Consider the following 57,671-nt stretch of genomic DNA (forward strand, 5'->3'; position numbering starts at 1 on the left):
GCTAAAAACTGCATTTGCTTAACCTCTGTTACTTCTGGATGAGACTTTAAAAACTGTAGACTCTCCATAGAAATTTGATTGAACACACCTAAGACTAGCTGAACGACATCTTGTTTTTCGATTTGGGTTTTGATTGGTAGTTGTTCAATAATTCCCGTCAAAAGTTGTTGCACGATTGCCATATTTCCATCCATATACTGTGCTAATTTCGCTTGGGTTTCTTTGGGTAAGTTATGTTTTTGTGCATATGCTGTCATCAACAAATGAATTTGATTTGGATATTTTTGCTCTAACTTTATTTTATGTTGAGTTGAGACAACCACAACTTTCACTAAGTCTGTATACTGCTTTTTAAACAGCTTTTTAGATTGTTCATTTAAGAAATTGATTACATTACTGATCGTATGTTCATACAACAGTTGCTTTTTACCAAAATAATGAAAAATCAATCCCTTAGAAACGCCAGCCTCTCTTGCAATTTCATCTGTATTTGCTTTTTGATACCCATATTTCGCAAAATGATTTATTGCTGCTTCTAAAATCCGATCATATTTTTGTTGATCGATCTTGATTTCTTTCACTAGACTTTCAAATCCTTCCGTTGGTAAAGCGTGTATGTGCCGCCTAGGAATAAAACAATCAAAATACTCAATACAATCACATTGCCGCTAGATAACCCCTTATCCAACAAGTTACTTGGGATGCCCATATGTGTGGGTGAAATGTTCTTAGCCCAACTAAATGAATCATTCAAATCAGAAAATACCCCGATCAGATAAAAACCAAAAACGATTCCTAACGAAATACTAGTACTCTGTTTACTTGATTTTAAAAACGTTGAAACAAAAAAGCCTAGCGCTAAGAAAAACAACAAAATCAAACTTTCTTGAGTAAAAATCTTACTGATTTCTTTTGTGATCGTCGCAGCGGAATCCGTTGATTGACGATATATCAATGTTGCCCCTAGAGAAACGCCAAATGAAATTAGCCAAAAAACAACTAAAATAAAGAAATTCGCTACAAATTTACTTGTCACGATCCCAATGCGCGTTACGGGCTGGGCATATAAAAATTCAATGGTCCCATCAGTTTCTTCTTTGATCAACGCTTGACTTCCCAGCATCATAGCATATATAGATGCTGCTAAAAACATATATTGAAAATAATAAGCAAAGAAGCCTGCTGCAACTAAAAAGCTTGATTGTCCATTCACACTGATGTTAAACGTTTTTAATAATGACGGAGACAGCCCAGTTAGTTTAGCATCTAGAAGGTCTTTCATCGCTGAACTATGCATTTGAGGATAGACTGCGCTAAAGCCGAAAATAATCACAGCGAATAAAATAGTCCAAATAATCAATCCTTTGATGAGTCCCTTACTTTCAATCTTAGCTGTAATCATTTGCCATCGCCTCCTTCATACAATGCCATAAACTGATCTTCCAGTTCAGGATTTGTAACCGTAAAATCTTGAATCGAAGGATCACCTAATAACGGCAACACTTCATGTAAATCTCCTTCATACAGTAAACGTGTTTCATTGCCTTGATGTTTTAAGATAGCCGCACCCATTTTTTCAAATAATGATAACGGAATATGATCTCCGGTTAATGTAATGACTTTACCTAAAGATTTTTCTTTAGTGATATCTTGCACTGTAATAATTTTTCCTTGTCGAATAAATGCAGCTCGATGTGCATGTTGTTGAACTTCATTTAAATCATGGCTGGATAAAAAGATGGTCATGCCTTTTTGATTGTATTTTTCCAACTCTTCAAACAAGCGATGTTGCATTAGTGGATCTAAACCATTGGTAGGCTCATCTAAAATCAACAACTCTGGATTAGGTAAAATTCCTGCTACAATGGCGATTTTCTTTTTATTCCCTAACGATAGATCAGCCATTTTTTTGCGAGCATCAATATCAAATAACTCAATAAAATAATCAATTTGCTGCTTACTATTTTTTAGTTGATGAAATTCTGCTACGTATTTAAGCACATCAATCGTGGTCATATTGGGATAAAAACGGACGTCGCTTGATACATAGCCTGTTCTCTTGCGAATTTCTTTAGCCTCTTTAATACTATCTAATCCAAGTAACGTAGCCGTTCCTTGATCAGGATAAATGAAATTTAACATCGCTTTGATCGTTGTTGATTTCCCAGCACCGTTTGGTCCGATAAAACCATAGATCTCACCTTTTTCCACCGATAGATCTACTTGATCAATGGCGGGTTGTTTTTTATATAGTTTAGTTAACCCTTTAAGTTCAATAGCTTTCATTTTATGATTCCTCCTCATTGACTAATTAGTCAATAGCAGTATATACCTGACTTGACTCACTAGTCAAAGAAAAGCACAAGTAGACGTTTTTGCGATGGGAAAAACGTCTACTTGTGCTCTTTATAAATCCATCACTGATTGAAAATCGATTCTACCAGTAAAAATTTTTTATTTATGCATTATTAGTACATCTAGTTCTTCATCAGTTAAAGTACGATATTCACCTAAAGATAACGTTTCGTCCAACCATAAGTTTCCCATCCGCAACCGTTTCAGATAGATTACTTTTTTATCCACGGCTTCAAACATGCGTTTTACTTGATGGAATTTTCCTTCTTGAATGACTAAACGAATTTCTGAAGTTTCAGTTGCTTCATCCACTGACTCAATCACGAGCTTACTTGATTTGACCTGCTCTTTATTTGTTAAAGCAAAACCATCAGCAAAATGAAGAATGTCCGCTTTCGTCACGATGCCTTGAACTATTGCAAAATATTCTTTATCTACATGTTTTTTAGGGGATAATAACTGATGAGCTAGTTGCCCGTCATTCGTTAATAATAGTAACCCTTCCGTGTCCTTATCCAGACGACCGACTGGAAATAAATCTTCACGATAATCTTCGTCCTTCAATAAATCCACTACTGTTTGATCCCACTTATCTTCAGTTGCGGAGATCACTCCCTGTGGTTTATGTAGCATATAATAATAATATTTTTGATATGTTCGTTTTTCTCCAGCAAATTTAATAATATCTTGCGCTTCGTTAATCTGTGTTTTGCCGTCTTTGACTACTTGATCATTTACAGTCACTAAGTTTTTTTTCAATAACTGTTTGACTTCTTTTCTACTGCCAATCCCAGTTTCTGCAAGAAATTTATCTAAACGCATATGATTAATCCTCCTATTCACGTTAAGCCTTGCCAGATAACACCTAAATATGCTTTAACGAAAATAGCGGAACATCTTGTCCCGCTATTGATTTGATTTATTTTATTTTCAACTTGCGACGGATTTTGACCACACTAGCTCCTAATAGCTTATCTGCTAAGCGCAGTTTTAATGTGATATAGCCATACACTGCTCCGCCAAATGCTGCCACGATCATAATGATCATAAACGATTGGAATTTTCGAGTTGGATCTAGGAATAGATATAAGAACTGTCTCATTACTATTGCAGCAACCATCATAACCAATGTAATTAAGAAAATCAGTAATCCACGTCGTAAAGTCAAACCAAAATTAAAGTGACTGACTTTTTTTATTTTTCTCATGATCAATACACACGATAAGGTAAATCCGATCATTGTAGCAATCAATGGACCATATACTTCAAAAAGGCGCACGCTTGGATACTGAACGACTAATTTCAAAGCTAAACCTAAACCAAAGTACTTGATTGCAGCTTTATTTTCATACATCCCCATCAACATTGTCGATGATAGCATATACAAGCCCATAAACAAGCCTGCAAAACACGCTTGAACCAGCACTGATACGCCTAAGGCATCGGGTGCATAAAACATCGTATACAACGGTTTTGCCAAAACAATCATACCGAATGTCGCAGGAAACATCACAAACATAAACAGTTGAAAGTTATTACTGATCAATTTGGATAAATCACGATATTTTTTTAAGGTAATCGCTTCAGTGATCAACGGTAATCCCGTAGCTGAAATAGATGTAGCCAACGCAATCACCACCATTGTCAATTTGTCTGGATTTGCATTAAAAATTGCAAATAGCGTCCTCAATTGACTACCGGAATACGTAGTAAAAGTATTCATAAAATTAGAAAAAGTAAATTGATCGACTAATTTAAATACCGTCACACCTGAACCAACAATAATAAATGGAATGGCTTCTTTTAGCGTCTCTGTCAATAGATCTCTTGTTGAAGCTTCATGCTCATTTGCACTGTGAGCGGCAAGATAATCAAACATTGGTTTTTGTTTACGAATATAGAACAGTAAAACAACTAAGCTAGCTAACATTCCTACAAATGCTGCAAGTGTAGATTGCGTTACTGCATCAACATAATCTCCATCAATCACTTTCATGATGATAAATGCTGTCAGTAACATATAAAAAACACGTGCTACTTGTTCAACTATTTGAGACAAAGCATAGGGCATCATATCTTGGTTTCCTTGGAAATAGCCTCGAACGACACTCATACAAGGAAAAATCAACACAGCTAAACTTAGTGAGCGCATCGTTGGAATCAATTCTTCTCCGCCACCTGACCACTTAGCTAAAAGTGGAGCTGCAAGATACATGATAATTGCAAAAATAGCACCTAAAATAGCCATCAATTGAAGAGCTTTATAAAAGAGTTGTCGGCTTATCTTGTATTCATTCAATGAATTGTAATAAGAGGTCTGCTTCGCAATAGCTGCAGGAAGACCTGCTGTAGATATTAATAAAAAGAGAGCATACACCGTATATCCCATTGAGGATAGACTATTTGCTTCATTGGCGTGCTCTCCCATCCATGCATACCATGGGATAATATAGACCGCACCCAACAAACGAGAAATTATATTACTAGCTGTCATCCAAGCAGATCCTTTAACCATTTTCTCTTGGTTAGTCAAGATCGGTTGATCAGCAGGATTTGGTTGATTTATCATTTAACTCCTCCAACTTTCTTTGAACATGCTTTCTTTATTTTAATTGTTAAATCAAGTATATGCAACGACTTTCTTGAATAAATTAACTTATTTATATTTTCCTCACTGATTTTATAAAAAAACGGTCGTTTTCATTTTTAAAATATCTAAAAACCAAATAAACACTTCGTTTACAACTATTCATTTTTTGTTCATTTACAAAGAAAAAAGTTCTAAACAACCCTTTTATTTTATAATTTTTTTTATATTTCATTAAAATATGATCATTATGTGTTTGTTATTTTAATAACTCTTTGATATTCGAAATCGTTGAATTTATATCCAGAGTTTCTCAATGTTTTTTTCACCTGTCACTAACAAGCTCCTTGAAGTTTTAACATTTAAATTGTATGATGAATTTCTAAAGTTTTCTATCCTAAAAATCTTTACATTCTGATTTTAGATACTGCTTGGAGGCGTAATGATGACTATTTCTTTAGAAACAATCCGAGAATGTTTACTAAAAGAACATCTTTTAAAAGAATTTATTTCAGCTGACGGTTGGTCTTTAACCTTGCCTACTGCGTTGAATGATAAAACATTTGATACTATTTCTTATGATTCCCGTACTGTAAGTGCTGATACACTATTTTTCTGTAAAGGCCTAAATTTCAAATCAGAGTACTTAGACAACGCGGTCCGATCTGGTCTTGATGTTTATGTAGCTGAGCAGCCATATGATGTACCTGCAACGTTAGGGATCATTGTAACTGATATCAAAAAGGCAATGGCTATTCTAAGCATGGCTTTTTATGATTACCCTCAAAAAAAGTTGAAACTAATTGGTTTTACTGGTACAAAAGGGAAAACAACGGCTGCTTACTTTACTAAATTTATTTTAGATCAAGCAACAAATAAAAAAACAGCGATGCTATCTACTATGAACTCTACTTTAGACGGGAAGACTTTTTTCAAATCTCATTTAACCACTCCTGAATCACTTGACCTTTATCAAATGATGGCAGAAGCCGTTAAAAATAAGATGACACACTTTATTATGGAAGTTTCGTCACAAGCTTATAAGACAAATCGTGTATATGGTTTATTTTTTGATGTCGGTATTTTTCTAAATATTACGCCCGATCATATCAGCCCGATTGAACACCCAACATTTGATGATTATTTTTATTGTAAACGTCAACTGATCAAACATTCAAAAACAATGGTCTTCAATCACGAATCAGATTATTTTCAGTTGCTGAAAGAAACAGCAGAACTTCATAAAATTCCCTATATCGTTTATGGAGATCACCCCTCAGAGGATACAGATTACATCTATCAAACAAATCCAGATGATTCTCTTGCTTTTTCTATCCACTCCAAAAATGATACCTTAACCGTTTCGGGGGAGTATCACTTGCGTTTAGGTGGTGACTTCAATAAAGGGAATGCCTTAAGTGCTATTCTTGCCAGTTCCTTAGTTGGCGCTGGACGAAAGGATTGTCAACAAGGAATCAAAGAAACAACTGTTCCTGGTCGAATGGAGCTACTGACAAATAAAAATGGCGCAAAAGTCTATGTAGATTACGCGCACAATTATGATAGTTTAAAGAATCTTTTAACTTTTGTCAAAGAAGAACATCCTAATGGTCGTTTACTTGTCGTCATCGGCAGCACAGGCAACAAAGCGATTTCTAGACGAAAGGATTTTGGTACTGTTCTATCTGAACTGGCTGATGTGGCGATTCTAACTACAGATGATCCAGCAGATGAAAATCCAGTCTCAATCTGCAAAGAAATTCAGTCTTACATCACAACAGATATTCCTGTTGAAATCATTGCTGATCGTAACGAAGCTATTGGAGTTGCATTAGCTATGAGCCAGACAGAAGATGCTGTTGTATTAGCTGGAAAAGGTGCTGACTTGTACCAAAAAATTGGTGGAGAAGATACTCCTTACGAAGGTGATTTTTACATCGCTGAACGTTTAATACATGAATAAAATGGAAGAGTAGGGATTTCACTCCTTACTCTTTTTCTGTTATTAACCCATAAACATCATGATAAGCGTCATCAATACTAAACTGATCAAGATACTAGCAGATGATGTAAATCCAACCGTTTCTTCTGGCATTCCCGCCTTCACACTATTAATTACTGAAAAGGTCGGTATTGGTGCTACACTCAATACAACTAAAACGATTCGCAATAGAGGATCTAGCGGAATGACAAAAGCAAATAACAATGCAAACGCCGCTCCACATAGATAACGCCATGCCAGAACTTCTTTCACTAAACGCAGTGCTTTTTTAGGTAACCTAAGTTCAAAATACAAACCGATCATAAACATCGATAAAAAACCATTTGCCTTAGCAATCATTTCCAGCACGCCCAATACTTCTACAGGTAATCCAATCTGGCCGATCCGCAACAATAGCATAACCATATATGCCGTAAAAGGCGCTGATTTAAACAAAGACAAAACGATTTTTTTCAACGTTGTCTCTTCTTTAGAACCAACCACTTTATCAATCAACAAGGTACTTCCACCTGTCAACATCACACTGTTCCCTATATCAAACATCAAAAGAAAGGGGACAGCCAAAGGATAAAATCCTTGAATAAACGGCAGGCTAAAATTGCCAATATTATATCCTGACATTGAATACATTTGAAATTTCTGTTCCAAAACAGGTCGTTTTTTACTGACTTGACTACCTATCAAAATCATCAAAATATTCAAAATGAGTCCCATTGTCAGCAGGAAAAATAAGGTGCCCGAAACAACGACACTTGCTAAACTAACAATCACCGTTGCCGGTAATGTAATATTTACAATAATAACCGACAACATACCACCATCTGCTTTACTTAGTAAGCCGATTCGCTTCATTAAATAGCCTAAAAATATGACAAAACAAAAACCAATTGCCTGTAATAATATTTCTTTCACCCAACTCGCCCCTCACTTATTATTTCTAACACTAACCTAGATTATAGCAAAGAATACTGCTCCACACGGGTTTCAATAAAAAACACCTACGCTAGCTTCTATTGCGCAGATGTTTTCTATCCTCATCACTTTAAAACAGGTTCTTATTTTTGTTTAACTTTTTCCCATAAAAATTTCCGTGTTAAGAACAACATCAAGCAACCTATAACCAGAAAATATATAGGCATTATCAACAATGATCCATTATGAAGTTTACTCATGCCAAACGTGAACAGACTAACCAACAAATAATAGCCTAAGCTAAAAATTGCGCCTGCCGTTCCAATCACATCTTGAAAATCCGTCAATGCTAAACTAAGACAATTAGGCAATGCTGTCCCTGTCCCTGTCAACAAGATGAAAATCCCCAACAGCATCAACCAAAACTGAAACACTTCAGGCAAAAAAGTTGCTGCACTGGCCAAAAGCAGAAAAAACGCCCCAAATAACATACTTCTGATTCCAATTAAAATGATTTTTTCCGGCTGATAAATCGGTAGTAACCGCTTGGACAATAAAGAACCTAAAATAGAAGCACCAGCTACACCGATCCCTAAAAATCCATACATCGCTGTTGATAGATGAAAGTGCTCAATAAATATAAACGGTGCTTCAGCATAATAACTGAACAACACTCCATTGATCGCTCCTATCAAAAAACCATACGTCAAAACTTTAGGGCTTGTTAGAAGTCGTCTAACGATCGGTATTAATCTTACTGGCACCCTGCTGCCCACTTCAAACGTTTCAGGCAGGCTTACAAAAGCATAACAAAAGATCAAAACACTCATCACTACCAATACAAGAAACACAGCTCTAAAACCCCAATACTGATCAACAATGCCTCCAATCAACGGCCCGACTGCTGGAGTAAATGCAAGAGCCGCAGAAATCTGTGCAAATAAAGCATGGCGCTGATTACCAAAATAACTTTCTCGTAATATTGTCTGAGTCACGACAGAACCCGTACTTGCTCCGAAAGCTTGTACAAATCGAGCAAATAGCAACAACTCAATCGTCGAAGAACGTAAACAAAAGAAACTGCCGATTCCGTAAAATAATAAGCCATATAGCATAGCCTTACGTCGTCCAATAAAATCCGATAACCAGCCCCAAAAAAATACACCTAACGCAAAAGCTAGAAAATAAATACTCAACGTCAGCTGAACTGTCGCCATCGATGCTTGGAAATCACGCGCAATATCTGGTAATGACGGAGTAAAAATCGTTTCACTTATCTGTGGAAACCCTACTAAAACAATCAATAAAACTAAAGATGGTACACGAGTTTTGATGCTTTTCTTCAAAATACTTCCTCCTAAATTAAAAGCGAAGCGGGCTCGTTCAGCTCTGAGTGAAAAATAGGAAAATAAGTTTGTGACGTTCTTTGTCACTGACCGATTTTATCTTTTTTTCTAAAGAGCTAATCCGCTTAGCTTTTCCGTTATATTAAAGAGTTGAAAAAAAACATCTATCTCCGGGAAGCGGCGGGAGCATGATCAATATTAATTTATAGGTATTCATCTGCTAATCACGTCCTTTTTTATTTACTATACGTTTATGTAAATATCTTCTCTATGGTAGCACAGATCTTATTGCGATTTCAATTCCAATAACACTTTAACTGGTATCACTTTTCAGTTTCCTGACGATTCATTCTTTACAACTAGTCTCAGCTCAAAATTTCTTTAGAAAGTAAAAAAATCGAAACATCTATCCATCAATTAATGATAAACTTATTGTAGTATATAAACGGCAGATACATAGTCTAAATAAAGGAGCTTCACTCATGAACTTGAAACAATTTATTCCAACTGACTTCAATGGTTTTGTCAGCGTCACATCTGACGATGAACCTCTATTATTTGAAGCTTTCGGTTATCAGAATCTTCCTAATCAAATAAAAAATAATGTCAATACGATATTCGGTACAGCGTCTGGTAGTAAAACCTTCGTTGCGATCGCCATCATGAAACTAATTGAAGAAAAGAAAATCGGGATCGATCAGCCAATCAACCAAATCCTTTCAAAGAAAATGCCTAATATAGATCCTAATGTCACGGTTCATCAACTACTGAACCATACATCTGGGATCGGGGACTATTATGATGAAGAAGAACTCTCTGACTATGCTGAATTATGGAAAGATTTCCCTAACTATAAAATACGTAAAAATAGTGATCTTCTTCCACTTTTTATTGATAAAAATATGATGGATACTCCAGGAAAAAAATTTCAATATAACAATACAGGATACGTTCTTTTAGCAACAATCATCGAAGAGTTGACACGCCAAGATTTTGACAATTACTTAAAACAAGTGATTTTTGAACCAGCGGGTATGACACATACTGATTATTTTGCGTTGGATCGATTGCCTGCTAATGTTGCAAATGCTTATATCTATGATCAAGAATCAGAAGAGTATTATAGCAATATCTACAGCATCGATGTCAAGGGTACAGGCGCTGGCGGCTGTTTTACGACCTTAAAAGATCTTCAACGCTTCTGGCAAACATTGTTTAGTGGAAAAATCATTTCTAAACAGGCAGTAAATATGATGCAAACCATGCAAGCTTCTGATTACTATGGTTATGGATTTTGGATTGCTCAAAACAACAAGGAACCTTTTCCATACATGCAAGGACAAGACCCTGGTATTTCATTTATTTCTTCTTATGATCGATCATTAAATCAGAATATTACTATCATGAGCAATTTAGGCCAAAATGTATGGGCACTGCATAAAGAACTTTCTGCCTTTTTGCTTAAGCAAAACGAATAGTTAAAGGAGTGAGATGTTCACGATGGATTTTCAAGCAAAATTAAATAACTATGTAAACTCCTATGAACAGCAAGGATACTTACAAGGAAATCTGCTCGTAGCTGATAAAACGGGTATCCTTTTGCAAGAAAGTTTTGGATTAGCTTCGATTGAATTCAACATTGCAAATACCTCTGATACAAAATACCAAATTGGTTCATTGACGAAAGCTTTTACTTCTATGGCTCTATTGATTTTACAGCATCGCGGCGCTTTATCTGTTGATGACCCTATCAATATGTACCTACCTGATTTTCCAAATGGAGATAGAATAACTATTTACCACTGCATGACATGTACTTCTGGAATTCCTGATTTTGCTTCATTTGATCATTTTTGGGAAACAACTATGCGGCTTACCTCAACATTAGACGATATGCTAAATTTATTCAAAAACCTACCTCTAGACTTTGATCCTGGGACACAGTTTTCTTATTCTAACTCTGGCTATTTAGTTTTGACAAAAATCATAGAGGTGATTACTGGACAATCTTATGTTCAATTCTTAGAAGAACAAATTTTTTCCCCACTGAATATGAGCAATACTGGATGCATGAACGAAATAGATATTGTCTTAAACTTAGCCTCAAATTATAGTTATTGGGAAAAGGAAATCAATACCCCTCAAACCAATCGTTCGTTTCCGCTAGGAGCCTACGGACTTTATTCAACTACAGGCGATTTATATCTTTGGGACCAAGCAATTAGAACGCATCAACTAATCCCTGAACACTTAACAAATTTTATGTTCACCATTAATCATGGTAGTTACGCTTGTGGCTGGGATATCACTATGATCGACGGTCATCTATGCCGACAACATTTTGGAGATATCAGTGGATTTGTTAATTCAATCAAACAGTTTGAAACAGATGAGCTGACAATTATTTTTTTAAGTAACCTTGATATCATCCCTGTAAATGTAATCACTAAAGAGATTGCGCACCTAAAATTTGACGATACTTTCAAAATAACACCCTACCCTTTGCAAACAATATCCGTTACTTCGTTTGAACGATTTGTCGGGGTTTATACAACAGAAAATTTTTCATCTTTTGAGATTGTTGCACACGAAGAACTGTTTCTTATTGTGCCTAAACTATACGGGGTTCACTATAAACTCAAACTTACCCCAGTGTACTCTGATCATACTCAATGCGTATTTAAAACAGCCAAACTCAACGAGTCACTTACTTTTGTTTATCAAGGAGAAAATAACTTTCAAAAAATTATTTATACCGATTATCAAGGTATAAATAGCATCGCAAAAAAGAAATAGCCTGTTGAAGGAAATGTGTTTAACTCTTTAACTAGCCTGTTTTTGAAAAAAGACCACTATCTTTCCTTAGCCGGAAAGATAGTGGTCTTTTTATTTATTTTTTCATTTATTCTAACTAGCATACTTACTTTTGTCGTTTGAATCAATTTACTAAAGCTTTATTTCTTCAAAACTGAAGGTTTAAACCCTTTTAATCTCAAAGCATTCAACAACACAGAAACCGAACTAAAACTCATCGCAGCTCCTGCAATCATTGGATTCAATAACGGTCCACCAAATAGATACAAGACACCCATCGCAACTGGTATTCCTAACGTATTATAAGCAAAGGCCCAGAATAAGTTTTCTTTGATATTCTTGATTGTTGCTTTACTCAACTCTACCGCAGTCGGTACGTCCATCAAATCGCTGCGCATCAATACGATATCCGCTGATTCCATCGCGACGTCCGTTCCCGAACCAATAGCGATCCCAATATCTGCTTGCGCTAATGCTGGTGCATCATTGATTCCATCACCAACCATAGCAACTTTCTTACCTTCTTTTTGAAGTTTCATGACTTCGTTGGCTTTATCTTCTGGTAAGACTTCACTTAAGACACGATCGATTCCAACTTGCTTCGCAATTGCTTGAGCTGTTCGTTTGTTATCCCCTGTGATCATCGCCACTTCGATACCCATTTGATGTAGTTTTTTGATTGCTGGTATACTGTTTGGTTTGATTGTATCCGCAACCGCGATAATCCCTGCAATCACACCGTCTTTTGCAATATACATCGGTGTTTTTCCTTGTTCTGCTAATTGATCAGACGTCGCTCCTAAATTACCTAAAGAAATAGTACGGTCATCCATCAATTTTTTGTTTCCTAATAAGAAACGACTCCCTTCGATCGTTACTTCGATTCCATGACCTGGAATTGCTTCAAAAGCCTCTGTTGAAGCAAACATAAGATTTTTTTCTTCTGCCCCATTAACGATTGCTTCACCTAGCGGATGTTCTGAGCCTTTTTCAGCGGAAGCCGCTAAACGTAGTAACTCATCTTGTTCCATACCGTTTGCAGTTACGATATCGGTCACTTTGGGTTTTCCTTCAGTGATGGTTCCTGTTTTATCAAAAACAATTGTTTGGATTTTATGTGTCGTTTCAAGTGCATCACCGCTTTTGATCAGCACGCCATTTTCAGCGCCTTTACCTGTTCCTACCATGATTGCTGTTGGTGTTGCTAGCCCTAACGCACACGGACATGCGATAACCAAGACTGAAATCGTGATTGTTAAAGCGAACACCCAAGATTCTTGTCCTAAGAAATACCACGCTAAACCGGCCAAAACGGATAACACCATAACGATCGGTACAAAAACACCAGAAATTTTATCAGCCATTTTAGCGATCGGTGCTTTTGATCCTTGCGCATCTTCCACTAATTTGATGATTTGAGACAACGCCGTATCTTTACCGACTTTGGTTGCTTTAAAGCGGAAACTACCATTTTTATTAATACTTGCGCCGATAACATTGTCACCAACTTTTTTCTCTACAGGCATACTTTCACCTGTCAACATTGATTCATCGATTGCTGATGAGCCTTCGATCACAACACCATCGACTGGAATTTTTTCTCCTGGACGAACAATGATTGTATCGTCTAATTGAACGCTGTCTACTGGAATTTCCATTTCTTGACCATTACGGAAAACACGGGCATTTTTCGGTGCTAATCCCATTAATTTTTTGATTGCTTCAGAGGTTTTCCCTTTTGAAACAGCTTCAAAATATTTACCCAATGTGATCAACGTTAAAATCACACCCGCAGATTCATAGTACAAAGCCATAGTGAATTGTGGATCTCCAGCAAAAATCATCACTGTTCCGTACAAACTGTAAGCCACAGCAGCACTTGTTCCTAGTGCAACGAGAGAATCCATATTAGGATGTCCTTTGAAAAGTGCCTTAAAACCAACAGTAAAGAAACTTCTACCCAAATACAAAACAGGAATCGTTAAAATCAACTGAACCATTGCAAATGTATCTGGATGCATCATAGGATCTATGAATGCTGGTAAGGGTAAGCCAACCATATGCCCCATAGCGACGTATAATAAAGGAACCGTAAACACAGCAGACATCCAAAAACGTTGCCACATGTCTTTGATATGTTTTTGTTTTTTCTCGCGGTCTTTATCTATCGTATCAGCTGAGTCAATTTGCTCTACTGCACCATACCCAGCATCCGCTACTGCTTTGGTAATATCTGAGACATTTAAAACAGATGGGTCAAAATCGACGACCATTTTTTCTGTTGCTAAATTGACGGATGCTTTTGCGACTCCGTTCAATTTAGCTGTTGTTTTTTCGATCGTTTGCGCACACGAGGCACACGTCATTCCTTCTATATCAAATGTTCGTTGTTGGACATTGCTCAACGCTTCATATCCTGCATCTGCTACAGCCTTTTGAATGTCACTTTCAGAAAGTTTGCTTCCATCATATTCAACATTTAGCTTTTCAGTGGCTAGATTGACTGTCGCTTTCGATACCCCCGTTAGTTTGGCGGTTGCCTTTTCTACTGTTTGCGCACATGAAGCACAGGTCATTCCTTCTATATCAAATGTTTTTGCTTCCAATTTTCTCCATCTCCTTTGTTTACTTACTTCATTTTTTTACAGTTATAACTTTATCGACTATAATTGTAGTCGAATCATTTCTTCTTTATATTAAGTTAGAATATTCTATTTGTCAACCTAAAGATCTGACCTTATTACGAATGGATGCAAAAAAAAGTTTTAGGCATTTCTTTAAGTCGAATGTTCAAAACTATTTCAGAAGTAAGTTCATAAAGATTTTCTCTTCGGATTCCAAACTAACCTCAAATAGAATAAAACCCACTTACTTGTATAACTTGATGCCAGTACTATTTTCTGGATAGTTGCTTAGCCAGATTTCTTTATTTTCATATGTATTTTTGATTATATTCAATAGATTGGTTATCACTTGTTTTTCATAGCCTTTTCCTGAAAGGCCTCACCGATCATGAACTTCGTTTCATTCAAGTCATTATCTGGATCCAGTGCATAAGCAGCAAATCCAATCATTGATTCCTCCTTATATATCCCTACTGTTTTTATGTTCGGGCTATATGCTGCTTCAAGAAGTGAATAAATATTTGAAAACAAGTCTGTTGTTTGTTCCTTTGATAATTTTAAAGAAAAACAATATTCCCAATTTTTTGTGTTTTTTTTGATATTTATACTCATAACTCTCTCTTACTCATCGTTTTCTGTTTATGATATCATAAATATATCGATAATTACTCACTAACCAGTTCATTATATTATCTTTTTGTCATGTAGATTTATCAATAAGATCTGCATAGAGAACTTGTTATCCACGCATTTTTACCCTACTATTTATTTATTTTATATAAAGTATTTATATCGGTAGAACCTTATTTAAATTAGGATTCCCAAATCCACATCTGCGTTATTTTATTTCAAATAATCCCACAAATTAAATAACATACATAATGATTCATAAACCAGCCTAATAGTGTTATTATCATTTTGTAAATAATTATTTAACCAAATTGTAGAGGAGAGAATATTTTGAAAAAGAAATCTTTAACGTTATGTTTATTAGCTTTAGGAATTAGTGGTATAACCCTGTTTAGCGGTAGTAAAGAGGTAGCTGCTCATGGTTACGTAAACCAACCAACAAGTCGAGTGTTTAATGCGAAAGCCAACGGATTTGGTTGGGGACCTGGAGAGATTTCATCACATCCAGAAATCATCTCCACACCACAAGGAGTTGAAGCGCCTACTGCTGATTTAGATTCTGGAAAATTGAATGGTAAATTAGCTTCTGCCGGATTAGACGTTTACTCACCATTAAATGTGCAAACGTCAAGCAGATGGGTGAAAACTGATATCAGCACTGGTGTAAATAATTTCAACTGGCACCATACTGCCGTCCACAAAACGAACCGATACAGATACTACATGACAAAACAAGGGTGGAACCAAAATGAACCGTTGACTTTGAAAAACATGGATCTTATCAAAGTAATTGGTCAGCCAATCGGCGAAGATTTTCCTAAAGGAGAAGGTTTTACACCTGCTACAGATGAATTACAAAAAGTAACTATTCCTTCTGATAGAAGTGGTTATCACGTGGTTTATGCCGTTTGGGATATTAATGATACGATCAACTCATTCTTCCAAGCTATTGATGTAAACGTTAAGTAAACTATTCAACCAACGTCAAAATTTACTATAAACTATTTTTCAAAAATTAAACTTGGGACTCCTCATAATATGGGGTGTGCCAAGTTTTTTATCACAAAAAACAGATATGATTTGAATATTAAAATCAAATCATACCTGTTTTAACGTGATACTCTATGGATTCAAAGAAAGAACCGTCTCTCGTTTAATCAATTTATGCGGAATGACCATCCGAACACCTGTCGCTTCTTTTTCCTGTAACGACTCAATCAATTTTTGCATACCCATTCGCCCAAGTTCTGCAATATCAATATCGATACTGGTCAGATAAGGATGAACAAGCGTTGCATAAATCGAATTATTAAAACTGATCACCGAAAAATCATCTGGCACGCGATAACCATACATTTGCGCTAGTTGAATCATTCGCATCGCGAAGATATCATCGATCACAACAGCTGCTGTTGCTTGTGTGTCTTTTAAAAGCTGTTCGAATGCTACATAATCTTCTGGCTTTTCCATATCTACTGAAGGTAATACCGTTAAATTGGCTAACATCATCGCTTTTTGATAACCAAAATAACGTTCATAATAGACATTTTCATGGGTCGTATTCGTAATAAACAGGATATTTTTATGCCCATTTTCAATGAGGTAATCAGTGGCATGTTTTCCGAGCAATTGATTATCATTATCCACGTAAATGACCTTATCTTCATTTGTATACGGCTGACCGATCAATGAGAAGGGAACTTGATTTTCGAATAAATAATCGATGACTGGATCCTCTTTATCTGAGTAAAGTAAGATGAACCCATCGACTTGCTTTTGACGATGCATCAGTTGAACATTTTCCAATAACGTTTCAAAAGATTGGGCCGTGGCAATCGCCGTCGTCATACTGTGTTTACGCGCTTCATCATTGATCGATTCAATGATTTCTAAGTAAAATGGATTTCCCATCCGCTCACGAGAATCTAAAGGCGGTAAAATTACACCGACTGCTCCTGATGAGCGTTTGCCAAGATTTCTAGCAGCAATGTTGGGCACATACCCCATTTCTTCCATTACTTTATAGACTTTTTTCTTCGTAGCATCTGAAATACTTGAGTGGTCATTGATTACTCTGGAAACAGTGGAAGTAGCTACACCGGCTTTTTTAGCAACGTCTTTAACAGTAACTGTCATCTATTCTCCTCCTTTCATGATTAATCATACAAATTTTAATAAATCATTCTATCGTAGAAAATAATACCATAGATTGACGCTATGTTGCTATCGTCTTTTTCTTTCAGGAATAATCGATAAAACAAACAGTGAAATCAACTGTTCGCTTTTGCTGTTTGCCAGACAGATAGCAAGAAATCAAACGTCAATTCTTTCGTAGAAGAAACAAGCGCGATATCTGTCCCAAGATCTTCTGAGCGCCCTACGCCTACAGGCAAGGCTAAGCTTGCAATAATGGCTTGAATCCCTGCTTTTGCATCTTCGATTCCGACACATTCTGCCGCTGTCAAGCCAACATTTTTGGCTGCTAATTGAAAAATCTCCGGATCAGGTTTTCCTTTTGAAACTGCACTTGGGTCAGCAATGCCGTCAAAATAGGACATCAATGCCATTTTCTCTAGCAGAAAAGGACCATTTTTACTAGCAGAAGCCAAAGAAATTTTGATTCCTTGTTTTTTTAAACTTTTTAACAAATCCAAAATCCCTGGATAAACATCTTTTGGGCTGACTTGTTGGATCATGTCTACGTAATACTCATTTTTCCGCTTGGCTAACTCAGCAAATTGTTCTGAAGTGAAGTCATTTGTTTTTCCGCCATGAGCTAGCAATAACGTTAATGAATCTTCACGGCTAACCCCTTTCAACTCTTCATTAAACGCACGATCGATCGTGATCCCAATTTCTTTACCTAACCGCTGCCAAGCTTGATAGTGGTATTCAGCTGTATCAGTCAAAACACCATCTAGATCAAATAACACACCTTTAAACATGAGCATTCACCTTTTCCATCTTGATCACTAATTCATCCGCTAAAACCAACTTATTCCCATATAAAGTAAGTGGTAACTCAGCTCCTGAAACAAGTTGTAAACGAACATTTTCTTGATCCACCGTAACATAGAGCAAACGATCCCGATAATTCACGTGGAAAGCATAACTTGTCCACGCACTTGGTAAAAATGGTGCAAAACTTAGTTTTTCATCCGCTGTCTTCATTTGCGCAAATCCTTGCACGATTGCAAGCCAACTACCTGTCATTGAGGTGATATGCAAGCCATCTTCAGTATCGTTGTTGTAATTATCTAAATCTAAACGGGCTGTTCGTTGATACATTTCTACCGCTTTTTCTTCCATCCCGAGTTCTGCCGCTAAAACAGCATGAACACTTGGCGATAAAGAAGATTCATGAACGGTCATCGGCTCATAAAATAAGAAATTCCGCTCTTTTTCTGCTCGTGAAAAACGTTCGCCAAAGAAATAAATCCCTTGTAACACATCTGCTTGTTTAATGAAGCAAGAGCGTAAAATACGATCCCAAGACCACTGTTGATTCAACGGTAAGTCTTCTGGTGTCAATGCTGTTCGCGGCATTAAATCTTTGTCTAAGAATGTATCATGTTGAACAAAAACGCCTAACTCTTCATCAAATGGATAGTACATGTTTTCGATGATTTCTTGCCAATGCGCTTGCTCTTCTTTAGAAATTCCAACTAGGGTCTCTGTTTTGTACTTGTCGTAATTCTCTAAAGTATATTGCAATACCCATGTTGCAATCGTATTCGTATACCAATTGTTGTTGATATTATTTTCATATTCATTTGGGCCTGTCACACCATGGATCATGTATTTTCCAGTGCGTTTAGAAAAATGAACGCGGTCTGCCCAAAAACGTGCGATTTCAGTTAGAACTTGCAGTCCTTCATTTTTTAAATAGTCTGCATCTCCAGTATAATTCACATAATTATAAATAGCATACGCAATAGCACCATTTCGGTGGATTTCTTCAAAGGTAATTTCCCATTCATTGTGGCATTCAATCCCTGTGAAGGTCACCATCGGATATAAAGCACCTGCTAAACCTTGTTGACGAGCGTTGTGTTTTGCTTGCTCTAATTGGTTATAGCGGTATTTCAATAGATTTTTTGTTACTTCTGGTTTTGCCAACGCTAAATACAAAGGAACCGCGTAAGCTTCTGTATCCCAATAAGTAGCGCCGCCATATTTTTCACCTGTGAAGCCTTTTGGTCCGATGTTCAAACGATCATCTTCACCATAATAAGTTGTAAACAATTGGAATAAATTAAACCGAATGCCTTGTTGCGCTGCATCGTCTCCTTCAATCACAACATCAGCAAGTTCCCAACGTTTTTTCCATGCATCATTTTGTTCATTCAATAATTCTTCGAAGGTTTTAGTCGTTTGCTTCAATAGTTGGACTGCCTTTTCCTGTTGTTGTGCTTCTGGGATATCACGACTCGTCAAAACGACTACCTGCTTCTCTAACGTTACTGATTCATTTGCTTGTAGATTCGCTTGAAATGATTGTTGCACGGTTAAAGGTTTTGTTTCGGCAGCTTCTACTTTCGCCTCTGTTATATGTTTCATTGCTGCCGTTACACTAAACTGTTCAATACCAAACGGATTTGGGAGTGTTTTAGTTGTTAAAAAGCCGATTGCTTCTTCAAAACCAGATTGCTGCGCTTCCCAAAACATTTCATCATAATTACTATCTTCATTACGCACATCTCCATCGATTTTTGAGATGATTTGAATATCTGCAGTCCCTTCAAGAACTTCTGCCATTACCCGAATCACAGCCAGTTCTTGTTGCACAATACTCAAAAAACGCTCAAATCTGAATTTGACTTTTGTATCTTTATTTTCAAGGATAAACGTACGTGTCAACAGCCCATTATGCATATCTAATTCTAAGTAAAAATCTTTTGGTTCTTGCACGCCTAAGTCTACAGCTTCGCCATTCACAAAAATATCCATCGCGATAAAATTCACTGCATTGATAACTTTCCCAAAGTATTCAGGATACCCATTTTTCCACCAACCAACTCTGGTCTTGTCTGGATACCAAACTCCTGCTAAATAAGTGCCTTGATGGTGATCTCCTGTATAGTGTTCTTCAAAATTCCCTCTCATCCCCATATAACCATTTCCCATTGATGTTAGGGACTCTTGAAGACGGCGTTCATTACGTTCTAATTGATGTGTAGCGATTTTCCATGGGTCTATTTCAAATAAATGCTTCATTTTCTCTCCTCCTGTAAATGGTTTGCTTCTTAACATCATAATAAACGCAACCGATTGCATTGTCAAACATTTATTTCCGTCTCACTGCTTATTAGTTGAATATCCTTTACATATAATGATACTATCGTTTTATCACCAATGAAAAAGATGTGATTTCATTTAAGGGTTTACAAAAATAAAAATCTGCTTTATACTACAATCAACGAAATCGATTGCATAACTATTGCAAAGGAGAGAGAAAAGATGAAAAAGTTACTAAGTTTCGAGTTTTGGCAAAAATTCGGCAAAGCATTGATGGTCGTAATCGCCGTTATGCCAGCCGCAGGATTAATGATCAGCATCGGGAAAACCATCCCTCTAATCAATCCTGATTGGACAGCACTAGCAACAACAGGCGGTGTTATTGAAAATATTGGCTGGGGCGTCATCGGCAACTTGCATATTTTGTTTGCACTTGCCATTGGTGGAAGTTGGGCGAAAGAGCGTGCCGGCGGGGCTTTCGCTGCCGGACTTTCTTTTATTTTAATCAACCGAATCACCGGTTCAATCTTCGGCGTCACTAGTGACATGTTAGCGGATGACAAAGCTTTTACACACACCTTATTTGGTACAAAAATCATGGTTAAAGGTTTCTTCACTAGTGTATTAGAAGCACCTGCATTAAATATGGGGGTTTTTGTTGGAATCATCGCTGGTTTTGTCGGCGCAATGGCTTTTAACAAATACTATAATTACCGTAAATTACCCGATGCTCTTTCGTTTTTTAATGGCAAACGTTTTGTCCCATTCGTTGTGATTCTTTGGTCAACGATCGTCGCAATTCTTTTAGCTATTATTTGGCCTTATATTCAAGCTGGTATCAATAATTTTGGACTTTGGATCGCTCAGTCTCAAGAAACTGCACCCGTTTTAGCCCCATTTTTATACGGAACGTTGGAACGTTTGCTATTGCCATTTGGTTTACATCATATGTTGACGATTCCGATCAACTATACGCAATTAGGCGGAACCTATGAAATCTTATCTGGCGCACAAGCTGGAACGCAAGTATTCGGGCAAGATCCATTATGGTTAGCTTGGGCAACTGATTTAGTCAACCTAAAAGGAGCTGGCGATACCTCTCAATACAATTACGTCTTGGCAAACTGGACTCCTGCTCGTTTCAAAGTGGGACAAATGATCGGTGCTTCCGGCATTTTGATGGGCATGACGCTTGCTATGTATCGTAATGTCGATCCTGATAAACGTTCAAACTATAAATCAATGTACCTTTCAGCTGCTTTAGCTGTATTCCTAACAGGGGTCACAGAGCCTTTAGAATTTATGTTTATGTTTGCAGCTGTGCCATTATATGTTGTTTATGCCATCATCCAAGGTGCGGCATTCGCTATGGCAGACATCGTTGCATTACGCGTTCATTCATTTGGAAATATCGAGCTATTGACCCGAACTCCTTTAGCCATAAAAGCTGGCTTAGGTGGTGATCTGCTGAATTTTGTTCTTTGCACTATCGTATTCGGTGTTTTGACTTATTTCATCGCCAATTTCATGATCAAGAAATTCAACTTTGCTACACCCGGTAGAAATGGCAACTACGATAATAATGACAGTCAAACAGACGCAACAACTAATAGTGCTCAAAACATAGACGGAATCGATTCTCAAATCATTGACATCATTCATCTGCTAGGTGGAAAAGAAAATATTGTAGATGTGGATGCGTGCATGACGCGCTTACGTGTTAGCGTCACCGATAAGAGCAAAGTCGGCACAGAGGATGCTTGGAAAAAAGCTGGCGCTATGGGATTGATTGTTAAAGATAATGGGGTTCAAGCCGTTTACGGACCAAAAGCGGATGTGTTAAAATCAGATATTCAAGATCTACTGGATTCTGGCGCTACCATTCCTACACCTAAACAAACCGAAACGATCGCTCTGACAGCAAGTAACTCAGATTATCTTGGTCTCACAAAAACGATTGTACCTGTTGCCAATGGTGAAGTAATCGCTATCGATCAAGTCAACGATCCTGTTTTTTCACAAAAAATGATGGGTGATGGCTTTGCCGTTAACCCTACAAACGAAACGATTTACGCACCGATCGATGGTGTGATCAGTAGTATTTTCCCATCTAAACATGCATTAGGTATCCAAACAGAAGAAGGTATTGAAGTCCTGGTTCACATGGGATTAGATACAATCGAAATGAAAGAATCAGCCTTTACGATCCTCGTAACAGAAGGACAAAAAGTAACAGCAGGTGAAAAAATCGCCACAGCGGACTTAGAAAAAATTAAAACAGCCGGTAAACAAACAACCATGATTGTCGTCTTTACAAATGGCGAAAAAATCAATACCTTCCATTTAGATAAAGTCGGCAATCAAGATCCTGGAACTGCTATTGGGCGTTTAGACATTTAACACGGAACAAATCCTAAATAGGGGCGGTGTAAAGCTCGCAGAGTTTTATCCCTCCCTTATTTTTTTATCACTGCAGGAGGAATAAATATGAAGGTACTAACATTGAACACCCACAGTTGGTTAGAAAATAAACCCTTAGAAAAATTACAGCAATTAGCGACCCAAATCATCCAAGAAGAGTATGCCTTGATCGCTCTACAAGAAGTTAGCCAACGGATTGACAGCTTACCCGTTGTTTCAACACATAACTTCCACCCAACTGAAAACCAGCAGCCAATTCACGAAGACAATTTTGCACATCTTTTGGTCCAACATTTAAAAGAACAAGGACACGACTATCACTGGAGCTGGACATACAACCATATCGGTTACGACATTTACCACGAAGGAGTTGCTCTTCTTTCTAAACAGCCGATTCAACCAAAATCCGTCGTAGTTTCTGAAGAAAAAAATCCGAATAACTACCGTACTAGAATTTTACTTATCGGCCAAACAGAATTAGCAGGAAACCCAATAACAGCAGCCTGTTGCCATTACTCTTGGTGGCTAGAAACTGGCGGTTTTTCATACGAGTGGAAACAAACGGAGCAAGCGTTACAAAACCAACCTTTACCACTATTGCTCATGGGCGATTTCAATAATCCTGCTTCAGTCGCTAAAACTGGCTACGATCTTGTTCTCGCTAGCTCATTGCAGTTGCAAGATAGCTTTTTAGCAGCAGATCAAAAAACTGGAGAGCACACTGTTGAAAAGGCCATTGACGGCTGGGGAGAAAATCAGGAAAAATTGCGCATTGATTATATATTCGCTTCGAAAGAATTAACGATCTCTAATTATCAAATCGTCTTTGACGGGAAACAGACTCCTGTTATCAGCGATCATTTTGGTGTAGCGGTAACAATCGAATAAAACGAAACAGAACATCAAAGAGCGCAATTGCCTTTAGCGTCCTGTTTCTTTTTCCCTTTTGAAAAATAATGATACACTGTCTATACGACTTAGCGAAAGTAGGAAACTAGATGAATATAACTATATTTGGCGGGAGCGGCTTTATCGGACAAAAACTTACCGAAGCGTTGATTGATCGAGGTCATAACGTAACGAGTGTTTCACGAAAGGGAAAACCCGCAGACCTAACAAGTTCTTGGTCAGAAAAAGTTCGCTGGTTTCATTCTGATATCTTAAACGATACTCATTGGCACAAAGCTGTTGAAGGAGCTGATTGGGTCATTGATGCAATCGGAATTCTTTTTGAACAGCCTAATAAAGGGATCACTTACGAGCGTTTTATTTTAAGCCCTGTTCAATTGATTTTAAATTATCTGAATACACACAATCCATCTGCTCATTTCTTGTTCATATCAGCTAATAGCGCTCCATTTCCTTTAAGAAAATACATGGATGCTAAGCTTCAAGCAGAGCAACTGATCAAAGAAAACCCACAACAACATGTTATTATTTATCCAAGTTTAGTTGTGGACAAAAAGCGCTTTTCATCTGTAATCGGCGCATTTTTCATCAACGTACTTAAAAAAATACCTGGAATCAAGAAACTTACTACAGGATATGATCCTATCTCTAGAGAAAAACTTGCAATAGAAATTTCGGATGTCATCGAAGGGAAAACATCGCTTTACACTCAAAGACAAACATAAAAAAAGCATCTCCGCTAAGGAAATGCTTTTTTCTTTTACCCTTTCACTGAACCACTCGTAATACCTTCTACATAGTACTTTTGCATAAAGATAAACAATAACGTGATCGGCACAGCAATCAGCACACAACCCGCTGTAAATGCCATAAAGTATTGATCGATTTTATCTTTCGTCTGCATTGTAAATAGTCCAATCGCCACCGTATATTTATTGACATTGTCACCTAAAATAATTTTAGCAAAAATGAAATCCATCCACGGTGCCATGAAAGCCATCAACGCTGTATAAACTATGATTGGTTTACTCAACGGTAACGTTATTTTCGTAAAGATCTCAAACTTACTGGCACCATCGATCATCGCAGATTCATCCAGCGCCATCGGGATCGTATCGAAAAAGCCTTTCGCGATATAAAATCCTAGAGCTGCCCCAGATGAATACACTAGAATCAACGCCAACAAACTCCCCGTTAAATTCATCGCCTTCAAAATATAATAAACAGCAATCATACTCATAAAACCAGGAAACATATTTAATACCAATGCTAATTTCAAAAATGGTTTACGCGCTCTAAAACGTAAGCGACTCAAAGAATATGCCATCGCAATTGTGATCAACGTCGATAAAATACAACTACAAACTGCCACAAACAAGGTATTTAGAAACCACTGTACAAACGGATACGTTGAGCTCGTCAACAACATTTTATAGTTTTCAAACGTAAATTGCTTTGGAATAAAGTATGTTACAAACGCCCCGCCCTCACTTCTAAAACTAGTTAAAACAATCCAAACAATCGGGAAAATCCAGACAATCGATAAAATCGTCAGTAGCGTATAATGTAGAACCAGATTTTTTCTTTTTTTCGATTTCATAAGCTTGTTTACGCTCCTTCCGTTTTAAATGAACTGCTTCGTGTATAAGCAAATAGCGAGAAGACCGCCGAAAGAACGAAGATAATGATCCCAATCACAGATGCAAGATTATAATCAGCCGCTGTTACCGTCAATTTATACAACCATGTTACCAATAAGTCTGTCTCACCTGCAGAGTGAAAATTACTATTCGCTGGTTGCCCGCCAGTTAACAAGAAAATCACATTGAAGTTATTGATATTTCCAATAAACTGTTGAATCAAGCTAGGTGCCATCACAAATAAGATCTGCGGGAAAGTAATATTTCTAAAGATTTGAAATTTGTTCGCGCCATCAATTTCAGCTGCTTCGATTTGATCTGTCGGTAAATTCGTAATGATCCCTGTCGCAACTAACATCGTGACTGGAATTCCGACCCACATGTTAACAAAGATAACGGTAACTTTCGCAAGTAGAGCATCTGTTAAAAAGGGAATCGGCTGATCGATCAACCCCCAATTTTGCAATAGAGCATTGACTGGTCCTGAACCATTAAATAAATTTGCCATCAATAACAAACTGACAAATTGCGGAACCGCCATCGTAATCACGAAAATTGTCCGCCAAACTTTTTTTCCTTTCACCCCTTTAGCATTGATCAATAACGCTAACAGAATGCCAAAGAAAAACGTTGTCGCGGTTGCCAAAACTGCCCAAATCAACGTCCACGTCAGCACCGGGAAAAAGGTTCCCGCAATATCACCTGTGATCACATTGCTAAAATTGGCAAAACCAACCCAATGAAATAAATTCTTAGGTGGTAAATGATTGTGATCATAGCTAGTAAACGCAATGGAAATCATATACAGCAAAGGTAAAATCGTAAAGGCTAGTACACCTAACAACGGAATGCTCATCAGCGTGATATAAAATTTTTCATTCAACAAACTATTTAAATCGTCTTTAAGCGTCGGTAAAGACTGGCTTGCTTGTTTTAATGTAAAAATTTTACGTGCACTTCTCAAATTCACGATATACATAAAAATAAAAAGCAAAATAAGAATAATTGCAGCAATCCCAAACAACAACAGCAACATCGAATTGTCACCTGGCTGTTGCACTTCGATTCCTAGCGACTCGTCCATGACCCAACCTTGAGATTTCGTTCCCAATGTTTGCAGCATCGACAATGCATGAAATCCATTAATGACCAGCCACGCCACAAATCCTATCTGCAACGCTAAAAATGCCACCCCTTTGATGATTTGTCCATTTAAGATATTGGCCATTCCCATAAAAATATAAGAAAGCTTAATCGAGGGATCCCCTTTTTTAAACAATTCCCTAAAAGAAATTGGCCCATCGGCTTTTGCTTTTAGTTTCATAGCATTTCACTTCCTGTTCTTCTTTGAAATCAAGAGGCTGAGTCATCAGGCTACGACTCAAAGAGTTTCACCATAATTTCTCAGGCCTCTATTTTTTTGCTACACTTTTTATAGATTATTTATCTGATTTACTAGTATCTTGAACTAATTTATCCAATTTTGGTAAGTATTGATCTTCAGCAATCTTGCCATTATAGGTATCATTGATCACCGCATCAGCTGGTCCCCAGAAAGAAACCATCGCTGGAAGTTTTGGCATTACAACTGAATGATCAGCATCGCTCATCGTCATAACAGCCTCCGCTACTTTATCAGAGGTTACTTTACCATCTACTTGTGCCTCTTTATTCGCCGGTACCGTTCCATTTTTCTCAAAAACAGTTAATTGATTTTCCTTATTTGTTAAGAAATCGGCTAAAGCCATTGCTGCTACAGGACTTTTAGTTGAAGCATTCACTCCGAACAATTTCACACCTAAGAACGCTTTTTGCTGCACTTCACCATTGCCTAAATCAACTGTCGGGTATGGCGCTACTGCAAATTTGTCACCTAAGGCTTTTTCCACATCCAATTTAGACCATGGACCAGATAAGAACGCATCAATCTTACCATTTCCTAGATTAGAAAGTGCATCCGCATTTGATTGAACAACGCCGGAGTTGTCTTTTTGCGCACGAATCCATTTTAAGACTTGCACACCTTTATCATTGTTAAAGTTAGTCCCTTTGATATCTTCGCCATTTTTACCATATAATTCATCACCATTGGACATGAATAGTGGTGTGAAGATATAGTTTGCACCGGCTTCACCAAAGTTTGCACCTAACTTCCCTTTAGCCGTCAATGTTTCCCAACTCTTCACATCGCCTTCGGCTAATTTTTCTTTGTTATAATATAAAATTTGCGATTCAACACCATATGGATAACCATATAATTTACCGTCATAAGTCGCAGCTTCTACAGCACTTTCCGTACTATTTTTTTTAACACTATCTTCATATTTTGTATTAGCATAAATAATTCCAGCATCTACCATTTGACCTAGTTGATCATGAGGCATCATGAAAACATCTGCTGCTGCACTAGGATCTTTTTTTAAATTCTCTTGAGCTGTGGCAGATTCACTTGGCTTGATCGTAACTTTCCAGTCTTTGTGTTCTTTTTCAAATTGTTCAACTAATGGTTTATACGTATCAACAAATGCTACATCCACCCACAACTTTATAGAAGCGTTTTCATTTCCGTCAGTAGCTTTTTTCTCTGATGAACCTCCGCCACAAGCCGCAAGTGCAAACGTCGCTGCTGTGATTGTTACCCCTAATGTCAAAAGCTTTTTCATATTTCTTTTCATCTTTTGTTCCTCCTAGGAATTATTTGCTGTTCTATTCTTCTATATTGTGCAATCGTTTGCGTAAATTGTCAAGAGAAATATAAACGATTTGTAAAAAAAGTTCATTTTACTCATTAAAACAGCAGTGATAAAGTATTCAGACCATATAAACACAACGTTGATTAGACAATGATTATAATTTCAAAAAAACTAGATACAAGCCTTTTATAAGCTTCCCCTTTATTTATCACACAAATAAACACTCCGACAAAACAAAATGCAATCGATTGCGAAAAATAGATTGAAAACGTTTTTCTTATATGGCATAATATGGGTGGTTTTTAGAATTACGTGGCTAAAAAAATACCGAGTCGATCACAGGGGGACAAATTAGATGAATACTGCAGCAATCCACCACCAACCAGAAAGCGAATTTGCTTATTTATACACATCAGAAAAAATGCATATTCGGCTAAGAACAGGTAGAGGAGACATCAAGAGTGTCGAACTTTTGAATGGCGATCCGTACCAACTTGAGTACAGTGAATGGTTCAATGTAACTGTTCCAATGGAAAAATACTTATCTACCACAACACATGACTACTGGATAATCGAAACTTCAGCTCCTTTTAAACGCCTAAGTTACGCTTTTAAAATAGACGGTATGGATGGTACTGTTCTATTTTATGGCGACCACGGATTCTTTCCTTATCAAGAGTCCACCTTAAAAACAGCGGCTAATTATTTTAAACTACCTTATTTCCACGAAGCAGATCGGTTTAAAGCACCTCAATGGGTGAAAGAAACCATTTGGTATCAAATTTTCCCTGAACGCTTTGCTAATGGAGATCCAACAAACGATCCAAAAGGAACTCTGCCTTGGGGCAGCAAAGAGCATCCTGGACGTGATGACTTTTTTGGCGGTGATTTACAAGGTGTCTTAGATCATTTGGATCATTTAGTCGATCTTGGGATCAACGGTATTTACTTCTGTCCGCTATTTCAAGCAGCGAGCAATCATAAATACGATACAATTGATTACTTTGAGATTGATTCGGCCTTTGGAGATAAAGAACTATTTAAACAAGTAGTAGAAGAATGCCATAAACGAGGGATCCGCGTCATGCTAGACGCAGTTTTCAATCATATGGGTGACTTCTCACCTCAATGGCAAGATGTGATCAAAAACGGAGAAAATTCTGATTATGCCAGTTGGTTCCATATTCATAAATTCCCAGTGACTTACACACCAACAGCGAATTTCGAGTTCTCAGAAGATATTACCTACGATACGTTCGCCTTTACACCGCATATGCCGAAATTAAATACAGCAAACAAAGAAGTACAAGACTATTTATTGAAAATTGCTCGTTATTGGATCACTGAATTCGATATCGATGCTTGGCGTTTAGATGTAGCCAACGAAGTAGATCATCGTTTTTGGCGTAAATTCCACGATGTTTGTACAGAAGCCAAACCCGATATTTATATTTTAGGCGAAATTTGGCACTCTTCACAAGCTTGGCTGCAGGGCGATGAGTTTCACAGCGTCATGAATTATGCATTTACTGACGCGATTCTTTCTTACTTTGTCTACCAGACGATTTCGCTAAGCAAATTGGTTTCTGAACTAAATCACCAATTGATGCTCTATCGTGAGCAAACCAACCAAATCATGTTTAATGTATTAGACTCTCACGATACGCCACGCTTGTTAACGATCGCCCAAAATAACAAAGCACTAATGAAACAAGTTCTAGCGTTCACTTACTTACAAAAAGGCGTACCTTGTCTTTACTACGGAGACGAATACGCTATGGACGGGGCCGCTGATCCAGATTGTCGCAAATGCATGATTTGGACAGCCGATAAACAAGACTTAGACATGTACGCATTCGTTAAAGCCTTGATCGCCTTTAGAAAAGAACATCAACCTCTCCTATCAGAAGGAAAACTACGTTGGCAGGAAATCGATGAACAAACAGGAATTCTCGACTTTGCCTACGAACGTGAAGGAAAAATGATCCGCAGTATTTTTAATACCGGGCAAACGCCTATCTACATCGAAAAAGAACAAGTTTTATTTTCCACCCAAATGCAATCACTAGACAAAAATATCATTGAACTTGCACCTTACGGATTTGCCGTATCAGTAGACACAATAGAAAGGATTGAACAGAATGAGTCATCTCAAAACAAACAATCATTGGTGGCAGGAAGCCGTCGTGTATCAAGTTTATCCACGGAGTTTTCAAGATAGCAACGGTGACGGAATCGGTGATCTAACAGGGATCATCCAACGGTTAGATTATTTAAAAAAATTAGGGATCAACGCTATTTGGCTTAGCCCGGTCTATCAGTCCCCAAATGATGATAACGGCTATGACATTAGTGATTACGAGCAAATCATGGCGGAATTTGGAACGATGGCCGACATGGAGCAATTAATTCAAGAAGCTGAAAAAAGAGAAATAAAAATCATTATGGATCTTGTTGTCAATCACACGAGCGATGAACATCCATGGTTTATTGAATCTCGTTCATCGAAAGAAAATCCCTATCGTGACTTTTACGTTTGGCGGGAAGGTATCGACGGTTCAGTACCCAACGAACTAGAATCAACGTTTCTAGGATCAGCTTGGCAACTAGACGAACTGACCGGCGACTACTATCTGCATTTATTTAGTCAAAAACAACCGGATCTAAATTGGGAAAATCCCGCTGTCAGAAATGCTATCTACGATATGATGAACTTCTGGATCAGTAAAGGTATTGGCGGTTTCAGAATGGACGTCATCGATCTCGTCGGTAAAATACCAGATCAGAAAATTACAGGAAACGGACCAAAACTTCACGATTATCTACAAGAAATGAATGCTCAAACATTTGGCGGGAAAGACTTATTGACTGTCGGTGAAACTTGGGGCGCTACGCCTGAAATCGCTAAATTATATTCTGACCCTAAAAGAAATGAACTTTCGATGGTCTTTCAATTCGAACACGTCGGATTAGATGAACAACCAGGAAAAAGCAAGTGGGATCTTCGTCCTTTACAGATAGCAGAATTAAAACAAGTCTTTTCAAAATGGCAAACAGAACTTGGCGATCAAGGTTGGAATTCATTATTTTGGAATAATCACGATTTACCTCGCATCGTATCACGTTGGGGAAATGACACTATTTATCGTGTTCAAAGCGCTAAAATGCTAGCGATTTTACTTCATATGCTAAAAGGAACGCCTTATATTTATCAAGGTGAAGAAATCGGAATGACAAATCGTGTGATTCAGGATATCAAAGAAGTCGAAGATATTGAAAGCAAGAATATGTATGTAGATCGAATCAACAAAGGTTACACTAAAACTGAAATTCTCACTTCTATCAACGCGAAAGGACGTGACAACGCACGTACGCCCATGCAATGGGACAACACTAAAAATGCAGGCTTCACAACAGGTACACCTTGGCTCGCTGTTCAAGATAATTATCATGACATCAATGTTGCCAATGCCCTTGCTGATAAAAATTCAATCTTTTATACGTATCAAAAACTAATCAAGCTGCGTAAAACTTATCCTTTGATTGTCTGGGGCAGTTTTGAATTACTAACAAATACAACAGAAGAAGTATTCGCTTATTACCGTCATTATCAGGGTGAAACGTGGCTGATCGTTTGTAATTTTTCAAACCAAGAACAGGCATTTTCACTGGATAAAGCAACGACTGAAACAATTATCACGAATACGGAGAAAGAGTATAACGATCTTTCTGACAGAATTCTAGAACCTTACGAAGCGTTCGTGGTTTGTCTAGCTAGATAAACCAGAACCTGCTACACTTTAAATCTATCTAGTTTCACAAGCTTGCTACACTTTAAATCTTGGAGGTAATGTACATGTCTGATTTAGCTGTCCAAACAATTCAAAAGCGAAAAACAGAAAAAAACAGTTGGTGGAAAGAGGCTGTGGGGTATCAGATCTATCCTCGCAGTTTTAAAGACAGTAATCATGATGGAATCGGTGATTTGAATGGGATCCGCCAAAAATTACCTTACTTAAAAGAACTGGGCATTGATTTTATTTGGATTAACCCTATTTATGCCTCTCCTAATGCAGATAACGGCTACGATATTTCTGATTATCAAGCTATTCATGAAGATTTCGGTACCATGGGTGATTTTCAAGCTTTACTCAAAGAAGCGCATGAACTAGATCTGAAAATCATCATGGATTTAGTCGTCAATCACACGAGCGATCAACATCCTTGGTTTATCGAATCAAAAAAATCATTAGACAACCCCTATCGCGACTACTACCATTGGGCTGATGCGACAAAAGAAGTACCACCTAACAACTGGCAATCATTTTTTGGCGGTTCTACTTGGACATACGATGAAACAACCGAACAATCATACTTTCACGTCTTCGCTAAGGAACAGCCTGATCTTAACTGGAAAAACAAAAACGTTCGTCATGAAATTTATCAGATGATCCGTTGGTGGCTTGACCTTGGAATCGACGGTTTCCGTATCGACGCAATCAGTCACATTCAAAAAGAACCTTGGGATTTTGAAATTACAGATAACCCGTGGGCTCCATTTATGAATGTTGCTGGTATTGAAACCTATTTAAAAGAACTAAAAGCTATTTTTAATGAATACTCTATCATGACTGTCGGCGAAGCTAGTGGCGTACCTCACCACGCGGCGGATGCGTGGACGGGGGATGATGGTTATTTCAATATGATTTTTGAACTAGAGCACTGCGAGCGCATTGGCGAGTTAGGCAGCCAAAAAGGTTCCATTCCTCATTTAAAACATTCTTTAAATGAGTGGCAAACGAGCCTTGAACAGAACGGCTGGAATGCTCTATATTTAGAAAATCATGACACTCCTCGCAGCGTATCCGTTTATGGAGATGATTCACCTGAAGCAGCTAAAGCCTTAGCTACGGTCTTATTATTATTAAAAGGCACGCCATTTATTTATCAAGGTCAAGAAGTCGGAATGACTAATTATCCGTTTCGCTCTATAGAAGAAATCAACGCTGCTGATACCATTCATTTCTACCAAACGCTATTGGCACAAGGAAAAATGGACAATGACGCTTTAACGATCGCCGTAAATTGGTCCAGAGATCACGGGCGCACCCCCTTCCAGTGGGAGAACAGCTTACACGGAGGATTTTCAACAACTGAGCCTTGGCTTAAAGTAAACGAAAATTACAGCAGTATCAATGCTGCACAGAAAGAGCTGGAAAACAGTAGTATTTTCCATCATTATCAGTCCTTGATCCGTCTAAGAAAACAAACAGATGCTCTTATTCACGGCAAATTCGAATTGCTTTTACCTGAACATCCGACCGTTTTTTGTTATACACGCACAACTGAAACCGAACGTTGGCTTATTTTGGTTCAACTAGATCGAAACGCAACATCAATCTCTTTCCCAGACTCTTGGAATTATTCCGCCTGGGAAGAATTACTAACTACCGCAAACTCTAATCCACTAAACCATCGAATGACTCTTTCTGATTATGAGGCTCATATCTATCGAGAAATACTGGTTTAAGTGAATGAAAAAAGTCAGGTTCTGCGGCAATATCCAAAAAAGTGAGTGGGACATAACTCTTCGAGTCATATCCCACTCACGTGAAATCTGAATAAACGGTGGGAGCAGAAGCAGTTCCTTCGGAAATAAGCTGAAGTTCACAAAAATTTAAAGAACAATTTTCGTGAATTCCTTCTTATTTCTCGGGATTAGACACTCCTGTCCCATCCTCTTTCAGTCCAATTGTTCGATCCTATAGAACTTTTATCATTCTATTCAACAAAATAGCGCAATACCGTCTTCATCTTTTCCGGGGCAACCTTTCTAGGATCAGAAAGATAAATTTCTTTATGAGCTAAAGTTGTTCTCTTCAACTGATGTTCTTTACAATATGAATCCATCACTTCAAAGGTTTTAAATTCATCATCATAAGAGCCTAAATGCAACATTTGTACACATTTCCCATCCTCAATCGTTTCAAACTTTACATTCAAGTTATTCGGATTGGGTTTCTTTTTATTGACCTGATCCATATTCGCTAAAGCTAACTCTTCTGTAACGAAGTCTGGTTGACGAATCATTATTTTATAGACCAAATCTGCCTTATTAAAGGCTCTACCATCCGCTATTGCTGCGTCTGATAATGTCCAAATACCTTCTAGCGGATAAACTGTATACTCAAAATAACCAGCGGGTGTACTACCATTTTTAGGCATCATCCTAATACCATACGACATCCCATACAAAGCCGCTGTCTCTTCCCCAAATTGAGAATCATTCGGGTCTCCTTGTCCTGATATCGTATAAAATTTCTGTTTTGGCACAGTTAGTTCCATCGGTTTCGCTTTAGGTAAATAAAGATTTTTCTCTTGTTTGCGCCACTCAAATTTCATTTAGTTCCCTCCTATTTTTCTCAGTTTTCTAACAAGCAGCTCTTTTTTTCATTATAATACAGCTTTTTACATAAATCATCCGCTACTTTCCTCTTGACCATGGAGCTATGTCCAATGTTACACTTGCACTACAGGAGGTATACTCAATGAACATTACCGCATTCGCGCAACAATTTAATCTATCGACTGATGCAATCCGCTTTTATGAAAAATCCGGCTTACTTCGACCTAAACGACAAACTAATGGCTATCGCACCTATACAGAAATAGACACGCAAGATTTAAAAATCATTTTAGCTTTAAAAGAATTAGATTTTTCAATCAAAGAAATCAATTACTTACTCGAATTAAAAAGGCAACCGATTTCTATCCAATGCAACAACGATTCTACTGAATTTTTAACCAATAAAATCGCCTATATCAAACAAAAAATCACTTTTTATGAAACGGCTTATCAATTATTACTTAAACTAAAAGCAACAATTGAAAATAATAACTACGCAGAAAATCAAGCCGAATTATCCGTCTTGATCGACCAACTCTCATACTACGGACTATAGGAGGAAGCAAGCATGAACAACAAGACTATTTTACAACTAGAAAACGGCGCTCTCTTTCTTTTAACACTAACACTTTTTATCTATTGGGATTTTTCAATTTTATATTTCTTTCTCTTTCTCTTGTTACCTGACATTTCAATGATTGGTTACTTGAAAAATCCCGCTCTAGGTGCAAATATATACAACTTAGCTCATAATTTAGTTTTTCCAATACTCTTAATTTCCATTTATCTCTTTACTCACACTACGCTTTTATTACCAATCGCCATCGTTTGGTCTGCACATATTTTTATGGATCGAACCTTGGGATATGGACTGAAATACCCTGACGCGTTCAAACATACACATATCCAAAGCATTTGATTCGTTCATCCTAGTTTTGAATAACAAGAAGAGGTCACGATACCAATAATGGTTATCTTGACCTCTTTCGATCATTTAGCCCTCAACTGAACTTCTTCTTTATAGTTCGTCACAGGAACAGCTAAGATATCTTCTCTTCTTATATAAATACCATCATGGATCGCTCTTTCTACTCCATCGTTCAGACAATCAACAATCACTTCCCGATTTGTATCTGTTAAAAAGATAAACCGCTGAATATTGCCTAAAACCACTTTTTCTTTTAAGCTAGCCGGGATTTCAATACTATCTTCTCCAGCTTCCAATTGGATCAATTCTGGTCTTAAATAATAAACAAAACGATTAGCCGTTGTTGAAAAATCTCTTGTGTAGGCTGCTAATTCCTGCCAGTCAAACTTATTATAGTTGCCAATAAACTCAGCTACAAAAGGATTTTCTGGCTGTTCATACAACAAATCAGCTGTCGAAACTTGAGCTACTTTACCGCTCTCAAGCACAAAAATCCGATCACTGATTCGCATAGCCTCTTCTTGATCATGAGTCACAAATATCATCGTCATTTTCAGTTCCTGCTGAATTGTGCGAATATCTCTTTGCAGTTGCTTTCTAATTCGTGCATCAAGTGCACTTAACGGTTCATCCAACAATAGAACCTTGGGCTCTGTCACTAAAGACCTAGCTAAAGCGACTCGCTGTTTTTGCCCACCAGATAATAGTTGCACATTCTTTTCAGCGTGTTCCACCATATTTACCAAATCAAGAATCTTGAACACTCGTTGATTGATCTCCTCTTTACTAAACTTTTGCACTTTCAAGCCAAATGCGACATTTTCAAACACCGACATTGTTGGAAATAATGCATAATTTTGAAAAACAAACCCAATATTTCGATCTTTGGTTGGTTTATTTTGAATCTCCATGTCCTCTAGCAATATCTTTCCTGTTCTTGGCTGCTCTAATCCAGTAATACAACGCAATAAAGTAGATTTCCCGCAACCACTCGGCCCTAATAATGTTACCAACTCTCCCTTTTCGATACTAATATCTTCGATAGCCAATATCTGATTCTCACCAAAAAATAACGTTAAATCACGAATGCTCAAGAACATTACTGACAACAACTCCTTCACTTAAAGATAGATCCTCTTCTGCTATTTTTGCCTTCAAACTGAACAATTGTTTTTTCTGACGGTTCATCACAAAGAATGTTGTTAAGGCAATAACAATCATAAAAATCAAATACAAAACCATTACTGCACTAGCCAAATGTCCATTTTCATTCATTCGTCGAAGCATATAAATTCGTAATGTTTCAAATCTTCCGCCGATCAACAGGTTTGTCAGCATATATTCACCAAACACCGAAGAAAAAATCATCAGCGATACTAATGTTGTTCCAATACGAATACTGGGAAAAAGAATCTGAAATAAAACCGTTCTCATCGGTGCACCTAATGTAGAAGCAGCTTCGATCAATTCTTTCACATTGATTAACCGCATTTGATTCGTGATACCCAAAAAAACCAGCGGCAAAGCCATCACAAATAGTGCGCCGATCAATACAATAAACATGGAGATCGAAGTTTTAGAATACGTTCGTAAAAGGGCAGTTACCAAAATAACGCCCGGAATAGCATACGGGAGTAAAACTAATTTTTCCATAACGCTGCTGATTTTTGGGAAGAATAAATTAACCCAGATAATCGTCGGAACCATAATAAACAAAATCGCCAATAAAACAACTGAAGCTAGCAACAACGAACGACCTGCAGCTGCAAAAAACGCTTGATCATGTAACAACTGTTGAAACCACTTGATGGTAATGCCCTCTGGTAAAAGCGACTTTGACCAAGTCGTCGAACTAGCATAAAGAATTGTCGCGAGTAAAGGGAAAATATAATAAATAGCAAAACAAACCAACAGGATCGGAACAATTATTTTTTTCATCTAGCGCAGCACCTTCCCTTTCCTTTGAATAAGCGCCATTGCCAAAACAAGAATCACACCAAACAGCACCGCTAAAGCACTGCCCATATTCGGTTTAGCAAAAACATCCCCGGAAACTAAAGCAGCAATCCGAACGGTTAACAGATTAATATTACTACCTGTTAACGCATAAGCTGTTTCATAAGTGCCCATCCCATTAGCAAACAATATGACAAAAGTACTTGCTATAGACGGACGTAAAAACGGCAGAACAACTTTACGCCACGCATATACACGGGAACCACCTAAAAGTTCTGCAGAATCAATCCACTCTTTTTTGACCTCTCTGATACTTGGATATAAAAACAGCACACCCAATGGAATTTGAAAATAAACATAAGTAATCGTCAACCCTAGCCAAGAATAAAGATTAAATCCACCTAAAATCGGCAATAGCATTTTCAAAACACCTACATTTCCCAACAAGATGATAAAAGAGAACGCTAACGGAATCCCCGCAAAATTCGCAGCCAAATTAGAAATAAAGGTGATTGATTCCTGCATACGAGAGGACAAACTCGTTAAACAAAGACACAAAACCAATGTTCCAACCAATCCCAATACACTAGATGAAATAGCAATCAACACACTATTAACAAATGCTTGACTATAATACGCATTTTCAAAAGCCGCTACATAATTAGCGACGGTCCATTGATTGCCTATATCAGACTGCAGACTGCCAACGATCATGAACAGCAACGGAACAATCAGAAATGCCACGAAAATAAAAGCCATTGGCAATAGCAGTAACTTTTTTTTCACCCCGTTCACTCTCCTAACAAATGATCGATCTTAAGCATTTTAGAAGCTGGCTCAATTCCTAATAAAAAACAAAACAACGGAGCTAATTCTAACTGCTGCATTTCTTGCGTCTTAATAGTAGACCTTTTATCAGAAAACAGATATAGCGGTACTTCTCGATGAGCAGATAAATTACCACCATGCAACCCAAACTCATCCATTCCGTGATCTGCGGTAACGACCACCTGATACCCTTTTTCCAACCATTCTGGGAGGAATTCTCCTAACAAACTATCTGCCCGATTAACCGCCCACTGATATTCATTTGAGTCTGCAGTATAACGGTGCCCTGCATCATCAATATTCATAGAATGAACAATCAAATAATCAGGTTCGTATTCGTTAACCAAATAATGAGCATCTGCAAACAAATGAGAATCAGGATACGTATCATCATTATAAAAAATGCCATGCTGAATCAATTTTGCTTCGTCATTTTGAATACGGTCTATTTTACTATTATAAGGCGCTTGATTATACAACTCACTATACCAACTATAAGCTGCAGCTCCTGTTTTCCCGCCATTTTGTGTCACCAAATCAAACAAAGAAACCTGTTGGGAACGTTGACAGCTATTGTTAGTATAAATACGATTTTGATAAGTAGGGATTCCTGTCATCAACACTTCATACAACGGACGAGAATTGCTAGGCATTTCTGCTCGAACCTGAATTAAACTCCCTTGGTTATGTTCGACTAGATGATTTAAAAATCCTAACTGTGCAACAGCTGTATCGTACCGACAACCATCTAAGATAACCACAATCAATTTTGCTTGTTGTTTATTTTGCATGAGCTAATACCTCTGATTGCCATAACTCTGGTAGTTCCACTGAGGTCTTATCCCAAGCAGCATTGTCTTTCACTGGCACAGCTGACTTATATGCTGAATCAGGTAGTAATTTTTTAGCCACCTCTTCTGGTAATTTAACGTTACGAATAGGTCTAGCATACCCTTTCGCTAAGTTGATTTGCCCTTCGTCTGACAAAATGTATTCTCTAGCCAATTTTGCCGCATTAGGATGAGGAGCATTTTTATTGATGATCGTTGTATATCCGCTGATGATCGAGCCATCTGTAGGCACTGATACCTCAAAGCGTGACTTATCAATCTGATCCCGATGATTCAAGCCATTAAAATCCCAGACGACCGCTACAGCAATTTCCCCTTTTTCTAAATTAGCTAAATTCGCATCAACCGTTGATAACCGTCCAGCTTCAGTAATTTTTTTGAAATAGTCTAATCCAGGCTGAATATTTTTTTCATCTCCACCATTTGCGACAGCTGCTGCTAATACAGCAAATTGTGCTTGGTTTGCAGTTGTTACATCGCCAATACTTACTTTATACTTGCCCTCAGCTAACTCTTTCCAGCTTTTAGGTGCGTTGTCGACATTTCCTTTATCTGTAAGAAACGAAATCGTTCCTGTATAACTAAGGAGCCAATCGCCATCCTTATCTTTTGCCCAATCAGGAATATCAGCCCAATAACTTGTTTTATATGGTAAAGTCAAGCCTTTACTTTTAGCAAGCGGTCCAAAACTAATCCCAACATCACCAATATCAGCCGTCCCTTTTGTGCCTTCTGAATCAAATTTAGCTAGCTCTTCTGCGCTAGACATATCGGTATCGCTATGAGTAATCCCATATTTGGCTTCAATATCTTTCCATGTACCAATCCAATTGGCCCAAGTATCAGGCATCCCAATACTAGCAACTTCGCCTTCTTTTTTCGCTTTTTCAGTGATCGTTTCTAATGAATCATCTACAGAAATATCTGATTTTTCAGCTTTTCCAGAAGCACATCCCGTAACAAATAAACCCAAACAAACAAAACTAACAAATCCGATAGCATTTTTTTTCATTCTTTTAAATTACACCTCTTTCGATTGATTAACTAAACCTTAACAAAAGCCTATTAAGATTCGACCATTTTTTTGTAAAAGGCGTGTAAAGCTAGTGAATGTTTTGTATCGTTTGAAAAAAAGCTGTAAATCCACTAATACTATACTTCCATGTCCAATTAAAAAAGAACAGCTAGACAAGATGCAGTAATCTTGTCTAGCTATTCTTTTTGTTCTATGTCGTAGTTCTGTTTTTTTATTATGTCATGCAAGTATTGTTTATGATTAAACTAATTCCCAAACTGGTGCAGTTCCGGGCTGATTACCTTGTGTCCACCATTTTGCTTTATATGTTTTACCTTGGAATGTTACTTTATCTCCGCCGCTGTATGCTTTGTTTGTTTCCCAATTCATTACTTTATCTGAAAGAAGTTTCCAAGCGTCTGATTTATCTGGACGGTTCCCTTTTGTCCACCATTTTGCTACATATTCTAAGTCATCAAAAATAACTTTATCCCCAGTGTTATAAACTTTGTCAGCAACCCATGTCGTTTGACCACTTGAAGCTTCTTTCGTTTTCACAGAAAATGCTGCACTTGTTTCTGAAATATTTCCACCAACGCTAATCGCTTTAACTGTATATTTATAAGTTGTATCGGCTTTTAATCCAGTATCTTTAAAGCTAGTTTTTTCTGTTGTTGTTACTTTTTTACCATCGCGGTAAACTTCATAGTTTTTTACACCTAAAAAGTGCGTTGATTTTGTCCACATTAAATCTACTGAATTTTCTGTAGTGCCCATAGAATGGACATTTGTTGGCGCTGTTGGTTTTTGGTTGTCTTCTACAGCTGATGATTGTGTTGTTACTTTTACTGCAGCACTCTTTTCAGAAATTTTACCATTTGTTCCAACTGCCTCTACTTGGTAAGAATATGATGTGTTTTCTGCTAAGTTTGCGTCATTAAACTGTGTTCCGCCAACTGTAGCAACTTTTTTGCCATCACGGTATACATTGTATTCTTTTACGTTTGCAACAGTGTTCCAAGATAACTTAAGTGACGAAGTAGTAACTTCTGACGTTTTTACATTTGCAGGCTTTTCTGGTGCTACCTCAATCGGAGGAACGATTTCTCCCTTACCTTTTACGTTTACATCAATTACGTTATAAAAAGCATTCGCTGTATCTGCAACATCCCAAACAGCCAAAATCACATTGTAACCTGAACGATTTTCTGGAACAACAATTTGATGTGATTTATTGTTTGAAGCAGCTGAACCATCATGTTTCACTTCACCAATAAAATCGAAATCAGCTCTAGATAATGGTTTTTCTGGATTCCAGCCAACTTTAGTCATATAGTAATGCCATTTAGTTGTGCTGTGAGGCGCTGTATAGTGCCAAGTAAATGTATTTAATCCAGTGTTGATATCTTGTTTCGTCCAACGGTTAGCACCAGTGCTATCCATCACGAAATCAGTAATCTGTCCTTTACCACCTTGTGCTGATGCAATACGACCATCTGCTGGTCCAGCTTGAGGAAATCCTTTATCGTATTCTAAAGATTGAGGGTTGGTAATAACCATTCCATATTTCTCTAACGCCGGTCCCCAACCAAGTGTATTTTTATCTAATGAACCTTGATAACCACGAGCAGCTGGCTTTTCTACATATCCATGGGCATCCGCTTCGTCTGCGTGTAACAAACCTGCTCCGCCTAAAATAATTGTTGACATTAATGCTAATCCTAATAACTGTTTCTTCATATATTGTCCTCCATTCATTGTGTCGCCTTCAACCGGCTTAATACTAGTTTAAATGTTATGTAAGAAAAAGAAGGGTCATTTATAGTCGCCAAAAAGGAATACTTGATCCATTTTAGTCATACTATGAAAATAAAAATAAAGAATAAACAAAATACAAAGAAAATAACAAACGTTATCAAAAATCTAATTGTTTCAAGGTCAAATTTTTCTACTAAAAAGATAAAATTGACCTATATTTTTTAAATTATTTTAAAATAACATCTATTATTATCTACTGATATATAGACAAAATAGATTGTTTCAAGTTAAAATAGGCAATGGATTGAAATTTATTTCATTACAATCTGAACAAATTTAAAAAATAACATAAAAAAAGAAAGTGTTGATACTATGAAAGAAATCCTCTCCTCAAGATCCAAACGTCAGTTGGAGCTAATGGAACTATTGGCCGACAACGATTGGGTCACCTTTACCAATGCATCAGAGTCTTTAAACGCTCCAGTTAAAACATTAAAATCAGATATTATTGAATTGGAAGCTCTACTTGCTCCTGCTACGATTGAATCCTCTAAAAAATATGGTATTCGTCTTGCAACAAATTTCGGTTTCTGCAAAACAAGTATTTACCAGAAATTCATCAAAAATAGTGTTGAATTCCAACTGATTGAAAAAATTTTCTTACATAATTTTTCTACCATCGTTGATTTAGCAGACGATCTTTACACTAGCGTCTCTACAATCAAACGAATCGTCCTCCGAGTTAATCAATTACTTCAAATAGAAGGTTTTACGATCAACTTGAAAAAAATGCAGCTTGTTGGCGATCCACATAGTATTTGTAATTTTATGCAGCATTATTTTTATGAGAAGTACGGCGTAGCAGAAAGTCTTTTGACTCCTGCTCAGTTAGCCATTTTAGACCAAGTTGGTCTACAGATCGTTAAACAAGCAGTTCAAAATGAGCCGTCGTATAACTTAGACTTTTCTTTATTGAATCGCCTACGTTTTTACACTTACACCGTTATCAACTTGTTAAAACATAATAGTGAAAATCAACTTCACGATTTACCAGAAAAAGAATTTTCAATTCTTAATGATACATATGCTTGTGATGAATTTTATAGCCAGTTCCATTTACCCTTATCTCCAGCTAATTTAAATACTTTTTTCTATTTATTTTTTAGTAATCAGTATGTGGATTCAATTGATACCGCACGTGATCTGATCAAAGTAGACCGAAATGCTTTTTTGAAATATCAAAAAATCGAAAATCTTTTACAAGAAATCGAGAAAAAGATGGGCTGCAAATGTGATGATTTTGATGATATTTTTATGCGTCTATACAATTTAGACTGTCAAATCCATGGACGAACGTATATCCTACACAATAAAAACAAAGAGTTTCTGACAAGTATCAAAAACTTATACGGACACTTTCCAATGGAGTTGATCCACTCTTTGCAAGCCATTTTTTATTCAAATCCGTATAAAGAGTATATGATTTATGAGGCCATCTCGATACTGTTTACCAACTGGCCAAACTTACTTGACCGCTTAGAGTATTCGACACCAACTATGAAAGCTTGTCTTTTGTTCAACTCGGGAATGGGCTACATGAACATGCTTTCGGAAAGAATTACTTACTATTTACGTGGGCGCTTCTCTTGCACACCATTGCAAGTCACTTCATTAGAAGAACTTGAAAAAGAAGCCGCCTCATATGATTGTATCATCACCAATATTCCTGAAATCTATATCAATAATATTCCAATCATTGTTATCCCTCTGATTCCCGATGCCAAGAGTTTTGATAAATTGATGTTGGTTTATGAAGATTATTTTGATAAAAAATAATCTTTCTATATGAATAGACTCCCCAAACAGTTTGACCATTCATTACAGTCAAACTGTTTTTTAGGTTACTCAACGGATTATCCTAACACTCACCATTCCTTTAAAGCAAGGTTTCATACTAGATTACCTTGAGGTATTATTTATTTTCGGATACAAAAAATATATATATCTAGCCGTTTTCCCGCTTGAAGGATTGTAATAAGATGTATTCTACGGTACTATAAAATTTGGACTAGTGACATCTGTTCATTATTATCCGAATAGGTATCTTTAAATATGTATATAGTGGGTGTTTTTTTGAAAAAAAATGAATCTCGAAAATTTGATTATTTAACAATTTTGATAGCTTGTCTCCTCATGATTGCCCAAAGGGTATTACTTTCCGCAACAACTATACCTGAGTATGCGACAAACCCTGGAAGGTTTTATATCTATTCCTTTATGAAGGTCACAGCTGAAGCTGGACTCAGCCTTGTTCCCTTATACATGGGTTATCATTATCAGAAAATAGCTAGAAAAAAAGTATTTAGCTATTTAAGTAGCTTTTTTCTATTATATGTAGTAATCGCACTTACCAGCAATTTCTTTTTTTATGTTCAGTCATCGACATTAAACCTTCGTGACTATTGGATCGTATTATTTCCAATCAGTCAAAACTATTTCACTTATGCCGTATCTTGTGTACTTTTATTGTGCAGCGTTCCTATATTAACAAGTTGGCTTGAAACGTTATCGGCAACAATTTTAAAAAAAATAATATTTTGGTTGACGATTGGCTTTGTCATTCTCCCCACTTTATTCAGTAAAGACCTTTGGGGATTTCATGATGGTAAAAATATTATTTGGATTTTTTATTTATTCCTAGTTGGCTTTGTCTTTAACCAATTGGAGTTTGACAAGAAATTCAAGTTCAAGTTTCTACAGGTATGCTTTAGTTTAGGTATTCTTTTTGGTTTAATTTTACTAATGACACAAATTTCATTGTTCATTAGAGGAGACGCCTCAACAGCAAATCGGTTTTCTGTGCCGTTCTCTTTATTTTCAATATATTATGCTTTAAGTTTGTTTACTTTTTCAGAGTCAATTTCACAAAGATTAAGAATAAAAGTCAACGGGACCTTAGTAGCCGTTAGTCTAATTGTCACTCAAGTGCTTACTAACTGGGCATTAACAACTTATCGTATTACCAATTTTGAAAAAAAATCTTTCCTAGACTCTGGTAAAAATTGGCTTTTAGATATATTCCAATTTATAGGTTTATATTTAATTTCAACCATTATTCTGACTGTAGCGTGTATCTTACTCCTAAAATCAACACCATTTAAGAAACTGAATAACTACTTAGTATTTGATTCACTTTCTCAGTTTTATCAGAAAATACAAGTTGTAATGTCTTGGATCTATAAAAGAAGAGCGATCTTTAATGTAGGCATTTTCTTTTACTTATTTACATTCTTACAAATCTTTCTACTTGAGAAAAAAGAAGGCTCTACCCAAGCTTTCCAAGTTGTTCTCAAAATCTTTACTCAGAGACAATCTGTTATGCTTTTAACAACGATTATCATTATGGGCTTTTTCCTATTGCTTTTTTTACTTACTAATCGTTTTTGGTATGTTTTTTCTTTGATACTGACCGTTGACTTATTACTAACAGTTTCTAGTGTAATCAAAGTCAACTTAAGAGAGGAACCTGTTTTTCCTTCTGACTTAAAAATGTTAAACAGCATCTCTGAACTTCTTTCTATGGTCAGCCCTATTTTAATCGGTATTGGCGCTGTCTTAGTACTATTTTTAACAGTTTCTAGCATTATTGTTCAAAGAAAATTACAACATCAATATTCCCTAAAAATCAATTGGAAAAGACGAATCATTTGGATTGTGACTTTATTGATTTTATTTTCCGGCGTATTTTTTATCAACCATAAAAAGTCGCCTTCATATTTTCTTTTCAACCTATTTAGGGTGAATAAAACATTCATTGATCAAGCATCAGCAGTGAAAGAAAATGGTCCAATCATTCAATTCTTGAACAATATCGATATCAAAATAATGGATACACCTGAAAATTATTCAAAGAGTAAAATTGAACAAATCATGAAAAAATACGATAATGAAGCGGAAAAAATCAACCAAACAAGAAATGATTGGTTAGAAAATCAAACGCTGATTTTGAATTTAAGCGAAAGTTTTAGTGATCCTGCTAGAATTCCTAACCTTAAAGTTTTAAATGAGCCAATTCCAACTATCAAGGAAACCATGTCAAAAAACACTGGCGGCATCATGCTGTCTGTAGGTTATGGTGGCGGTACTGCGAATATGGAGTGGCAAGGATTGACTAGCTTAGATATCAGTAGTTTATCTGCTTCTCTGGTAACACCTTATACCCAGTTAGTTGATGCCCAAAAAGTCAGTCCCAATATCACAAACTTATTTGATGAAAAAATTGCAATTCATCCTTTTACCGCATCATTATATAAAAGAAAAGATGTTTTTGAAAAATTTGGTTTCGACAAATTTTACTACATTGATAGCCCTAACAAATTGACCTATACTGATAAAATCGGTAGAAGTCCGAGAATTTCTGATGAAGCAGCGTATAAAGAAACATTAAAAGCATTAAAAAGTAATACTGAGACAACACAGTTCATCCAGCTATCAACCATGCAAAATCACATGCCTTACGGTGATTATTACGATCAACTGGATTACAGTGCAGAAGGAACAGCTGTTTTGGACAGTAGAAAAGGCGAATTATCGACCTTTATGCAAGGCCTTCATTATACTGATGAAGCAATCAAAGACTTCTTAAAAGAATTAGACACCATTCAAAAACCAATCACTTTTGTCTTTTACGGTGATCACTTGCCTTCTATATACAGTGGTAATGATCAGAAAAAATATGGTTTAGAACATCACGAGACTGATTATTTCATTTACAGCAACGCTTTTAGTCGCGAACAAGTACGGAAGCTAAACAAAAAAATTGTTTCCCCGCTTAATTTTAATGCATTAGCATTTGAACAAGCGAACATCAAAGTAACTCCTTTCTATGCATTATTAACACACGTAACAAACAAACTACCGGCATCCACGATTGATCCAGTCGAAAGTGTCTCTAATCGTTATAACGGGAAGCAAGTCTTTGTTACAGATAAAAATAAAATAATTCTTGAAAAGGATCTAACCAAGGAACAAAAAGTAATCCTAGATGATTATAAGTATATTCAATATGATTTAGTTGCTGGAGAACAATATGCTGCCGAGTGGGCTGAACAAAAAATTGAAAAATAAGCCTTAGTAAAAAAAGCCGAATCAAAACTAATAGATAGTTTTGATTCGGCCTTTTTTTAATGAAAAGATGTCTAACGTAGAAATGTTACGCACAACTCGATATCTTCATCATTACCTTTTCATAAATCAAAGTACTCGCCACATATAGCATTAATCTCGAACGAAGTTTTGCTCGGTTACTAGGACTGCCATACGTTAATAACGAGTGTGTACTGATTGATTTTAATGTATTAGACGACATATTCGTAATTGCAATAATTATCGTTCCACGTTCTTTTGCTTGAACCATGATTTCATTGATCCTCTCAACTTCACCACTCAAAGAAAAAACAATAACTACATCTTGATCCGTACTGATATTTGGTATGCGTTCAACCGAAAATTCATCTGAAAAATCGCTAGACCAAAGATCAATCACGTTTAAATTATGATTAAATTCCGTTGCAACTTGAGAACTAGAACCAGTCCCAACACAAAAAATTCTTCTTGCATGAATCAGGCAATCGCATATTTGATCAATACTCTTTTCGTCTATTAACTTCAATGTTGTTAATAGGTCCGTCCTTATTCCTTCTAAGATATGAAAGAAATCAACTTCAACTGGATATATACTTTGTTTTTCTTTTCTAGATAAAGTAAACGCATTTTTCAACTCATTAAACGTCGTATAATTCAGTTTTTTACAAGCCCTGATAACTGTAGCATTTGATACATACAGCTCATCTTGAATGTCTTTTAATTTTAATGTCTCTATATCTTCAAATTTTAAAATGAAGTCAATCACTTCTTGTTCAGCTTCTGATAATTTTTCATAATTTGAATGGATAACTTTATAAATATCATTCACAAAAATCAAACCCTCTCTATCTCAAACCGCTACTATACTCCAAAAACATACGAACTTGCTGACAATTCCATTCACTCCCAACAATATAAATAGGAACCTGTTGCTCTATTTTATTGAAAAGCAACGATTGATTCTGTTTCTCCTGAAAGAAACGCTTAGGTAAAATCGATTGGCCTGCTCCTTTTTTAATCAGGTCAATCATTAAGTAAATAGAATCGACTTCAACAAGTTTACAAGTCTGCGGATTGATTAAAGACAGCATCATCTTTCTATACGGACATTCTTTCTCTCGACTGATCAGGTAAACATCGCGTGCACCTGTTGCAGACAGCCAGCCAACCTTTTCGTTAAGTAAAAGGTTGTTTTTAAAAGAAGTCATTTTGTTCATAATCAAAATATCAAGTTCTTTTCTTTTATACATCGCTTCTAGTCGATCGATTGTATCAATAAACAACTCCATTTTAGGTTGATAATCAATAACATCTGAGAAATTAAAATAATTAGAAGCAATTGTTTGCGTACAACCGATTTTTATCGGCAATTCTCCGTAATGCATGTTGATTGCATCAACTTGGGCTAAAATTATCGATGCGTACTCCAATAATTTTTCGCCTTCTGGAAGCAGTGTGACGCCTCGATTCGTCCTTTCGAATAGCCTGACAGACAATTCTTGTTCCAACAGTCTGATTCGTTCAGTGATATTGGACTGAGCATACCCCATTATTCTGGCAGCCGCTGACATAGAACCTGCGTTTGTTACACATTGAAAGATTTTTAAATCATTCAATTCCATTTTACCACCCATTTCTTGCTATCACAATTACTGATACCGTATATCATTTTTTCATATTATGCAATACTTTTTAAAAAGAATATACTAAACATATCAAGAACAGGAGCTGATTTAAAATGAATGCCATGCAATATAAAATTACTTTACCCGATGATTATGATATGTCGCTGATTAGAAATCGAGTCAAAGAAAATGGTTCAAAAACAGATAATTTCCATAGTCTATTATTTAAAGCTTATCTTATTTCAGAAAAAGTACAAGGGGCAATCTCAAATTCATACGCTCCTTTGTATGTATGGAAGAATTCTGATGGGATGAATCAATTTATTTTTGATGGATTTTACGATAATATTATTAACGATTTCGGCTGGCAACCCATCCAAATAGGTCTTCCTCTAGCAATAACTTTAGAAGATTCTTTTGCAGAAGCTGTTTACTTACTGGAAAAAAATAGCATAATCAATGAACAATTATCTTTGCGTGATGTTCCAAAAGAACTACTGAAAATTCAAGAAAGTCTACCTAAAAATAGCTTAGGAACACTAATCATTTATAACCCCGATAAATGGCAAGCCGCCGTGTTTGGATTTTATGCTGAAAAACCTATCCAACACGAAGCCGCTCTTTATGAAATACTTCATATTTCTACAACTTAACACATAGATAAAAAAATCACCTAGCGCTCTCTAAGTGACATCAATCTTTAGAGAGCGATAAGTTATTAGTTTATGCTTGTCTCTTAAAGCAATGTACTAAATGATCATCCACCATACCTGTCGCCTGCATGAACGCATAAACTGTCGTTGTACCTAAAAATTTAAATCCTTTTTTCTTTAAATCTTTACTGATTTTATCAGATAGCTCCGTGGATGCTGGAACTTCTTTGATATTTTCCCAGTGATTCTTAATTGGTTTTCCATCTACATACCGCCAAATAAATCGATCAAAGCTTCCATATTCCTTTTGAATCTCCATAAAGACTTTTGCATTGTTGATCGTTGCATTTACTTTCAACTTGTTTCTAATGATACCTGGATCTTCTAACAAGGAATCAATTTTTTCCTGATCATACTCTGCGATTTTTACATAATCAAATTGATCGTATGCGTTAGTTAGAGTCTCTCTCTTTTTAAGGATCGTTGACCAGCTCAATCCAGCCTGCATACTTTCTAAAATCAGCATTTCAAACAGTTTTTGATCCTCATGTTCTGCAGTTCCCCACTCTTCATCATGGTATTTCGCTTCTAGCTCGTTGCCACTAGCCCAATCACATCGAATTATTTCCATATCCGGCTCCAATCAGTTTTATTTTATTTAAGAATAACACGAGAACGTATGTTTGTAAACGGAGTTGAAAAAAAGGGCTGGAACATAACTTAACGAGTTATATCCTAGCCTCAAAAAATCCGAATAAACGGTGAGAACAGAAGTAATTCTTTTATATTTCTCGGAGTTAAACACTTCTGCCCCGACCTCTTTCTATGGTATTTATTTATCCAACTTACTTGCTGCCTCTTCGTCCAAAATGACTGTAAGATTGGGATGCAGTTGTAAAACTGATGCTGGATATTCCTCTGTAACTGGTCCTTGCAGTACATTTCTAACCATTTCTGCTTTCTTCTCGCCGTTCACAATCAGGATCAAATGTTTTACACGCATCACACTAACTGGCCCCATGGTAACAAATTCTAAGCCTTTTTCCATCATATCAGGAACAAACCACGGTTCTTCCCCAGAGACTTTTATCTTATAAGTTAAATTTTCAAAACTAGTCGTCGTCGGCATGTTCCCACAGAAGTGCCCATCTCCACCCAAACCAATCAACATGGCATCTAACCCGCCATCCATAGCTAAACGCTTATCTTGCTCGGCATAATTTTCTACTGTTAATGGATGGATGTTTGCTTCATTTATATTAGCCGGGGTCAAGTATAATTTTCGTAAATCAGTGATTGTCACACCTTCTGCTTGATTTTCTACAGGGATTTCATCAAAATTATAATAATGAACATTAGCGTAGTCTGGAGAATTTTTTACGATTTCCACCATTTTTTTATAAACCCCAACAGGCGTATTCCCTGCTGTAATTGATAGATTGACACGTTTGTCCTGACTCATATGACCTAATAAAATATTTTTAGTTGTTTCACTCATTGCTTCAAAGTTTTTTTCAATAATAATTTTCATTTGATTCACTCCATTTCCTTTTTATACCTCCATTGTATAATGTGGGAACCATCCCATGTCAATATGTTCAAAGCAAATAAATAAACCGCTTTCTTTTTGAAGAACGTAAAAAAGCCAACCTCAAATAAAAGTCAGCTCCACTTACTATTTGCTCAGCTTATTTATAGATCACCCAAAAATTCGCTGCTTCATTCATTAATTCATCTGCTGTAAATTCTTTTTTTGAATGTCCTTTTGCTTCTGAATCATTTGGATCATTCACCCAGAATTTCCCGTTATTCGTACCGCTAAGTACCATAATATGTCCTGTTTCTGTAAACAGACCTGGATTCACTGAGATGATCACAGGATGCTTTTGTTTTAAGTGTTCTTCAACAGCAGTGATATCTGTTTCAAGATCTTCAAATTGGTATCCTTTAACCATCGCAAAATCAGAGAATATTGACCAAGCTGTACCTTCGCCCTCTACAAAGTAATCATTTTTCGACCAGTTTAGAATATCTTGAGGTGTATAGTCCTTGTTATCCAAGTAAGAAGAGACCATCGCTAAAGAAAGAATCGCACAACCATTAATTTCTAAGGTATTGCCATCTGGATTCCCCATGCCATATGATGTTGATTTCCATTTATCATCTGTTTGTAATAATAAATTGATTGGCATTCTGTTAGTAAATTTACTTTGCCCCATATCTTGATTGATTTGTTCAGTATACGTTAACTTTTTAACTTTTTCTGGTTCCTTTTTACTTTCACTTGTTTCAACTACTTTTACCTCGTCTGCCTTTCCATCACTAAATAGAGATGAAAAGCCATGTCCTTCTTCCATTGGGGCTATTTTGGCTAAAACTGCCCCTGCAAATGCTGTTACTACTAATAATGCTATGGTGTATACTTTTGATTTCTCAGTCTTTTTTTGTTTCATGGATATCTCCCTCTTTTAAGTTGAAAGTGTTTATTGTTTGTTTCACTTCCAAACGAATTACATAGATAGTAATCGGTACTTCTAATATTACTGAATCTAGCGAAAAAAGCAAGTAGGAATAATTATTTATAAAATTATTACGAACATATTTTCTTGAATTATTTACCTTTTTTAGGTAGAATGGTAGTATCTGATTGTTCAGAGTCTGATAGCAGTAGTAAATTCGTAAAGGAGGTAGAAGAATGGACAATAACCATAAATCAACAATGAAAAGCATTTCAAAATTGATCAGCCAATCTTCCCAAAGTTTCTTTTCGGCATTTTTAGATGACTCTAAAGATAAGCAGAGCAAAAATAAAGAGCGTGAGGAAATTCTTAAGAAATTACAAGTTGCTTCTGCTCAAAAAAGTTTAGTTGTTTTACAATTAAAAGAAGTGCCGACTTCTCAAAAATTTGAAACAGTTTCTGGATCGATCGTTTCCAAAAAAATAGGTGATTCGATTATGCTAAGACTACAAGAAGACAGCCAACAAATCCGGATGATCACTGTTGAACATATAAAAAAAGTAAGTACCTTATCAAAAAATGATAAGCGCCTCATCAAATAAAAAAAACAGCTAGAGTGAAACGATCATGTTTCAACTTCTAGCTGTTTTTTTATCCAACTAATTGGCAATACGTGGCTACTCTTATTTTGCACCCTAAAAAAAGACTATAAGCCCTGCACAAGAGCACACAAACAAGCTATACTATAGATATGTAAAAATAAGCATGTGATGCGAAGCAGGAGGAAAAATCATGTATCTAACAATGTATGACGATACGCACCAAGCACTTATTAATAATTACTGCTTATCAGAAAGAAAACTTCGCTACGTTCGTGAACCCAAAATAGCCCTTTCCTTAGTAAGAAAAGACCCAAAACGTCATGCTGTTCTTGTCTTTGAGGGGGAACATTTAGTTGCATTTCTCACCCTTTTCGAAGCGAACGGCAGCAGCTCTTATTCCGACAATGAAAACAGTCTACTAGTGCAAGACCTTTCAACAGACTATCGTCATTTGAGTAATGGCTACATCAAACAAGCAGTCCAACTATTACCAGCATTCGTCCATAACCATTTTTCAACGATCAACCAACTTATAATCATTGTTAATGAAGACAAAGAATTCACTCAAGCATTACGCCTAGAAGCAGGATTTAAAGATACAGGTCATAAACTATCTCATGTTTATGGTTCTCAAGTTTTTTTACAAATCCCTATTTAAAAAGAGACAAGGAGGTAGCTCAATGCATTTAAAACTATTCGATGAACTAAATTACGCTATTATGAAATTCCCTGCGTACACTGAGATTCCGACTTCTTTTCGTGAGCTAAAAACTTTTAAAAGCATCACCTACACAGAAGATGAATGTTCTATCATTGCACCTTTTAACACCCTATCAACCGAACAAGCCCTTTCAGTTGATAACGATTGGGTCATTATTCAAGTCGTTGGTGAACTAGACTTTTCCTTAGTCGGGATTCTAAGCCAATTAGCCAATCCGCTAGCTGAGAATCAGATTTCGATTTTCGCATTGTCCACTTATAATACTGATTACCTTTTGATTAAAAACAAAGATAAAGAAAAAGCGGTTGGTATATTACGTGATTGCGGGCATACATTTCAATAAACAGCACTTACTTTATCTAAGTCTTAGGATATTCTATTTTATGGGTATTATCCTAACTATCTGATACAATAAAAGGAACAGAAGTAATTTCGATAAAAGGAGCGATACAATGAAAAACGAATACGATAATCCTAATTTTTTCGAAGCATACAGCCAAATGGATCGTTCACGAAAAGGATTAGAAGGAGCCGGTGAATGGCATGAGTTAAAAAAACTACTACCTGATTTTACCGGAAAAACTGTTTTAGATCTTGGGTGCGGCTATGGTTGGCATTGTCGATACGCAGTTGAAAACGGTGCTGAAAAAGTCGTTGGCATCGATTTATCCCAACGAATGATTGAAAAAGCCAAAGAAATGACCACTTCTCCCAAAATCAACTATCACTTAATGAGTATGGAAGAAATTGACGGTTTAGACGAAACGTTCGATATTGTGATCAGCTCTTTGGCACTCCATTACGTTCCTTCATTTGATAAAATCGCTAAGAAGGTCAATCATTGTTTAAATGTTGACGGCTCTTTTATCTTTTCTACAGAACATCCGATTTTCACAGCACAAGGTACAGAAGACTGGATTTACAACCAAGATGGTCAGCCTATTTATTGGCCAGTTGATCGGTATTTTGATGAAAGTATTCGTGAAACTACATTCTTAGGCGAAACTGTGATGAAATACCACAAAACACTGACTACCTATTTAGACGGATTGCTAACAAACGGCTTTCAAATCACTCGTCTAATCGAACCTATGCCAGCTCCTGAAATGCTAGAAGCAAGTATTGAGATGCGTTATGAACTTCGTAGACCAATGATGCTGTTAGTTTCTGCTAGAAAAGTTAATCCTTCAGAATAAACAAGTTAGACACTCTTACTAAGATACAGCTAAAGGGGGAATACTGAATGCATGACTTAGCTCAAAATATCATGAATAATCTGATTCCATTCTTTGATTTATTCATTTTAGCGTTGAATATTTTTTCCATCGTTGTTTTGATTTGGGGCGTTATTATGGCTGGTATCGATTTTCTAAAAAGCGAACGATCAGATCGAAATCGTATCGTCATGGCCCGTCAAAACAATTTCATTAAAAGCTTTCTAGGCAGCTATATTTTACTTAGTTTAGAGATATTGATTGCAGCGGATATTATTGAATCGATCATTAAACCAACTTTCCAAGATATTTTAAAATTAGCGATTTTAGTAGTGATACGAACAGTGATTTCTTATTTCTTGCATAAAGAAATTGAAGATGCATTGAAAGATAAAGAAAATGAAATAGAAGAAAAAAAGACAAGCTGACTATTAAGCAGCGTGTCTTTTTTTCTACCCTAACCGTTGGCTAGTCAGTTGATGCGTATATTTTATTTGAAGCATTGTCGCACATACTAATGTTGTGCCAATAACTGGAAATAACGAATTGATCCAAGTGCTCACTATAATTGCAACGCCAACGACCAAAATAGCACCCAAAATCAATTGCCAAAGCTTATTTTTAAGCAACCATTGATTTTCTTTCAATAAATAATGTGTGCCAAATATAATAACGCCACTAATAACGTAAATCATCTATTCCTCCCCCTATGCTTGTGTCAAACACCTTCACTTACAGCAACTGACTCTTCTTGTTCAATTTGTTGCTCTTGCTCTACTTGAATTTTCTCGAACATTTTGAAGAATGGATAATAAATTGCTAGCGAAACCGCAAAACAAACAAAAACCATCACAAACGCTACCCAGTTCCAATTAGAGGTAATCAACGCTCCCAAAGGCGCAGGAATCGAGAATGGCGGCTTCACCATCATTTTCGGCATCCAACCAAGAGCTGTAACGACATAAACCAAAATTGTATTCACGATTGGAACCGTGATAAAGGGAATCGCAAGCAGTGGATTCATTACGATCGGTGTCCCAAAAATCACAGGTTCATTGATATTAAAAATTCCTGGTAAAATCGATAACTTCCCTAACTGTTTCAAATATTTTGATTTAGAGAACAAGAATAAGAAAACAAGTGCTAAAGTCGCTCCTGTTCCACCCATTTGCGCATACCATTGATAAAACTGTTCTGTAAATATATTTGGCAATTGGAAGGCGCTTGTCCCATTTTGAAATAACTCTGCATTTTCAATAATCGCTTGATCCCAAAAAGGACGAATAATAGGTCCTAAAACAGCATGACCATGAATCCCTAAGGCCCAGAATAAACAAATCATAAATTGAGTAATAATTCCGCCAAAAATATTATTTCCTGTTAAAAAGACTTTTAAAGGAGAAATCGCTACACTTAGTAGGTCATTTAAATTGAAATTAAAAAAATGACGAGGAATCCAAAAGACTAAAATCACTAACAATGTTGGTAATAACGCTGCAAATGACTCACCCACAACTGGTGGAACCCCTTCTGGCATCTTGATCTCTAGCTTCTTTTCCTTCGTAAAACGATAAATTTCAACTGAAATCAACGCCGCTACGATTGCGCCAAACAACCCTTGTGAGCCTAATGGTGTAATCGGGATATAACGGCCACTAGCTACTGCGTTTCCTGCGATATCTACACCTTCTTGAAGATTGACCGGCATAACCATCAAAAGCGTCGCTAGCATTGAAAGAAAGCCGCTTGTGATCTTATCTAATTTATACGTATTTCCAAGAAATGAACCAATCGTAAATGCTGCATACAAGGACATCAAACCAACTGTGAAACGAAACGGTACGTCTAAAGCCGCTAAGTATGGCGCAATCATTTCAGAATATCCGGGAATTGGCAGATTCAACAAAATCGTGAAAAACGAGCCAACAATCGTTAACGGCAGAATCGAGATCAGACCATTTCTAATCGCTTGTAGATGCCTCTGATTACCGATCGCATTTGCAATCGGCAATAGTTTCATCGCTAAATTATCCAGCGTTTTCATCATAAGAATCATTCATCCTTTCTTTAATCAAATCCATTATTTTCAATCAACTCTTTAAACCATACACCTGATTTTTTCACTGTTTTGGCTCCTGTCGCTAAATCCATTCGATAAAAACCATAGCGATTTTTATACGCATTGCCCCACGACCAACAGTCCACAAATGTCCACATATGATAGCCTAAACAATTACTCCCTTCGTTCATCGCTTGATTCAAATACGTCAAATGCTCCTTCAAAAAATCGATACGATAGTCATCTTGAACCATGCCATTTTCAATAAAAGCTTCTTCACCTTCTATGCCAATACCATTTTCAGAAACAAACCAATCAATATTTCCATATTCTGTCTGGATTTTTTTCGCAATATCATAAATTCCTTTAGGATAAATTTCAATTCCTCGAGAAGTATTCATTCGTCTACCTGGCATCACATACTCATCAAAAAACCATTCTGGTGAAAAAACACTCTGTGGATTAGGTACGCACTCTTTAGCCTTAACCCTTCTTGGACGATAATAATTGATTCCTAATAAATCAACACTTGTAGAGGCAATCAGTTTTAAATCAGCTTCCGTCACGTCTGGTAATTGATCATATTCTGTTAAAACATCCTTTAAGCGTTCTGGATACTTTCCTTTCAAAATTGCGTCATTGACACTTTTTGTATAAAACAAATCTGCCATTTCAGCCGCATATAGATCTGCTGGGTTTTGACTGCGAGGGTAAACAGGTATCACATCCATGATGATCCCGATTTTCCCCTTCAAATTCATTTCCCGATAGACAGCAACCGCTTCACAGTGAGCTAAAATAATATTATGCAACACAGTCGCTGCTCGTTTAAAATCAACAACATACGGATAATGACGATCATGTAAATATCCTGCTTCAGCTGGAATCATAGGCTCATTAAAGGTAAACCAGTACTTCACTCGATCCCCAAATAACTCAAAACAGGTTTCAGCATATTGTTTATATGCATCGACTACTTCTTTATTTTCAAATCCTCCTTTCTCTTGAAGTACCATTGGCATATCGAAATGATACAAATTGATGAACGGTTCTACGCCTTTAGCAATCAATTCATCGATCATGTTATTGTAAAACGTGACTGCCTCTGGATTGACTGCCCCTATACCATTTGGTATCAAACGTGACCAAGACAGCGATGTACGAAATGAGTTAAAAGAAATATCCTGCATTTTTTGAATGTCTTGTTGATAATCGCGATAAAATAAAGAGGTATTTTCTGTTGTAACACCTTCGTAAAAGCGATGATTGTATTCTTTTGA

Annotated in this window: 50 protein-coding genes and 1 pseudogene (2 of these 51 only partly in view); 20 read left to right on the forward strand and 31 right to left on the reverse strand. The window is 36.7% G+C overall.

What is annotated here, in order from left to right; genetic code table 11:
• From AC4BB5_RS16620 to AC4BB5_RS16640, 5 genes are all read right to left on the reverse strand, one after another.
• A protein-coding gene (locus tag AC4BB5_RS16620; RefSeq protein ID WP_490457169.1) for a TetR/AcrR family transcriptional regulator crosses the window boundary here: on the reverse strand, positions 1-581 show its 5' portion. It extends 70 nt beyond the left edge of the window; the window shows 581 of its 651 coding nt (coding positions 1-581); it begins with the start codon at positions 579-581; the stop codon falls past the left edge of the window.
• Complete coding sequence (locus AC4BB5_RS16625; protein WP_490457170.1) at positions 581-1,402, reverse strand: DUF2705 family protein; 822 nt, start codon at positions 1,400-1,402, stop codon at positions 581-583. The genes AC4BB5_RS16620 and AC4BB5_RS16625 overlap by 1 nt, the downstream gene beginning before the upstream one ends.
• Positions 1,399-2,286, reverse strand: coding sequence for an ABC transporter ATP-binding protein (locus AC4BB5_RS16630; protein ID WP_490457171.1), 888 nt, complete (start codon positions 2,284-2,286; stop codon positions 1,399-1,401). Before AC4BB5_RS16630 ends, AC4BB5_RS16625 begins: the two co-directional genes overlap by 4 nt.
• A gap of 168 nt (positions 2,287-2,454) precedes the next feature.
• Complete coding sequence (locus AC4BB5_RS16635; protein WP_490457172.1) at positions 2,455-3,177, reverse strand: pseudouridine synthase; 723 nt, start codon at positions 3,175-3,177, stop codon at positions 2,455-2,457.
• A 97-nt stretch (positions 3,178-3,274) separates the two neighbouring features.
• A complete protein-coding gene (locus AC4BB5_RS16640) occupies positions 3,275-4,924 on the reverse strand; it encodes a putative polysaccharide biosynthesis protein (protein ID WP_490457173.1) in 1,650 nt (549 codons plus the stop codon).
• Between the two features lie 463 nt (positions 4,925-5,387).
• On the opposite strand from AC4BB5_RS16640, the gene AC4BB5_RS16645 reads away from it, so the two are divergent.
• Positions 5,388-6,905 (forward strand): UDP-N-acetylmuramoyl-L-alanyl-D-glutamate--L-lysine ligase, encoded by a 1,518-nt coding sequence (locus AC4BB5_RS16645; RefSeq protein ID WP_490457174.1) that lies wholly within the window; start codon positions 5,388-5,390, stop codon positions 6,903-6,905.
• Between the two features lie 42 nt (positions 6,906-6,947).
• Here AC4BB5_RS16645 and AC4BB5_RS16650 read toward each other — a convergent pair whose 3' ends face one another.
• On the reverse strand, positions 6,948-7,856 hold the full coding sequence (locus AC4BB5_RS16650) for an AEC family transporter (protein WP_490457175.1): 909 nt from the start codon (positions 7,854-7,856) through the stop codon (positions 6,948-6,950).
• 143 nt (positions 7,857-7,999) lie between these two features.
• The gene (locus AC4BB5_RS16655; RefSeq protein ID WP_490457176.1) at positions 8,000-9,202 is read right to left on the reverse strand and encodes a multidrug effflux MFS transporter; all 1,203 of its coding nucleotides are present in this window, start codon (positions 9,200-9,202) and stop codon (positions 8,000-8,002) included.
• 482 nt (positions 9,203-9,684) lie between these two features.
• Here AC4BB5_RS16655 and AC4BB5_RS16660 point away from each other — a divergent pair, with 482 nt between their 5' ends.
• Together AC4BB5_RS16660 and AC4BB5_RS16665 are read left to right on the forward strand one after the other, a co-directional pair.
• Positions 9,685-10,680, forward strand: a complete 996-nt coding sequence (locus AC4BB5_RS16660) for a serine hydrolase domain-containing protein (protein ID WP_490457177.1) — start codon at positions 9,685-9,687, stop codon at positions 10,678-10,680.
• Positions 10,681-10,702: 22 nt separating this feature from the next.
• Positions 10,703-11,998 (forward strand): serine hydrolase domain-containing protein, encoded by a 1,296-nt coding sequence (locus tag AC4BB5_RS16665; protein WP_490457178.1) that lies wholly within the window; start codon positions 10,703-10,705, stop codon positions 11,996-11,998.
• A 158-nt stretch (positions 11,999-12,156) separates the two neighbouring features.
• Here the strand turns inward: AC4BB5_RS16665 and AC4BB5_RS16670 are convergent, their stop codons facing one another.
• The gene (locus tag AC4BB5_RS16670) at positions 12,157-14,622 is read right to left on the reverse strand and encodes a heavy metal translocating P-type ATPase (RefSeq protein ID WP_490457179.1); all 2,466 of its coding nucleotides are present in this window, start codon (positions 14,620-14,622) and stop codon (positions 12,157-12,159) included.
• A 363-nt stretch (positions 14,623-14,985) separates the two neighbouring features.
• On the reverse strand, positions 14,986-15,252 hold the full coding sequence (locus tag AC4BB5_RS16675) for a hypothetical protein (RefSeq protein WP_490457180.1): 267 nt from the start codon (positions 15,250-15,252) through the stop codon (positions 14,986-14,988).
• 390 nt (positions 15,253-15,642) lie between these two features.
• Here AC4BB5_RS16675 and AC4BB5_RS16680 point away from each other — a divergent pair, with 390 nt between their 5' ends.
• Positions 15,643-16,239 (forward strand): lytic polysaccharide monooxygenase, encoded by a 597-nt coding sequence (locus tag AC4BB5_RS16680; RefSeq protein ID WP_490459087.1) that lies wholly within the window; start codon positions 15,643-15,645, stop codon positions 16,237-16,239.
• Positions 16,240-16,392: 153 nt separating this feature from the next.
• Here AC4BB5_RS16680 and AC4BB5_RS16685 read toward each other — a convergent pair whose 3' ends face one another.
• From AC4BB5_RS16685 to AC4BB5_RS16695, 3 genes are all read right to left on the reverse strand, one after another.
• Complete coding sequence (locus tag AC4BB5_RS16685) at positions 16,393-17,406, reverse strand: LacI family DNA-binding transcriptional regulator (protein WP_490457181.1); 1,014 nt, start codon at positions 17,404-17,406, stop codon at positions 16,393-16,395.
• 134 nt (positions 17,407-17,540) lie between these two features.
• Positions 17,541-18,215 carry a beta-phosphoglucomutase gene (gene pgmB / locus AC4BB5_RS16690; protein ID WP_490457182.1) on the reverse strand — a complete coding sequence of 225 codons (675 nt, stop codon included), beginning with the start codon at positions 18,213-18,215 and terminating at the stop codon, positions 17,541-17,543.
• Positions 18,208-20,547: a glycoside hydrolase family 65 protein gene (locus AC4BB5_RS16695; protein WP_490459088.1), complete on the reverse strand. Its 2,340-nt coding sequence runs from the start codon at positions 20,545-20,547 to the stop codon at positions 18,208-18,210. The genes pgmB and AC4BB5_RS16695 overlap by 8 nt, the downstream gene beginning before the upstream one ends.
• Positions 20,548-20,730: 183 nt before the next feature.
• Between AC4BB5_RS16695 and AC4BB5_RS16700 the strand changes: the two genes are divergently transcribed.
• The 3 genes from AC4BB5_RS16700 (at position 20,731) to AC4BB5_RS16710 (ending at position 24,563) form a co-directional block, all read left to right on the forward strand.
• Positions 20,731-22,908, forward strand: coding sequence for a PTS transporter subunit IIBC (locus AC4BB5_RS16700; RefSeq protein ID WP_490457183.1), 2,178 nt, complete (start codon positions 20,731-20,733; stop codon positions 22,906-22,908).
• Positions 22,909-22,995: 87 nt separating this feature from the next.
• Positions 22,996-23,817 carry an endonuclease/exonuclease/phosphatase family protein gene (locus AC4BB5_RS16705; RefSeq protein WP_490457184.1) on the forward strand — a complete coding sequence of 274 codons (822 nt, stop codon included), beginning with the start codon at positions 22,996-22,998 and terminating at the stop codon, positions 23,815-23,817.
• Positions 23,818-23,927: 110 nt separating this feature from the next.
• A complete protein-coding gene (locus AC4BB5_RS16710; protein WP_490457185.1) occupies positions 23,928-24,563 on the forward strand; it encodes an NAD(P)H-binding protein in 636 nt (211 codons plus the stop codon).
• A gap of 35 nt (positions 24,564-24,598) precedes the next feature.
• Here the strand turns inward: AC4BB5_RS16710 and AC4BB5_RS16715 are convergent, their stop codons facing one another.
• The 3 genes from AC4BB5_RS16715 to AC4BB5_RS16725 all read right to left on the reverse strand — a co-directional run bounded on the left by AC4BB5_RS16715 (position 24,599) and on the right by AC4BB5_RS16725 (position 28,153).
• Entirely contained in the window at positions 24,599-25,438 is an 840-nt protein-coding gene (locus AC4BB5_RS16715) for a sugar ABC transporter permease (protein ID WP_010772099.1), read from the reverse strand.
• 8 nt (positions 25,439-25,446) lie between these two features.
• A complete protein-coding gene (locus AC4BB5_RS16720; RefSeq protein WP_490457186.1) occupies positions 25,447-26,802 on the reverse strand; it encodes a carbohydrate ABC transporter permease in 1,356 nt (451 codons plus the stop codon).
• 115 nt (positions 26,803-26,917) lie between these two features.
• Positions 26,918-28,153: an extracellular solute-binding protein gene (locus AC4BB5_RS16725; RefSeq protein ID WP_490457187.1), complete on the reverse strand. Its 1,236-nt coding sequence runs from the start codon at positions 28,151-28,153 to the stop codon at positions 26,918-26,920.
• Between the two features lie 373 nt (positions 28,154-28,526).
• On the opposite strand from AC4BB5_RS16725, the gene AC4BB5_RS16730 reads away from it, so the two are divergent.
• The 3 genes from AC4BB5_RS16730 to AC4BB5_RS16740 all read left to right on the forward strand — a co-directional run bounded on the left by AC4BB5_RS16730 (position 28,527) and on the right by AC4BB5_RS16740 (position 33,701).
• Positions 28,527-30,392 (forward strand): glycoside hydrolase family 13 protein, encoded by a 1,866-nt coding sequence (locus AC4BB5_RS16730; protein WP_490457188.1) that lies wholly within the window; start codon positions 28,527-28,529, stop codon positions 30,390-30,392.
• Complete coding sequence (locus tag AC4BB5_RS16735) at positions 30,313-31,953, forward strand: glycoside hydrolase family 13 protein (RefSeq protein ID WP_490457189.1); 1,641 nt, start codon at positions 30,313-30,315, stop codon at positions 31,951-31,953. Before AC4BB5_RS16730 ends, AC4BB5_RS16735 begins: the two co-directional genes overlap by 80 nt.
• Before the next feature lie 74 nt (positions 31,954-32,027).
• Positions 32,028-33,701: a glycoside hydrolase family 13 protein gene (locus AC4BB5_RS16740; protein WP_490459089.1), complete on the forward strand. Its 1,674-nt coding sequence runs from the start codon at positions 32,028-32,030 to the stop codon at positions 33,699-33,701.
• Positions 33,702-33,785: 84 nt separating this feature from the next.
• On the opposite strand, the pseudogene AC4BB5_RS16745 reads toward AC4BB5_RS16740, so the two are convergent.
• Positions 33,786-33,908: pseudogene (locus tag AC4BB5_RS16745) on the reverse strand (DUF3788 family protein); the annotation flags it as partial.
• Between the two features lie 44 nt (positions 33,909-33,952).
• A complete protein-coding gene (locus tag AC4BB5_RS16750) occupies positions 33,953-34,573 on the reverse strand; it encodes a GyrI-like domain-containing protein (RefSeq protein WP_490457190.1) in 621 nt (206 codons plus the stop codon).
• 146 nt (positions 34,574-34,719) lie between these two features.
• Between AC4BB5_RS16750 and AC4BB5_RS16755 the strand changes: the two genes are divergently transcribed.
• Both AC4BB5_RS16755 and AC4BB5_RS16760 read left to right on the forward strand, forming a co-directional pair.
• Entirely contained in the window at positions 34,720-35,133 is a 414-nt protein-coding gene (locus tag AC4BB5_RS16755) for a MerR family transcriptional regulator (protein WP_490457191.1), read from the forward strand.
• A 12-nt stretch (positions 35,134-35,145) separates the two neighbouring features.
• On the forward strand, positions 35,146-35,496 hold the full coding sequence (locus tag AC4BB5_RS16760; protein ID WP_490457192.1) for a DUF4260 domain-containing protein: 351 nt from the start codon (positions 35,146-35,148) through the stop codon (positions 35,494-35,496).
• A gap of 71 nt (positions 35,497-35,567) precedes the next feature.
• Here the strand turns inward: AC4BB5_RS16760 and AC4BB5_RS16765 are convergent, their stop codons facing one another.
• From AC4BB5_RS16765 to AC4BB5_RS16790, 6 genes are all read right to left on the reverse strand, one after another.
• Entirely contained in the window at positions 35,568-36,605 is a 1,038-nt protein-coding gene (locus AC4BB5_RS16765) for an ABC transporter ATP-binding protein (protein ID WP_490457193.1), read from the reverse strand.
• The gene (locus tag AC4BB5_RS16770; protein WP_490457194.1) at positions 36,586-37,443 is read right to left on the reverse strand and encodes an ABC transporter permease; all 858 of its coding nucleotides are present in this window, start codon (positions 37,441-37,443) and stop codon (positions 36,586-36,588) included. Before AC4BB5_RS16770 ends, AC4BB5_RS16765 begins: the two co-directional genes overlap by 20 nt.
• The gene (locus tag AC4BB5_RS16775; RefSeq protein WP_490459090.1) at positions 37,444-38,220 is read right to left on the reverse strand and encodes an ABC transporter permease; all 777 of its coding nucleotides are present in this window, start codon (positions 38,218-38,220) and stop codon (positions 37,444-37,446) included.
• A gap of 32 nt (positions 38,221-38,252) precedes the next feature.
• The gene (locus AC4BB5_RS16780; protein WP_490457195.1) at positions 38,253-39,080 is read right to left on the reverse strand and encodes an alkaline phosphatase family protein; all 828 of its coding nucleotides are present in this window, start codon (positions 39,078-39,080) and stop codon (positions 38,253-38,255) included.
• Entirely contained in the window at positions 39,070-40,152 is a 1,083-nt protein-coding gene (locus AC4BB5_RS16785; RefSeq protein ID WP_490457196.1) for an ABC transporter substrate-binding protein, read from the reverse strand. Before AC4BB5_RS16785 ends, AC4BB5_RS16780 begins: the two co-directional genes overlap by 11 nt.
• A gap of 264 nt (positions 40,153-40,416) precedes the next feature.
• Positions 40,417-41,895: a lytic polysaccharide monooxygenase gene (locus tag AC4BB5_RS16790; RefSeq protein ID WP_490457197.1), complete on the reverse strand. Its 1,479-nt coding sequence runs from the start codon at positions 41,893-41,895 to the stop codon at positions 40,417-40,419.
• A gap of 390 nt (positions 41,896-42,285) precedes the next feature.
• On the opposite strand from AC4BB5_RS16790, the gene AC4BB5_RS16795 reads away from it, so the two are divergent.
• Both AC4BB5_RS16795 and AC4BB5_RS16800 read left to right on the forward strand, forming a co-directional pair.
• A complete protein-coding gene (locus tag AC4BB5_RS16795) occupies positions 42,286-43,749 on the forward strand; it encodes an AcpB/EbpR/MafR family transcriptional regulator (protein ID WP_490457198.1) in 1,464 nt (487 codons plus the stop codon).
• A gap of 297 nt (positions 43,750-44,046) precedes the next feature.
• Entirely contained in the window at positions 44,047-47,040 is a 2,994-nt protein-coding gene (locus AC4BB5_RS16800) for an LTA synthase family protein (RefSeq protein ID WP_490457199.1), read from the forward strand.
• A gap of 85 nt (positions 47,041-47,125) precedes the next feature.
• Here AC4BB5_RS16800 and AC4BB5_RS16805 read toward each other — a convergent pair whose 3' ends face one another.
• Together AC4BB5_RS16805 and AC4BB5_RS16810 are read right to left on the reverse strand one after the other, a co-directional pair.
• Positions 47,126-47,887 (reverse strand): MurR/RpiR family transcriptional regulator, encoded by a 762-nt coding sequence (locus tag AC4BB5_RS16805; protein WP_490457200.1) that lies wholly within the window; start codon positions 47,885-47,887, stop codon positions 47,126-47,128.
• A 16-nt stretch (positions 47,888-47,903) separates the two neighbouring features.
• Complete coding sequence (locus AC4BB5_RS16810) at positions 47,904-48,680, reverse strand: LysR family transcriptional regulator (protein WP_490457201.1); 777 nt, start codon at positions 48,678-48,680, stop codon at positions 47,904-47,906.
• Between the two features lie 116 nt (positions 48,681-48,796).
• Here AC4BB5_RS16810 and AC4BB5_RS16815 point away from each other — a divergent pair, with 116 nt between their 5' ends.
• The gene (locus tag AC4BB5_RS16815) at positions 48,797-49,336 is read left to right on the forward strand and encodes a DUF4865 family protein (protein ID WP_490457202.1); all 540 of its coding nucleotides are present in this window, start codon (positions 48,797-48,799) and stop codon (positions 49,334-49,336) included.
• 70 nt (positions 49,337-49,406) lie between these two features.
• Here the strand turns inward: AC4BB5_RS16815 and AC4BB5_RS16820 are convergent, their stop codons facing one another.
• The 3 genes from AC4BB5_RS16820 to AC4BB5_RS16830 form a co-directional block, all read right to left on the reverse strand.
• The gene (locus AC4BB5_RS16820) at positions 49,407-49,967 is read right to left on the reverse strand and encodes a DNA-3-methyladenine glycosylase I (protein WP_490457203.1); all 561 of its coding nucleotides are present in this window, start codon (positions 49,965-49,967) and stop codon (positions 49,407-49,409) included.
• Positions 49,968-50,168: 201 nt separating this feature from the next.
• A complete protein-coding gene (locus AC4BB5_RS16825) occupies positions 50,169-50,867 on the reverse strand; it encodes a glucosamine-6-phosphate deaminase (RefSeq protein ID WP_490457204.1) in 699 nt (232 codons plus the stop codon).
• A gap of 157 nt (positions 50,868-51,024) precedes the next feature.
• Positions 51,025-51,789: a C39 family peptidase gene (locus AC4BB5_RS16830; RefSeq protein WP_490457205.1), complete on the reverse strand. Its 765-nt coding sequence runs from the start codon at positions 51,787-51,789 to the stop codon at positions 51,025-51,027.
• 242 nt (positions 51,790-52,031) lie between these two features.
• On the opposite strand from AC4BB5_RS16830, the gene AC4BB5_RS16835 reads away from it, so the two are divergent.
• The 5 genes from AC4BB5_RS16835 to AC4BB5_RS16855 all read left to right on the forward strand — a co-directional run bounded on the left by AC4BB5_RS16835 (position 52,032) and on the right by AC4BB5_RS16855 (position 54,760).
• Positions 52,032-52,397, forward strand: a complete 366-nt coding sequence (locus AC4BB5_RS16835; protein ID WP_490457206.1) for a hypothetical protein — start codon at positions 52,032-52,034, stop codon at positions 52,395-52,397.
• A 190-nt stretch (positions 52,398-52,587) separates the two neighbouring features.
• Positions 52,588-53,055 carry a GNAT family N-acetyltransferase gene (locus AC4BB5_RS16840; RefSeq protein ID WP_490457207.1) on the forward strand — a complete coding sequence of 156 codons (468 nt, stop codon included), beginning with the start codon at positions 52,588-52,590 and terminating at the stop codon, positions 53,053-53,055.
• Between the two features lie 22 nt (positions 53,056-53,077).
• The gene (locus AC4BB5_RS16845; RefSeq protein ID WP_490457208.1) at positions 53,078-53,461 is read left to right on the forward strand and encodes an ACT domain-containing protein; all 384 of its coding nucleotides are present in this window, start codon (positions 53,078-53,080) and stop codon (positions 53,459-53,461) included.
• Positions 53,462-53,570: 109 nt separating this feature from the next.
• Entirely contained in the window at positions 53,571-54,314 is a 744-nt protein-coding gene (locus AC4BB5_RS16850; RefSeq protein WP_490457209.1) for a class I SAM-dependent methyltransferase, read from the forward strand.
• 47 nt (positions 54,315-54,361) lie between these two features.
• The gene (locus AC4BB5_RS16855) at positions 54,362-54,760 is read left to right on the forward strand and encodes a DUF1622 domain-containing protein (protein WP_490457210.1); all 399 of its coding nucleotides are present in this window, start codon (positions 54,362-54,364) and stop codon (positions 54,758-54,760) included.
• A gap of 24 nt (positions 54,761-54,784) precedes the next feature.
• On the opposite strand, the gene AC4BB5_RS16860 is transcribed toward AC4BB5_RS16855, so the two are convergent.
• The 3 genes in view from AC4BB5_RS16860 to AC4BB5_RS16870 are tightly spaced (at most 23 nt apart) and all read right to left on the reverse strand, a layout consistent with a single transcriptional unit that may run on beyond the window.
• A complete protein-coding gene (locus tag AC4BB5_RS16860) occupies positions 54,785-55,027 on the reverse strand; it encodes a hypothetical protein (RefSeq protein ID WP_490457211.1) in 243 nt (80 codons plus the stop codon).
• A 23-nt stretch (positions 55,028-55,050) separates the two neighbouring features.
• Positions 55,051-56,376 carry a PTS sugar transporter subunit IIC gene (locus tag AC4BB5_RS16865; RefSeq protein WP_490459091.1) on the reverse strand — a complete coding sequence of 442 codons (1,326 nt, stop codon included), beginning with the start codon at positions 56,374-56,376 and terminating at the stop codon, positions 55,051-55,053.
• Positions 56,377-56,399: 23 nt separating this feature from the next.
• Positions 56,400-57,671, reverse strand: partial view of a glycoside hydrolase family 1 protein gene (locus AC4BB5_RS16870; protein ID WP_490457212.1) — the 3' portion only. The gene runs 111 nt beyond the window's last position; only the last 1,272 of its 1,383 coding nucleotides appear in the window; the start codon falls outside the window, past its right edge — the gene reads right to left on this strand; the stop codon is at positions 56,400-56,402.

The sequence above is a fragment of the Enterococcus sp. AMC1252 genome (assembly GCF_058216515.1).

Bases quoted from the DNA above. Each gene is read 5' to 3' on its own strand.
- AC4BB5_RS16625 (WP_490457170.1), bottom strand. From the start codon at position 1,402: ATGATTACAGCTAAGATTGAAAGTAAGGGACTCATCAAAGGATTGATT.
- AC4BB5_RS16630 (WP_490457171.1), bottom strand. From the start codon at position 2,286: ATGAAAGCTATTGAACTTAAAGGGTTAACTAAACTATATAAAAAACAA.
- AC4BB5_RS16635 (WP_490457172.1), bottom strand. From the start codon at position 3,177: ATGCGTTTAGATAAATTTCTTGCAGAAACTGGGATTGGCAGTAGAAAA.
- AC4BB5_RS16640 (WP_490457173.1), bottom strand. From the start codon at position 4,924: ATGATAAATCAACCAAATCCTGCTGATCAACCGATCTTGACTAACCAA.
- AC4BB5_RS16645 (WP_490457174.1), top strand. From the start codon at position 5,388: ATGACTATTTCTTTAGAAACAATCCGAGAATGTTTACTAAAAGAACAT.
- AC4BB5_RS16660 (WP_490457177.1), top strand. From the start codon at position 9,685: ATGAACTTGAAACAATTTATTCCAACTGACTTCAATGGTTTTGTCAGC.
- AC4BB5_RS16665 (WP_490457178.1), top strand. From the start codon at position 10,703: ATGGATTTTCAAGCAAAATTAAATAACTATGTAAACTCCTATGAACAG.
- AC4BB5_RS16675 (WP_490457180.1), bottom strand. From the start codon at position 15,252: ATGAGTATAAATATCAAAAAAAACACAAAAAATTGGGAATATTGTTTT.
- AC4BB5_RS16685 (WP_490457181.1), bottom strand. From the start codon at position 17,406: ATGACAGTTACTGTTAAAGACGTTGCTAAAAAAGCCGGTGTAGCTACT.
- pgmB (WP_490457182.1), bottom strand. From the start codon at position 18,215: ATGTTTAAAGGTGTGTTATTTGATCTAGATGGTGTTTTGACTGATACA.
- AC4BB5_RS16695 (WP_490459088.1), bottom strand. From the start codon at position 20,547: ATGCAATCGGTTGCGTTTATTATGATGTTAAGAAGCAAACCATTTACA.
- AC4BB5_RS16700 (WP_490457183.1), top strand. From the start codon at position 20,731: ATGAAAAAGTTACTAAGTTTCGAGTTTTGGCAAAAATTCGGCAAAGCA.
- AC4BB5_RS16705 (WP_490457184.1), top strand. From the start codon at position 22,996: ATGAAGGTACTAACATTGAACACCCACAGTTGGTTAGAAAATAAACCC.
- AC4BB5_RS16710 (WP_490457185.1), top strand. From the start codon at position 23,928: ATGAATATAACTATATTTGGCGGGAGCGGCTTTATCGGACAAAAACTT.
- AC4BB5_RS16715 (WP_010772099.1), bottom strand. From the start codon at position 25,438: ATGAAATCGAAAAAAAGAAAAAATCTGGTTCTACATTATACGCTACTG.
- AC4BB5_RS16720 (WP_490457186.1), bottom strand. From the start codon at position 26,802: ATGAAACTAAAAGCAAAAGCCGATGGGCCAATTTCTTTTAGGGAATTG.
- AC4BB5_RS16725 (WP_490457187.1), bottom strand. From the start codon at position 28,153: ATGAAAAGAAATATGAAAAAGCTTTTGACATTAGGGGTAACAATCACA.
- AC4BB5_RS16730 (WP_490457188.1), top strand. From the start codon at position 28,527: ATGAATACTGCAGCAATCCACCACCAACCAGAAAGCGAATTTGCTTAT.
- AC4BB5_RS16735 (WP_490457189.1), top strand. From the start codon at position 30,313: ATGAGTCATCTCAAAACAAACAATCATTGGTGGCAGGAAGCCGTCGTG.
- AC4BB5_RS16740 (WP_490459089.1), top strand. From the start codon at position 32,028: ATGTCTGATTTAGCTGTCCAAACAATTCAAAAGCGAAAAACAGAAAAA.
- AC4BB5_RS16750 (WP_490457190.1), bottom strand. From the start codon at position 34,573: ATGAAATTTGAGTGGCGCAAACAAGAGAAAAATCTTTATTTACCTAAA.
- AC4BB5_RS16755 (WP_490457191.1), top strand. From the start codon at position 34,720: ATGAACATTACCGCATTCGCGCAACAATTTAATCTATCGACTGATGCA.
- AC4BB5_RS16760 (WP_490457192.1), top strand. From the start codon at position 35,146: ATGAACAACAAGACTATTTTACAACTAGAAAACGGCGCTCTCTTTCTT.
- AC4BB5_RS16765 (WP_490457193.1), bottom strand. From the start codon at position 36,605: ATGTTCTTGAGCATTCGTGATTTAACGTTATTTTTTGGTGAGAATCAG.
- AC4BB5_RS16770 (WP_490457194.1), bottom strand. From the start codon at position 37,443: ATGAAAAAAATAATTGTTCCGATCCTGTTGGTTTGTTTTGCTATTTAT.
- AC4BB5_RS16775 (WP_490459090.1), bottom strand. From the start codon at position 38,220: ATGGCTTTTATTTTCGTGGCATTTCTGATTGTTCCGTTGCTGTTCATG.
- AC4BB5_RS16780 (WP_490457195.1), bottom strand. From the start codon at position 39,080: ATGCAAAATAAACAACAAGCAAAATTGATTGTGGTTATCTTAGATGGT.
- AC4BB5_RS16785 (WP_490457196.1), bottom strand. From the start codon at position 40,152: ATGAAAAAAAATGCTATCGGATTTGTTAGTTTTGTTTGTTTGGGTTTA.
- AC4BB5_RS16790 (WP_490457197.1), bottom strand. From the start codon at position 41,895: ATGAAGAAACAGTTATTAGGATTAGCATTAATGTCAACAATTATTTTA.
- AC4BB5_RS16795 (WP_490457198.1), top strand. From the start codon at position 42,286: ATGAAAGAAATCCTCTCCTCAAGATCCAAACGTCAGTTGGAGCTAATG.
- AC4BB5_RS16810 (WP_490457201.1), bottom strand. From the start codon at position 48,680: ATGGAATTGAATGATTTAAAAATCTTTCAATGTGTAACAAACGCAGGT.
- AC4BB5_RS16815 (WP_490457202.1), top strand. From the start codon at position 48,797: ATGAATGCCATGCAATATAAAATTACTTTACCCGATGATTATGATATG.
- AC4BB5_RS16820 (WP_490457203.1), bottom strand. From the start codon at position 49,967: ATGGAAATAATTCGATGTGATTGGGCTAGTGGCAACGAGCTAGAAGCG.
- AC4BB5_RS16825 (WP_490457204.1), bottom strand. From the start codon at position 50,867: ATGAAAATTATTATTGAAAAAAACTTTGAAGCAATGAGTGAAACAACT.
- AC4BB5_RS16830 (WP_490457205.1), bottom strand. From the start codon at position 51,789: ATGAAACAAAAAAAGACTGAGAAATCAAAAGTATACACCATAGCATTA.
- AC4BB5_RS16835 (WP_490457206.1), top strand. From the start codon at position 52,032: ATGGACAATAACCATAAATCAACAATGAAAAGCATTTCAAAATTGATC.
- AC4BB5_RS16840 (WP_490457207.1), top strand. From the start codon at position 52,588: ATGTATCTAACAATGTATGACGATACGCACCAAGCACTTATTAATAAT.
- AC4BB5_RS16845 (WP_490457208.1), top strand. From the start codon at position 53,078: ATGCATTTAAAACTATTCGATGAACTAAATTACGCTATTATGAAATTC.
- AC4BB5_RS16850 (WP_490457209.1), top strand. From the start codon at position 53,571: ATGAAAAACGAATACGATAATCCTAATTTTTTCGAAGCATACAGCCAA.
- AC4BB5_RS16855 (WP_490457210.1), top strand. From the start codon at position 54,362: ATGCATGACTTAGCTCAAAATATCATGAATAATCTGATTCCATTCTTT.
- AC4BB5_RS16860 (WP_490457211.1), bottom strand. From the start codon at position 55,027: ATGATTTACGTTATTAGTGGCGTTATTATATTTGGCACACATTATTTA.
- AC4BB5_RS16865 (WP_490459091.1), bottom strand. From the start codon at position 56,376: ATGAAAACGCTGGATAATTTAGCGATGAAACTATTGCCGATTGCAAAT.